Origin of the sequence: Ectopseudomonas oleovorans, assembly GCF_003052605.1 — a bacterium.
GTDB lineage: Bacteria > Pseudomonadota > Gammaproteobacteria > Pseudomonadales > Pseudomonadaceae > Aquipseudomonas > Aquipseudomonas oleovorans_A.
Genome location: NZ_QASO01000063.1, coordinates 1 through 44,414, shown reverse-complemented (window position 1 = coordinate 44,414; position 44,414 = coordinate 1). Strand labels below are relative to the sequence as shown.

The following is a 44,414-nucleotide window of genomic DNA, read 5'->3' as shown; positions in this document are numbered from 1 at the left end:
AGTTGCTTGCGGCATTTGACCTGCTCATGGCTGTCGACACCATGAACTTGAAAAACCTGCTTTACCAAATCCACGCCTATGCGTTTAAGTTTCATGCGGGCTCCCCCTCCGGGATTGTTTGTTTTACAACCTTCAGTCTGGCGCAATGACGCCGTAGGAGGGAGGAGTCCATCTCATTGGGCTACGAACGGTCGCGCAACGGATCGAGCAACGGTTTGAGGCCGTTGTGATCGATCTCCTGCATCAGCGCGAGCAACTGACCCAGCTCGCCCTTGGGAAAACCCGTGCGGGCGAACCAGTTGAGGTAGTGGCCCGGCAGATCGGCGATCAGTCGATCCTTGTACTTGCCGTAAGGCATGCGGCGGGTCACCAGGAGCTTCAGCGCTTCGGGGTTCATCGGTTACTCGAATAGCCGGAAAATGAGCCGTCCATTGTGCCAGGCATCAGGCCCTGGACGAAAAGCACCTAGCCGCGAAGCGCTTCGCGAACGAAATCCAGGCGATCCTGACCGAAGAACATCTCACCGCCAACAAAACAGGTCGGCGCGCCAAATACGCCGCGTTTGACCGCCTCCTCGGTAGTCGCCTTGAGCGTGTCCTTCACTGCCGGTTCAGCGGCTTGCGCCTGCAGGGCGGCTGCATCGAAACCAGCGGCAACCAGCACGCCTGCCACCCTGGCCGGATCACCCATGTTCACCCCGTCGACCCAGATCGCCCGGAATAGCGCCTGCAAAGCATCGTCGAAGCGCTCCGCCTGATACAACTGTAGCGCCACCAGCAAGCGCATCAGCGTCAGGGTATTGATCGGGAAATGCGGGTTGAAGCGCATCGGCACGCCATAGCGCTCGGCAAAACGCGCCAGGTCGCGAATCATGTAGCGCCCCTTGGCCGGAATCATCGCTGGCGAGGCGTTGCCGGTGGCCTGGAACACGCCGCCGAGCAGCATCGGCCGATAGACCAGCGTTGCTCCGGTTTCGCGGCACAGATCAGGCAACTGGGTATGGGCCAGGTAGGACGCCGGGCTGCCCAGATCGAAGAAGAACTCCACCGTCTTGCTCATCAGCTTCACTCGCTCGTTATTGTGATTATGGGTTCAGCGCAGATTACCAGCGCTCCATCCACGGACGCAGATCCAGCTCGAAGGTCCAGGCATCACGCGGCTGGCTGTGCAGAAACCAGTAACTGTCGGCGATATGTTCGGGATCGAGAATGCCATCCTGGTCTTTCAGCGCATATGTCTCCGGCCAGTTATCACGGATGAAGGCCGTATCGATGGCTCCGTCGACCACGATATGGGCGACATGGATATTCAACGGCCCGAGCTCTCGCGCCATGCTCTGCGCCAGCGCGCGGATACCATGCTTGGCTCCGGCAAAGGCGGCAAAACCGGCAGCCCCCCGCAAGCCTGCGGTGGCACCGGTAAACAAGATGCTGCCACGCCCGCGCGTGACCATGCGCTTGGCCACTGCCTGGCTGGTAAGAAAACCGGAGAAACAAGCCATTTCCCAGATTTTGAAGTACTTGCGTGGCGTTTCTTCCAGAATGCTGCAGGGCACGTTAGCACCGATATTGAAGACCATCACCTCGATCGAACCGATATCTCGCTCGATGCGCTCAACCAGTTCAGCCACCTGCTCCTCACGTCGCGCATCGGAGGCAAAACCATGTGCTTCGCCACCCTCACTGCGGATTTCTGCCAACAGCGGTTGCAGTTTTTCGAGGTTGCGCCGGGTCACGCAGGCGACATATCCCTCGCGGGCAAAACGCCGGGCAATGGCGCCGCCGGTGGCATCACCCGCGCCGATGATCAAAGCGACTTTCTTGTTCTCGTTCATGGCTTCCCCTGTTAACTAACGATCGTTAGCTTAACGAACGTTATGATACTATCTCGGGCAGGTCAACCCAGCATAGAACGGAGCCATCCATGCGTTATTCCGCCGAACACAAGGCCGAAACCCGCGAGCGCCTGCTCGCCAGCAGCGGCGCGATTGCCAAGCAGCAAGGTTTTGCCGTGACCGGGGTGGATGCACTGATGAAAACCATCGGCCTGACCGGCGCGGCGTTCTACAGCCACTTCCCGAGCAAGAACGACCTGTTCGCCGAACTGATCGAGCGCGAGCTGCGCAATAGCCTGAGCCGACTCGGCGGCGAAGCGGGTGTTGCCGGACGCGACAAACTGAAACGCTGCCTGACGGCCTATCTCAGCCTGGCGCATGTCGAGCAACCGGACAAAGGCTGCGTACTGCCGGCCCTGGGCGCGGAGATCGCCCGTGCCGATGAAGGCGTACGCTTGCGCACCGAGCAACAGATCCTGCAACTACAGAACACCTGGGCCGAGATCATCGGCGACCCGCAACTGGCCTGGACGATTCTCGCGCAATGCCTGGGCAGCCTACTGCTGGCGCGCATGATGGCCAGCCAGGAATCGCGCCAGCAGGTGCTCGGCGCCAGCCTGGACATGCTCGAACACACATTGAAGCCTGTCAGCTGAGCGCGGATGCCGTTAACCTAGGCGCGTTCTTCCTGCCAGGATCGATCCATGTCGCACACCCCATCCCCGCTGGTTGGTGAAACCCCGCTGCACGCCGTCGAGGTGCGCATCCTCGGCTGCCTGATCGAAAAGCAGCTGACCACACCGGAAACCTACCCGCTGACGCTCAATGCCGTGCAACTGGCCTGTAACCAGAAGACCAGCCGCGAACCGCTGATGAACCTGGAAACCGGTGAAGTCGGGCGCTATCTGCGCAGCCTCGAAGGTCGCAAGCTGGTGCACCTGGTGATGGGCAGCCGTGCCGACCGCTGGGAACAGCGTTGCGACAAGCAGTTGGAGTTGGTCAAGCCGCAGACGGTATTGCTCGGTCTGCTGCTGTTGCGTGGCCCGCAGACGCTCAATGAGCTGCTCACGCGCAGCAATCGCATGCACGATTTCGACGATGTCGCCGAGGTCCAGCATCAGTTGGAGCGTCTGATCGGTCGCGGTCTGGCGCTTTTGCTACCACGCCAGAGTGGTCAGCGCGAGGATCGCTACATGCATCTGCTGGGCGAATCTGCAGATATGGAAAGCTTGCTGACCAGCCGCCCTGCTGCTCGTGAGGAGGCTGCGGCACCTAACGAAGATCGACTGGTCGAACTGGAAACGCGCATCGCCGCCCTCGAAGAACGTCTGGCGCGCCTGGAAGGCGCGCAGTAACCCAAGGAGCTCATGCATTGAATTTCAAAACTCGTCTCTGCCTCATCCTGGGCGCCACCCTGCTCGCAGCCGGCTGCAGCAGCACCGCCGAGAAACCGACCTCCGCTGCCGCACCCAGTGGCCCGACTCCGGACAGCTGCACCTCGTCCGCCGTCGAGCACCTCAAAGGCAAGACCGCGACGCCCGAACTGCTCGAGCAGGCACGTCAGCAAGCCGGAGCCAGCACAGCTCGTATACTCACACCCGACAGCGTGGTGACCTTGGAATACAATGGTCAACGCCTTAACCTCAATGTCGATGATCAGCGCGTGATCACCCGCGTATCCTGCGGCTGAAATCACAATAGAGTGCGGGTTGCCCTGCGCTCAATTGCCGACAACGCCAACCACCTTTGCACAGGCCAATGCCATGACCTCCCAAGTGGAACCCTGCGCCGAGCTGATGCTGGACAACCAGCTGTGCTTCGCCCTCTATTCCACCTCGCTGATGATGACCAAGACCTACAAGCCGCTGCTGCAGGCGCTTGGTCTCACCTATCCGCAATATCTGGCCATGCTGGTGCTGTGGGAAAACGAGGGCATCACCGTCAGTGAGATCAGCGCACGCATGCTGACCGATCCGGGCTCGTTGACGCCTCTGCTCAAGCGCCTGGAGAGCGAAGGCCTGCTGCAGCGCCAGCGCAGCAGCCAGGACGAACGCGTGGTACAGCTGTACCTGACCGACAAGGGTCGCGCCCTGCACGAGCAGGCCAAGGCACTGCCGGCCTGCATCCTCAAGGCCTCCGGCCTGAGCCTGGAGCAGCTCGCCTCGCTCAAAGAAGAGCTGGTGGAGCTGCGCAGCCACCTGCAGCAAACGCTGTAAGCCAAGCGCTCAGACCGCCCGATCGCGCCTGGAAGCGGTTGGGCGGCCACTAGTCAGCACGCCACCCGTTCGCTTCCAGCGCCTCTATGCCCCGTTACGCCTGCTTATGCTCTGAACTTCCAGGGTTATAGCGAAAAACTCATAAAATTATATTGCGCACAAAATATATTCGAGGCACAGTTCGCTCCATGGAAATAACTTGCGCACTAACAATTGGCGCTAAACTTTCCACGGAGACTCCGCAGTCGTCTCCACCCGCTACCCACCAAAGCCCTGGAGAAACCGATGAAAACCCTGATCGCACTGACCGCCACGCTGATCCTGTCTGCCCCGGTTCTGGCCGACAATGGTCAAGCCAGCCAGAACGGCAAGGGCCTGTACCCCGAAGGCTGAGCGACGCATCCCTACGCACCCCATCGCATCTGAAGAGGAATACCGCCATGACCATCGAAAACGTTCTCTACCGTGCTACCGCTGAAGCCTTCGGCGGCCGTGAAGGCCGCGCCGTCTCCTCCGACGGTGTACTGGACATAGTCCTGACCACGCCGAAGGAACTCGGCGGCGCCGGCGGCAAGGGCACCAACCCGGAACAACTGTTCGCCGCCGGCTATTCGGCCTGCTTCCTCGGCGCCCTGAAGTTCGTCGCCGCCCGCGACAAGCTGAGCATCCCGGCCGACACCTTTATCGAAGGCACCGTGGGCATCGGTCCGATCCCCACCGGCTTCGGCATCGAAGTGGAGCTGCGCATCAGCCTGCCGGGCCTGGATCGCGAAGCGGCGCAGACCCTGGTGGATCGCGCGCACATCGTCTGCCCCTACTCCAACGCCACACGCGGCAACATCGACGTCACCTTGACCATCGTCTGACACCCAGGGGCGAACGCTGACGGCCAGGCCGTCAGCGGGCCCACGAGGAGAACACCGCAAACACCCCCGTATCGCTGCGGCTTGCCGCTGAATATCGCCTAGGTGATTGCCATCGACGTCCCCGCCAGCCCGCAGTGCGCGGTGGTCACCGCGAAGATGACCTCTTGCAACGGCACAGGCGCAGTGAAAGTCCTCGCCTACGTGCAGCTGTCCAGCGCCTGTAGCAAGCAGAACTGCCCCTTGTGAACCTGTCCGCCATCCTGGTGGACAGCAAGGTGATCCAGATGAACGCTCGACAACTTACCGAGTCAGCCCAAGCGGCATTGCCCAGACCAAAGCGCGTCCGGAAAAACGCCGCCGTCTTCACCGCATCAGACTAAAAGGCAAGCCAACTGACGTACGGGCAGATATTCATAGGCCCGGGCAAGGCGGCCGGCTGGCTGGGATCCATACTCTTCTCTACGAGTCAATCGCGCACAACAATAAACGCGAGAAGTAGTGATGAACCTATATCAGCCTGACCCCGTTACCCAGCACAGCGGCTATATCGGCGCTCGTCAGACCCGTGTCGAGGATGCTGCATTGCTGCGTGGCCTGGGCTGCTATGCCGACGATGCTGCCACCCCGCCCGGTACCCTGCACGCTGCCATTGTCCGTTCACCCCATCCCCATGCGCGCATCACTGCCGTGGACTTCTCCAAAGCGCTGCTGATGAAAGGCGTACACGGCGTACTCATCGGTGAGGACGTCAAGCGTTGGGCCCTGCCATTCCCGGTCGGCGTGCGCCAGCCGATGGAGCATTGGTGCATCGCCGTGGACAAGGTGCGCTACGTCGGCGAGCCGGTGGCGGTCGTGATCGCCGAGAGCCGTTACCTGGCCGAAGACGCCCTGGAAGGCGTACGTGTCGACTATGAGCCGCTGCCGCCGATCATCGACCCGGAGGCCGCCACCACCGAACAGGCGCCGGTGCTGCATGAGGCAGTCGGCAGCAACGTGGTCAACGAGCGGCATTTCCGCTACGGCGAACCGGAACAAGCCTTCGCGCAGGCGCCGCACCGGGTAGCGCTGAAGGTGAGTTTTCCGCGCAGCTCCTGCACCCCCATCGAATGCTACGTGGTGCTTGCCCAGTATGAACGCGCCACCGGCATCTACGACGTGCTGGCCAACTTCCAGGGCCCCTATGCGCTGCACACGGTGATGGCCCGCGCGCTCAACGTGCCGAGCAACCGCCTGCGTCTGCGCACGCCGAAAGACTCCGGCGGCAGCTTCGGGATCAAACAGGGCGTGTTCCCCTACGTGGTGATGATGGGACTGGCGGCACGCAAGGTCGGAGCCCCTGTGAAATGGGTCGAAGACCGCCTCGAGCATCTGCAAGGCGCGTCCTCCGCGACCAATCGGGTCACCGAAATCGAGGCGGCGGTGCAGGCCGACGGTCGCATCACCGCCCTGCGTTATGACCAGATCGACGACTGCGGCGCCTACCTGCGCGCACCGGAGCCGGCCACCTTCTACCGCATGCACGGCAACCTCACGGGGGCCTATGCGATTCGTAATCTGCTGGTGCGCAACCGCGTGGTGCTGACCAACAAGACCCCCACCGGCCTCAACCGAGGCTTCGGCGGCCCGCAGGTGTACTTCGCCCTGGAGCGTCTGTTGCAGCATATCGCCGTGCAGCTGGATCTCGATCCGCTGGAGGTGATCCGCCGCAACCTGGTACCGGCCGACGCCTTCCCCTACCGTGCCGCGGCCGGCGCTCTGCTGGATTCCGGCAATTACCAGGCCGGCATCGATTTGGCGGTCAAGGACGGCGGTCTCGACGAGTTGTTGCGCCGCCGCGACCAGGCGCGCGGCGAAGGCCGGCTGTACGGCATCGGCTATGCCGCGGTGATCGAACCGTCGATCTCCAACATGGGCTACATCACCACCGCGATGACGCCCGAGGAACGGCGCAAGGCCGGGCCGAAGAACGGTGCGGTGAGCACGGCGACCATCAACGTCGGCCCGCTCGGCGACGTCAGCGTGCACGTCTCCTCGACGCCCCAGGGCCAGGGGCACCAGACCGCGGTGGCGCAGATAGTCGCCGATGTGCTCGGCGTGGCGCTGGAATCGATCGTGGTCAACGTCGAACTGGACACCCAGAAGGATGCCTGGTCGATCGCCTCGGGCAACTATTCCAGCCGCTTCGCCGGCGCGGTGGCCGGGGTGGTCTACCAGGCCGCGCTGAAGGTGCGCGATCGCCTCGCCGCGATCGCCGCCGCGCAACTGCAAGCCAAACCGGAGGACATCCGCTTCGGAGGCGGCAAGATCTTCGTCGCCAACGGCGGTCCTTCCGCACCTTTTCACCGCATCGCCGGCGCCACCCACTGGACGCCTGGCCTGCTCCCGCAAGGCGAACCGGGCGGCCTGCGCGAGACCGCATTCTGGAGCCCGCCGCAGCTCATGGCGCCAGACGACGGCGATCTCATCAACAGCTCGCTGTGCTACGGCTTCGTCTTCGACATCTGTGGCCTGGAGATCGACCGCGTCACCGGCGCGATTCACATCGACCGCTACGTGACCTGCCACGATGCCGGCCGCCTGCTCAATCCCGCGCTGGTCGACGGGCAGATCCGCGGCGGCTTTACCCAGGGGCTTGGCGCGGCGCTGATGGAAGAGTTCGCCTATGGCGAGGACGGCAGCTTCCTCTCTGGAACCTTCGCCGACTACCTGGTGCCCACTGCACCGGAAGTGCTCGAGCCGGTGATCCTGCATCTGGAAACACCGTCGCCGTTCACCCCCCTGGGGGCCAAGGGCGTCGGCGAGGGCAACAACATGAGCACGCCGGTATGCATCGCCAACGCCGTCGCCGATGCCCTCGGCCGCGCCGACATCCGCCTGCCGCTGACCCCCTCGAAGGTGCGCAGCATGATCGGCATCGACGAGCCGCCGCGGCCGGCCGGCATGCAGCAGGACGACGCTTTCGCCGCAGAGCCGGCCGGTGGTTCGGCCCTGCGCGCCAACGATGCGGTGGTGATCCCGGCGCCACCACAGCAGGTGTTCGACACCCTGCTCGACCCGGCCACCCTGGCGGCGATCATCCCCGGCTGCCATTCCCTCGAACTGCAGGGCGAGAATCGCTACCGCGCGGACGTCACCGTTGGCGTCGGCATGATCCGCGCGCGCTTCGAGGCCAAGGTCGCCCTGAGCGAATTGGACCCACCGCATTCGTTACGCCTGTCCGGCTCCGGCACCAGTTCCATGGGCTCGGCCGAGGGCCACGCCAGGGTGCGTTTCGTCGCCTTGGAGAACGGTCACACGCGCCTGGAATACCAATACCAGGTCGTCGTCAGCGGCAAGGTCGCCGCGGTCGGCAGCCGCATGATGCAAGGGGCCTCGAAAGTGATCATCGGGCAGATTTTCACCCGCCTGTCGCAGCGGGTCAGTGGCCAGGCGAGCGCCGCTGGCTGGTGGAGCCGTCTGCGTGCGCTGTTCGCCAGGCTGTTCGGCAAGGGAGGTGCGCAATGAAACCGGCTGCCTTCGATTACGTCCGCGCCGAGAGCCGCCGCCAGGTGCTCGATCTGCTCGCCGAGTATGGCGCGGATGCGCGCATCATTGCCGGCGGGCAGTCGCTGATGGCGGTGCTGAACATGCGCCTGGCCCAGCCCAAGCTGCTGATCGACATCAACCAGGTCGCCGACCTGGACTATATCGAGCTGCGCCAGGATTGCCTGGCGGTTGGCGCGGCGGTGCGCCAGGCGCAACTGCTGGCGCGGCCGACGCTGGTCGACGAGGTGCCGCTGCTGGCCCTGGCGATGCCCTGGATCGGCCACTTCCAGACCCGCAACCGCGGCACCGTGTGCGGTTCGGTGGCCCACGCCGACCCCAGCGCCGAGCTGCCGCTGTGCCTGGTGACCTTGGGCGGCGAGATCGTCCTGGAATCGAAGAAGGGCAAGCGCGTGGTCAAGGCCGCCGAGTTCTTCCAGGGCATCCTCACCACCGACAAACGCGCCGACGAACTGCTCGTCGAGGTGCGCTTCCCGCTCAAACGCGAGGGCATCAGCTACCGCTTCCGGGAAATCGCCATGCGCCACGGCGACTTCGCCATCGTCTCGCTGGCCGCCTGTGTCGGCACCGACGAGGTGCGCCTGGGCGTCGGCGGGGTCGCCGACCGCCCGGTGATGCGCAGCCTGCCGCGCGGCGCGGCGCTGGCCGACGCGCTCAACGAAACCGCCTGGTCGCTCGACGCCCAGGACGATGTACACGCCAGCGCGGCCTACCGCCGGCAACTGATTCGCGAGCTGGGTCACCGGCTCATCGAAGGAGTCTGAACATGCGTGCAACCGCCGAACAACGTTTTCCCGTCCGTCTCGAGCTCAATGGCCGCTCGCGCGAAGGCCTGGCCGAGCCGCGTACCCAGTTGTGCGATTTCCTGCGCCACGACCTCGGCGCCACCGGCGTCCATGTCGGCTGCGAACACGGCGTCTGCGGCGCCTGCACGGTGCTGGTGGACGGCGTCGCCGTGCGTTCCTGCCTGATGCTCGCCGTGCAGGCCCACGAGCGGCGCATCGAGACAGTCGAATCGCTGGCCGACGACGACACGCTGAGCGACCTGCAACAGGCGTTCCGCCGTCATCACGCCCTGCAGTGCGGTTTCTGCACTGCGGGCATCCTCATGTCCTGCGTGGATTTCCTCGAGCGGCAGCCCGACCCGAGCGAGGCCGAAGTGCGCGACATGCTTTCTGGGCACCTGTGCCGCTGTACCGGTTACACCGGCATTGTCCAGGCAGTGCTGGAAGTGGCTGCCCAACGCCAAACGAACGAAGAGGTACAACAATAATGTTCGATCTCGGACGCAGCTTCCTCGCTGCCACGGAACGCCGCCCGCTGGCCACTGCGGTCAGCGACGGCACAGTGAAAAAAACCTACGAACAGTGGTTCGCCGATATCCAGTGTGCTGCCCACGGCCTCGAGTCACTCGGGCTGGGCAGGGGTGATCGCCTGCTGGTGGCCATGCAGAACCGCTGGCAGATGGCGACCCTGCATTGGGCCTGCCAGTTCGCCGGCATCGTCATGACCCCGCTGAACTGGCGCTCGACTGCCGAGGAGTTGGCCTACTGCATCGAGGATGCGCAGATCCGCGCAGTGGCCTACGACGACGCCACCGTGGCCGCGGTCGCTGCCTGCACGGCCGCGCTCAATCTGCCGCGGATCGCCGCGGGTCAGCGCGCCGCGGACGGCGACCTGAGCTTCGCCGAGCTGTGCGCAAAGGCGCCGACGGCGACCATCCTGCGCGCCACGCCCGAGGATTTCTCCCTGCTGCTCTATACCTCCGGCACCACCAGCAAGCCCAAGGGCGTGCCGCGCCGGCACCGCGCGGAACGCGCCGCGGCGGTCGCCCATGTGGCGCAGAACCTCTATCGCCACGGCGAGTGCACCCTCGGCGTGATGCCGCTGTACCACACCATGGGCGTGCGTTCGCTGCTGGCCATGGCGCTGATCGACGGGCATTTCGTCTGCGTGCCGAAGTTCGACGTCGAGGCCACCCTGGAGGCTATCGAGCGGGAACAGGCCAGCAACCTGTACTTGGTGCCGACCCTCTATCACATGCTTATCGAGCACCCGGCCTTCGCCCGCGAACGGGTCGCCAGCGTGGAGAAAATCGGCTTCGCCGGCGCGCCCATGAGCGACGGGCTGATGCGCCGCGTCGAACAGGCGTTCCAGCCGCAGTTGTTCGTCAACCACTACGGCAGCTCGGAGATCTATACCTTCACCATCGATCAGCAGGCCAGCCGCAAACCTGGCTCCTCGGGGCGTAGCGCGCTAAACCAACGGGTGCGGGTGGTGCCGATCGACGCCGAATCGGCACAGGTGCAAGTCAAGCCCATGGAAGAAGGTCAGATCGTCGCCGACCTGGCCAGCGACGAGGCGTTCGAAGGCTACCTGAACCGCCCCGAAGCCACGGCCAAGGCGTTGCGCGAAGGCTGGTATTTCACCGGTGACACCGGCTATTTCGATGAGGACGGCGACCTGTTTGTCACCGGGCGGGTGGACGACCTGATCATCACCGGCGGCGAGAACATCAGCCCAGTGGAGATCGAGAACGTGCTCTCACTGCACCCCGCCGTCGAGGAAGTGGTGGTGGTCGGTTTGCCGGACGAGCAGTGGGGCAAGATCATCGCCGCCTTCATCAAGCTGCGTGCCGAGGTCAGCGAAAGCGAACTGGATGCCTACTGCATCACCTCCGGCCTGGCCAAGTTCAAGCGGCCGCGGCGTTACCAGTTCATCGACGAAATTCCCAAATCCCCCGTTGGCAAGGTGCTGCGCCGCGTCTTGCTGGCCCAGCACCAGGAACAGGCCCAAAAAGGCTGACTGCTCACTATCCCGAGGACATCCATCATGCAACTGCAAGCGATCCAGCAATTTCTCGAAACCCTATTCGACGGCTTCCAGGTCGAGGTCGATGCGGCCCGTGAACGCGCCGACATCATCCTCAACCGCCCGCCGCTGAACGTCATCTCCATGGGCCAGCGCGACCAGCTGCGCCAAGTCTTCGAAGCGCTTGACGCTCATCCGCAGGTGCGCGTCATCGTGCTGCGCGCGGTGGGCGAGCACTTCTCCAGCGGCGGCGACATCAAGGGCTTCCTCGAGGCCTCGCCGGAGCACGTCTCCAAGCTGGCCTGGAACGTCGCCGCGCCGGTGCGCTGCGAGAAGCCGGTGATTGCCGCCAACCGTGGCTACACCTTCGGCGTCGGTTTCGAGCTGTCGCTGGCCTGCGATTTCCGCATCGCCTCGGAGACCACTCGCTACGCATTGCCCGAGCAGAATCTCGGGCAGATCCCCGGCTCCGGTGGTTCGGCGCGCCTGCAGAAGATCATCGGCGTGGCCCGCACCAAGCACATGGTCATGCGCGCCAAGCGCATCAGCGGCGAACAGGCCTACGAGTGGGGCATCGCCACCGAGTGCGTGGCGGACGCCGAGCTGGAAAGCACGGTAGACGCGCTGGTCGATGAACTGCGGCGCTTCTCGCCGCTGGCCCAGCGCACGGCCAAGCGCTTGATCAACGACAACGAAGACGCGCCGCTGAGCGTGGCCATCGAGATGGAAGGCCATTGCTACAGCCGCCTGCGCAGCTCGCATGACTTCAAGGAAGGCGTCGAGGCGTTCCACAGCAAGCGGCCGGCGGTATTTCGCGGCGAGTAACCTTCCCTCCGGGGCTTGCCTGCGGCAGGCCTCGGCAGACAACGGCTGTACCGCATTACAACAACAATCGCGGAGAACGGGTCATGCTTAGCAAAAAAGCGAACACTGATATTGCACCACCTTCCGACGCCTCATCGGGCTACTCAATCCGAGAGGCAATCAACCTCAAGTCGGTCAGCGCCGGGGTAGTAGCCGCGCTGTTCGGCTGTTCCGGGCCGGCGCTGATCGTCATCAGCGCCGCCGAAGCCGGCCAATTGAGCAATGCCCAGACGGTTGCCTGGCTATTCGCCATCTACGTGCTCGGCGGACTGATCAGCATCGGCATGGCGCTGCGCTACCGTCAGCCGATCTGCGGCGCTTATTCTATTCCTGGCGCGGCGATCATGATCGCGGCACTTGCCGGTCTGGATTTTCGCCAGGCGGTCGGCGCTTTCATCATGAGCGGCGCGCTGGTCTTGTTGCTCGGCTTGAGCGGGGTGATCGGCAAGTTGATGCGCTGGCTGCCGATGCCCATCGTCATGGCGATGATCGCCGGGGCGATGATTCGCTTCGGCGTCGGTGCGGTAGAAGCGGTCGGCAGCGCTCCGCTGATGGCCGGTCTGGCGGCGCTGACCTTCTTCCTGGTCATGCGCTTCTTCAAGGCGGTGCCGCCGGTGCTGGCTGCCGGGGTGGTGGGCTTCGCCGCGGCCTTGGCTCTGGGCCTGCTGAAACCGGCGGATGTGGATATCGCCTTCGTCATGCCGGCTTTCACCACGCCCATGTTCACCCTGGAGACCTTCTTTGCCATATCGGTGCCGCTGGCGGCGCTGGTAATCGGTGCCGAGAATGCCCAGGCCACCGGTGTGCTGATGGTCGAGGGCTACAAGCCTCCGGTCAATGCGATGACCGTGGTGAGCGGCGTGGGCGGCATGCTGGCCGGGCTGTTGGGCGGGCACAACGCCAATATCGCCGGGCCGATGACGGCGATCTGCAGTTCCGAGCAGGCCGGCGACGATCCGCGTCAACGTTACGGGGCGACCCTGGTCAATGGCGTGCTGTTCGCCCTGTTTGGCGTATTCGCCGGTATCGCCGTGCCGTTCATCCTCGCCTTGCCGCGTGAGTTGATCCTGGTGGTCGCCGGCCTGGCGATGATCGGCGTCTTGCTCAGCGCGTTGCAGCAGGCCTTCCACAAAGACACCGGTTGCCAGATCGGTGCATTTGTCGCCCTGGCGGTGGCCATGAGCAAGTTCAGCCTGTTCGGTATCAGCGCGCCGTTCTGGGCGCTGGTGATCGGCGTGGCGGTGTCCTGGTTGCTAGGCGAGTTGCACCGTGAGCAGGCCGCCTAAAGTCGCGCTGCCGTCGTCGAGTAACGACACACCGCGCACGTCTTAAACGCTGCCCCCCCCCTCAAGAGCTCCCACTGCCACACATGGACCTGCAAGGGCCTGTGGGAGTTCTTTTGCCTAGGGGCTGTTGCCGTTTTGCGCTAACCAGTTGATATGTAAGAGAAAACTCGTATCGCTGAAGCTCTAGCCCATCATCGATACGAGCTTACAATGCCCCGATTATTGCTCAGTGATAAGCATTGGTCGAAGCTGCGGGAAATTCTGCTGAGCAAGGCCATCTACAACAAGCGTGATCGACGAATGACGGTGGAGGGCATGCTGTACCGCATGCGCACGGGATGCCCCTGGAGAGATCTACCCGAAGCGTTCGGGAACTGGAATAAGGTCTATAAACGCTTCAATGCGTGGTCCGCAACTGGAAAATGGCTCAAGGTTTTCAAGGCGCTTGTGGCGCAGCCCGACATGGAATGAGTGTTCATTGATGGCAGCTATGCCAAGGCTCACCAACACAGTGCAGGCGCTGCCAGTGGCAACGATGAGGCCATAGGAAAAAGTCGAGCTGGCAATACCAGCAAGATTCACCTGGCAGTTGATGCTCATGGACTGCCCATCGAGTTTGAAATTACGGGGGGGCAAATCAATGATTGCACCCAGGCTCCCGCATTGATTGCCAAGCTCCCAGTCCTCGGAAGTATTTTTTTTGTTATACACGGAAGTAAAAGGTTGAAATCGCAGAAAGCGTCATAGCAGAGTTTTTAGTTCCAAAGCTTGCGAATGCTTGAATTTGAAACTATTCAGCCCTGATCTCCTACATTCATTGGGGGCTGGCAGCTAAGGAAGTGCTGATTTATTCGACTGCGACCGTCGATGAGGCAGAGGCATGCTGAAAATTTGAGCAGGTCTGCGAGATCCCAGCAAAGACATCACGCTAAAGACTCGCTTGCGAATGACTGAATTTGAAACAATCTGCCCTAGATCACCCCTATCCTGTCCGAGTTGGAAGCTAAAATTGAAACTCTCGCGTCGCTTAATCTGTAAATTTGAAACGGCGCGTCACCACGAGGCGTGATGCCCTAACGCTTACAGAGTGACTAACTCCAATCATCCAGCCCGCAGCGCCACGGCTCTCGTTGAACAGCTGGTTGATCCGGCTGCGCAGGGCCACACGGCGCGCATCGACGTGATGCCGCCGGGCACGGTGAGCGTAGTAGCCGGAGCGTGCGACATCAAACGCTAAACAGACCATATCTACCGGCTCCTGCTCACTGAATCGCCCCAAGTCAGCAACTCGCGCTTTACTCAAGTTACCAAGTCGACGGCAGAATGAACGTCACTCTATAAAAGCCCTACTACGTCCCCTGCTCCTATCGATCAGAGAGTGCAGCAACCGCCCCCTTCAGATAACCGTCACAGTTATCGGCGCACCTTGCTCACCGGCTCGCCACCGATGCCCCAGTGGCTTTTCGGCACCTCGGTGATCAGTACGCGCACGCGGTCGAGCGGCGAGTCGAGGGTGCGCGCCAGCGCTTCGCTGACCTCGCGGATCATCGCTTCCTTTTGCTCGTCGCTGCGGCCTTCCATGATGTGGACATGGGCAATCGGCATGGCAAACCTCCTCGCAAAGAAGGCCCCGGCCGATGGCCGGGGCAAAAAGGGTGACTCAGACGAAGCGGGCGGAAACGCTGCCCAGACCCTGATAGCGCACGGTGACGTTGTCGCCCGGCTCCACCGACACCGCGGCGGTGATACCGCCGGTCATGATGAAGGTGCCGGCGGGGATGTGCTCACCGCGCTCGGCCAGCAGGTTGGCCAGCATGGCCACGCTGGACAGCGGGTGGCCGAGCACCGCGGCGCCGGCGCCGACTTCCACCACCTCGCCGTTCTTCTCCATCACCACGCCGAGGGTGCGCAGGTCGACGTCCTCGAGGTTGGCCATCTGGCCGCCGGTGATGTAGCGGGTCGAGGAGGCGTTGTCGGCCACCACGCTGATCAGGTCGAACTTGAAGTTCTCGTAGCGCGAGTCGATCACTTCCACGGTCGGGATCACGTAGTCGACCGCGGCGATCACGTCGCCGATGTGGCAGCCCGGGCCACGCAGCGGCGCCTTGGTGACCACGGAGATTTCCGCCTCGATCTTCGGGTGGATCAGCTTGGAGCAGTCGATGGTGCCGCCATCCGGCACGCTGAAGTAGTCGGAGAGGAAGCCGTAGATCGGCGTCTCCACGCCCATCTGCGCCATCTTCGCCCAGGAGGTCAGACCCATCTTCAGGCCGACGGTCTTGTTGCCGCGGGCCTCCTTGCGGCGACGGATTTCCCACTGGATGTCGTAGGCGTCGGCGAAGGTCATCTGCGGGAAATCGTTGGTCACCTTGCTGATGTCGTGGACATGCAGTTCGGCGTTTTCGACGTGCTCGGCCAGGGCCAGCACCTGCTCGCGGGTCAGGGTGCGGTTCATCAGTTGTGCTCCTTACGGGCGGCCAGCAGGTCCAGCGCCACATCAATGATCATGTCTTCCTGGCCGCCGACCATGCGGCGCTTGCCCAGCTCGACGAGGATGTCGAGGGTCTTCAGACCGTACTTCGCCGCGGCCACTTCGGCGTGGCGCAGGAAGCTCGAGTAGACGCCGGCGTAGCCGAGGCCGAGGGTTTCACGGTCGACGCGCACCGGGCGATCCTGCAGCGGGCGCACCAGGTCGTCGGCGGCGTCCATCAGGCGGTAGAGGTCGGTGCCGTGGTTCCAGCCCATGCGCTCGGCGGCGGCGATGAACACTTCCAGCGGCGCGTTGCCGGCGCCGGCGCCCATGCCGGCCAGGGAGGCGTCGATGCGGTCGCAACCCTCTTCCACCGCGGCGATGGAGTTGGCCACGCCGAGGCTGAGGTTGTGGTGGGCGTGCATGCCGGTCTGGGTCTGCGAGTTCAGTACCGCCTTGAAGGCGCGCATGCGGTCACGGATGTCCTGCATGTTCATCGCGCCGCCGGAGTCGGCCATGTAGATGCACTGGGCGCCGTAGCTTTCCATCAGCTTGCCCTGCGCGGCCAGCTGCTCGGCGGGGATCATGTGGCTCATCATCAGGAAGCCGACGGTGTCCATGCCCAGCGAACGGGCGTACTCGATGTGCTGCTTGGAGACGTCCGCTTCGGTGCAGTGGGTGGCGATGCGCACCGAACGTGCACCGGCGTCGTAGGCGGCCTTCAGATCATGGACCGTGCCGATGCCGGGCAGCAGCAGCACGGTGATCCGCGCGTGCTGGATCACGTCGGCCGCGGCCTCGATCCACTCCAGGTCGGTGTGGGCGCCGAAGCCATAGTTGAACGAGGAACCCTGCAGGCCGTCGCCGTGGGTGACTTCGATGGAGTCCACTTTCGCCTCGTCCAGGGCACGGGCGATGTCCTGCACGTTCTGGATCGAGTACTGGTGGCGCACCGCGTGGCTGCCGTCGCGCAGGGTCACGTCGGAGATGTACAGCTTCTTGCTCGGGTCGAAGGTCATGGCAGTGCTCCTCAGCCGTTGATCATGGCGTTGTTCAGAATCGACAGCGCCATGCGCTCGGCGGTAGCCAGCGCGGCGGAGGTCATGATGTCGAGGTTGCCGGCGTAGGCCGGCAGGTAGTGGGCGGCGCCTTCGACTTCGAGGAACACCGAGGTCTTCAGCCCGGAGAAGGTACCGTGGCCGGGAATGGTCAGCGGCTGGTCTGCCGGGATCACGTCGAACTGCACCTTCTGCTTGAGGCGGTAGCCCGGCACGTAGGCCTGCACGGCCTGGGCCATTTCCTCGACGGAAGCTTCCACTTTCGCCTGTTCGACCGCCTCGGAGAGCACGAACACGGTGTCGCGCATGATCAGCGGCGGCTCGGCCGGGTTCATGACGATGATCGCCTTGCCCTTGGCGGCGCCGCCGATCACCTCGATGGCTTTCGAAGTGGTCTCGGTGAACTCGTCGATGTTGGCGCGGGTGCCCGGGCCGGCGGATTTCGACGCGATCGAGGCGACGATCTCGGCGTAGTGCACCTTGGCCACGCGGGAGACCGCGGTGACCATCGGGATGGTGGCCTGGCCGCCGCAGGTGACCATGTTGACGTTGGTCGCGGCGAGGTTGTCTTCCAGGTTGACCACCGGCACGCAGTACGGGCCGATGGCCGCCGGGGTCAGGTCGATCAGGCGGATGTTCGGCTTGAGACTGCGCAGGAAGGCGTCGTTCTTGACGTGCGCGCCGGCACTGGTGGCGTCGAAGACGAAGTCGATGTCCTTGAACACCTCCATGCGGGTCAGGCCTTCCACGCCCTCGTGAGTGGTGGCCACGCCCATCCGGGCGGCGCGAGCCAAGCCGTCGGAGGCCGGGTCGATGCCGACCATGGCGCCCATTTCCAGGTTCTTGCCGTTACGCAGGATCTTGATCATCAGGTCGGTGCCGATGTTGCCGGAGCCGATGATGGCGACTTTGAGTTTCTTGCTCATGTTCAGGCTCCCGGTCAAACGAAGCGCACGCTGGCGCTGCCGATACCGCCGATGTCGACGCGCATGCAGTCGCCGGCCTTGACCGGCTCCAGCGGCACCAGCGAGCCGGAGAGGATCACTTCGCCGGCCTTCAGGCCGATGCCGAAGTGGCCGAGGGTGTTGGCCAGCCAGGCCACGCAGTTGACCGGCGAGCCCAGCGCCGCGGCGCCGGCGCCGGTGCTGATCTGCTGGCCGTTCTTCTCCACCACCATGCCGCAGGTGACCAGGTCGACCTGGCGCGGGGAGACGGCCTGGTCGCCGAGGATGAACAGGCCGCAGGAGGCGTTGTCGGCCACGGTGTCCTGGATCTTGATCTTCCAGTCCTGGATGCGCGAATCGACCACCTCGAAGCAGGGGATCACGCACTCGGTGGCGGCCAGCACGTCGGCGTTGGTGATGCCGGGGCCCATCAAGTCCTTCTTGAGGATGAAGGCGATCTCGCCCTCGGCCTTGGGCTGGATCAGCCGCTCGCTGATCGGCATCACCGCGCCGCTGCTGAACACCATGGCGTCGGTCAGGTAGCCGAAGTCCGGCTGGTTGACGCCGAGCATGGTCTGCACGGCCTTGCTGGTCAGGCCGATCTTCTTGCCGATGATCCGCTCGCCGGCGGCCAGGCGTCGCTCTAGCATGCGCAGGGAAATCTGGTAGGCGTCGTCGATCGAGAGATCGTAGCGGCTGGTCAGCGGCGCCACGGTTTCGCGGCTCAGCATGGCCTGGTAGAGCTCGTCGCCGAGCTGGTTAATCAGTTCGATATTCATGCAAAGGGTTCCTGATGGATGGCGGGGTCCGCTGGCGACATGCCTGCAGTGGACTGCGGGCAGGCCAGCGGGCCGTGGTTCATGGCTGGGCTTACAGCTTCACGCAGATGTTCTTCAGCTCGGTGTAGAACTCCAGCGAGTGCACCCCGCCTTCGCGACCGATGCCCGACTGCTTGGCGCCGCCGAAGGCAGTGCGCAGGTCGCGCAGGAACCAGCTGTTGACCCAGACGATGCCGGCCTCGATCTGCCCGGCGACGCGGTGGGCGCGCGAGCTGTTCTCGGTCCAGATCGCCGAGGCCAGGCCGTAGGGCAGGCTGTTGGCCAGCTCGATGGCTTCCTCTTCAGTGTCGAACGGACGGATGTGGCAGCACGGGCCGAAGATTTCCTCAGTGACCACCGCAGAGTCGTCCGGCAGGCCGGTCCAGATGGTCGGCTGTACCCAGGCGCCGCCGGCCAGGTGCGCCGGCATCTCCGGCACGCCGCCGCCGGTGACGATGGTCGCGCCCTCGTCCTTGGCCTTCTGGTAGTAGCTGAGCACCTTCTCGCGGTGCTTGTGGCTGACCAGGGAGCCGAAGTTGGCGGTCGGGTCGTTCGGCTCGCCGATCTTCAGCGCCTCGGCGCCGGCCTTCAGGCGGGCGACGAACTCGTCGAAGATCGGTCGCTCGACGTAGACGCGCTCGGTGCCCAGGCAGACCTGGCCGCAGTTGGCGAAGGCCGAGCGCAGGGTGCCCTCGATGGCCTTGTCCATGTCGCAGTCGGCGAACACGATGCCGGCATTCTTGCCGCCCAGCTCCAGCGACACCTGGCGCACGCCCTTGGCGGCGGCGCGCATGATGGTCTCGCCGGTGCCGGTCTCGCCGGTGAAGGTGATGGCGTCGACGTCCGGGTGGGCGGTGAGGAAGGCACCGGCCGAGTTGCCGCCGAAGCCGTGCACCACGTTGTACACGCCGGCCGGCACGCCGGCGGCGTTCATCACTTCGCCGAGCAGGGCGGTGGTGGTCGGGGTCTCTTCCGAGGGCTTTACCACCACGGTGTTGCCGCAGGCCAGCGCCGGGCCGACCTTCCAGGTCATCAGCAGCAGCGGCAGGTTCCACGGGCTGATCACGCCGATCACGCCCTTGGGACGGCGCACGCCGTAGTTGAGCGCGCCGGTGCCGTCCGGGGTGGCCATCTCGAAGGCCTCGGTGGGCACGTTCTTGACCAGGTCGGCGAACACCGAGAAGTTGGCCGCGCCGCGCGGGATGTCGATGTGGCTGGCCAGCGACTTCGGCTTGCCGGTGTCCAGGCACTCGGCCTCGAGGAACTTGTCGAAGCGCGCGTTGATGCCGGCGGCGACGCGGTGCAGGATCTCAGTGCGCTCGGCGACGGTCATCTTGCCCCACGGGCCCTTCAGCGCGGCGCGCGCGGCCTTGACCGCGGCGTCGACCTCGGCCTCGCCGGCCTCGTGGATCTTGGCGATCACCTGGCCGTTGGCCGGGTTGACGTTGTCGAACAGCTTGCCGCTGGCGGAACCGACATATTCGCCGTTGATGAAATGCTTGATCTCTTTCATGTACGCAGTCTCGTTAGGCAGGGGCAATCAGGTCAAAACAGTCAGGAAGCGTTCGTTGAGCTCGCGGTCGTGATAGAAGATCGCCTTGCCCAGCTCGGCGGCGGTCCAGGTCACCGGCGGATGGTCCGGGTAGTGGTAGTCGCCACCGCAGAACACTTCGTTGCGGTTGCCGGAGGGGTCGAAGAAGTAGATGGTCTTGCCGTGGGTCAGGCCGTGGCGGGTCGGGCCGATGTCGATCGAGGTGTTGGTCATGCTGATCAGGTCGGCGGCGCGCAGCACGTCGTCCCAGGTCTCGAGGAAGAACGAGGCGTGGTGCAGCTTGCCCTGCTCGGCGTGCTGGATGAACGCCACGTCGTGGGCCTTCATGCCGACGCTGAGGAACTGGGCGACGCGGTTGCCGTGCGGGTCGACCACCTGCTCGGCCAGATCGAAGCCGAGCACCTCGGTGAACAGGCGCAGGGTTTCCGGCAGGTTGCCGCCGTACAGCAGGGCGTGGTCGAAGCGGGTCGCCCGCATACCCTTGAGGCCGCGCGGCCAGGCTTCCGGGTTGATCTCGGCGATGCCCCACTTGCCGGTCTGCTCCTTCTCGGCGAACAGCTCGAAGCGGTGGCCGGTTGGTGCGCTGAAGCGGATGCGCCGGCCGCAGCCCTTGAGTTCGCCGGCCGGGACGCTCTCCACGGCGCAGCCGAAGGCCACCAGCCCCTCGGTCAGTTGGCCGAGGGTGGCGTCATTGATAACCTTGAAGGCCATGAAGTCCATGCCGGCCTCGTCGGCCTCGCGCAGCACCACGGAGAACTTGTCGACCTCGCTCCAGCCCTTGAGGTAGACGCGGCCGCGCTCGTCGCGGTCGACCTCGATCAGGCCGAGCAGCTCCACGTAGTGCTCCAGGGCCTGGGCCATGTCCAGGACGCGCAGCTGGATGTGACCGGGACGCATCACGCCTTTTTTCATTTCGGCACCTCTTGTATTTATCGTTGTTATTTAAAAACTGGTTGGCTGTTTCGGAGCGCGGCTCTCAATCGTGAGGTCGCTCAGCGAACTGGTTACAAGAAATGGATCGAAGCACTTGCTCAGGCGGTGCTGAAGATACGGTGCGGGTCGATGACGAATTTCTTCGGTACGCCGGCGTCACACGTCCTGCCAGGGCTCCGGCGTACGGTCGGCGACCTGCAGATAGGCCTCGCCTAGACCCAGGCCGGCGATGGCGCGCACCGCGTTGGGGCCGAAGGACACGCAGGCACCCACCTCGCCGAATGCCGGCGCGGACTCGAACAGCTGTACCTGGAGATGGGAATGGCGGCACAGATTCAGTGCCAGGCCGACGCAGGAAATGCCGACGCCGGTGATGCCGATGGGCAAGGCAGGTTTGTTGTTCATGCTGGTACCCGTGATGGTTTTGTTGTTTGGGTATGAACGATCATGGCGAAGCCAGCACTATTGATAAATGCACCAAACACCATACAAACTATTGACATTGTGAATGTCCCTGCCAGCCCGGCGGAGCGTCGGCGATGACCCAAGCGAGGTTCCATGGAACTGCGTGACCTGGAGTTGAACCTGCTGGTGGTGTTCAACCAGTTGCTGGTGGATCGACGCATCGAATTCGCCGTAGCCCTTGGGCGCCTCGTCGAGGCCGACTCACCTGCACGCCGACGATGCCGGCGATGTTCAGGCGGTCCCAAATGCTCGCCTGCATCAGTTGGCGGTTGTACTTCATCACTGGGGTCTGGCCGGTGTGACGGAGTTGTACTTTTCGACCATCTGGCGAGCCTCTTTGAGTAACCCTATGCCATTGGCGTATCCCTGCTTCCCGGCCTCACTTACCCAGTCTCCGTCTAGACTGCGAGCGAGCTCCATCCACCGATTCTGCTCTTGGGTATCCAGGACCATGACATCGTTATTTTTCTCATATGCAAGTCGATGCCCCGCATCCGTTCCATAAGTATCCCATAGGCGTCCTGCATACCCCGAAAGCGTGCGTCCGCTGTTGGCGTCGATGATCTGCTGGAGGTCGGTAGGAAGGCTATCATAGCGAGCCTTACTCATAGCCAGCACTAACGCCGAATACATCAACTTTGGCATTTCTGGAGCTGTTCCCATGTGAAACCTAGGTGTGTGGTCCCGGAATGAGGTGGTGCGGTTCAAGCTTGAAGCGATCCGGCGTTCGAGTCCAGGCATCGCAGATCGTTTTGAACGGGGTACGCCACCTCAGGGCTTTCAGGTGCTTGGCAAAGTTGTATGCCGTAACGAAGGCCCGCACATGGGCTTTCAGCGCATCGAAGTCCGGGTAGTGGAATGACTTGATAGTGGCTTCTTTCACGGTACGGTTCATCCGCTCGACCTGTCCGTTGGCCCACGGGTGATAGGGCTTGGTGAGCTTGTGCTTGATGCCATGCTCCCGGCAGACACGGTCGAAAATATGCCCACCAAAGCGATTAGTTTGGCCGTTTCGATACCGTGGCTGTTCAGTAAATGCCACGCCGTTGTCCGTGAGGACGGTGTGAATCGTGTAGGGGTAGACCGCCACCACCTCCTCGAGAAACGCCGCTCCGTTCTTTTTTGTCGCAGCATCGAAGAACGCCACATGGGTGTACTTGGTGACGCGATCAATCGCCAGGAACATGTGCTGTTTTCCCTGTTCCAGGCGGAGTTCACAGCTGTCGATGTGCAGGTAGCCAATTTCGGTTGGCGCAAATTTTCCACGCTTTGCTCCGTCCAGGTCACTACTGGGCAGCCTGCTGATGCCGTGGCGCACAAAGCAGCGATGCAAGGCACTACGTGTCAACTGGGGGAGGATTTCGCGCACATGCCCCAGCAGGTCGTCCAGTGGAAGCAGGGTACGGCGCCTGAACTCGACCACCATCGTTTCTTCAGCATCCGAGAGCTTGGCGCTACGCGGCTTGGCAGGCCCCATAGGCTTGTCAGCTGTCGTCGAGCGCGAGCGCCACTTGGCCAGGGCGTCGTAGGCTTCGAGCAGCTCGGCGAGGTTGCCGGCATCGGCCCGCGCATCGCCCAGCAGGCGGGCGAGGAAGTAGGCGTCCTCAAGCCCTTGGCCGGCACCGGCGCCCTGGTGCGGCAGTATGGCGTGGGCGGCATCGCCGATCAGGGCGACCCGGCCGTGCACGTAGCCCGGCAGCTCCGCCAGGTCGTGCAGTGCCCAGAGGGTTGGCGCCGGGATGCACTCCAGCAGGACGCGCGCCGCGTCACCCCAGCCGGTGAAGGCGTCGAGCATCTCGCGCTGGCTCGTCTCGCGCACCCAAGGGGCATCCGCGGGCCAGGTGGGCTCCGGCTGACTGCGGTCGGAGATGAAGGCCACCACGTTGATGATGCGGCCATGCTTTACCGGGATGGTGAGGATATGGCCGTCGAGCCCCAAGTACATCTGCGGCACGTCCACCAGGTGCTCGTCGATGCCGTGGGCCCGATAGGCTTCGCGCAGGCGCGGGTACCGGTGAAGCGTGGCGCCTGCGGAGCCACGCCCAGCCCCTCCAGGACATGGCTGCGCAGCGCGGACTTGATGCCGTCGGCGCCGATCAGCAGGTCACAGCGGTAATCCGTGCCTTCAGTGAACAGCACGCGCACCTCGTCGCCCTGCTGCTCGACCTGGGTGGCGCGCTTGCTGAATTGGGCGATACCTTCAGGCAGTTGGGTAACCAGCGCGTCGAGGAAGTCCGCCCGGTGCACCGAGGACCGGCCCACGCCGGTAGCGATGCTGGCCCCCAGGTAGCCGCAGTACAGCCAGCAGCGCTGGGTCGAACATGCCATCGGAGTGCTCGACGCCCTCGGCATCGCCCAGGCCGACATCGTCGGCAACTCGTTCGGCGGCGGCCTGGCGCTGGCCATCCTTCACCCCGAGCGCGTGCGCCGGCTGGTGCTGATGGGCAGCGTCGGCGTGAGCTTCCCGATCACTGCCGGCCTGGAAGCGGCGTGGGGCTACACCCCGTCGCTGGCCAACATGCGCCAGCTGCTCGACGTGTTCGCCTACGACCGCAATCTGGTCAACGACGAACTGGCCGAGCTGCGCTACCAGGCCAGCATCCGTCCGGGCTTCCAGGAGTCGTTCTCCGCCATGTTCCCGGCGCCGCGCCAGCACGGCGTCGACGACCTGGCCAGCAAGGAGGCCGACATCCGTGCCCTGCCCCACGAGGCCCTGGTCATCCACGGCCGCGAGGACCAGATCATCCCGCTCGAGGCCTCGCTGACCCTCGCCCAGTGGCTGCCGCGCAGCCAGCTGCACGTCTTCGGCCAGTGCGGCCACTGGACCCAGATCGAACATGCCGGTCGTTTCGCCCGTCTGGTCGAGGACTTCCTCGCTGAGGCCGACATCTCTCGGGAAAAATTCGCATGAATCAAGAGCTGATCAACCAGCTCGGCGAGGATCTCTACCAGGCAATGCTCAGCCGCGAGCCCGTGGAGCAGCTGGAGCCGGTCAAGGCCGGCGACTTCATGCGCGTCGCCACCCACTGCACCGAGGCCGACGTCTCCGAGCAGCACATCGGCATGGCCGCCAAGATGGGCGTCGACACCGTCGGCTTCCTGATGATGGCGCACATGACCAGCCCCGAGAAGATCCTCGAGCAGGCCCGCCTGATGGAAAGCTACGGCGCCAACTGCATCTACTGCACCGACTCGGCCGGCTACATGCTGCCCGACGAGGTCAGCCAGAAGATCGGCATGCTGCGCGCCGAGCTGAACCCGGCCACCCAGGTCGGCTTCCACGGCCACCACAACATGGGCATGGCCATCGCCAACTCGCTGGCCGCCATCGAGGCCGGTGCCGTGCGCATCGACGGCTCGGTGACAGGCCTCGGCGCCGGTGCCGGCAACACCCCGCTGGAAGTGCTCTGCGCCGTGCTGGCGCGCATGGGCGCCGAAACCGGCATCGACCTGTACAAGATCATGGACGTCGCCGAGGACCTGGTGGTGCCGCTGATGGACCAGCCGATCCGCGTCGACCGCGATGCCCTGACCCTGGGCTACGCCGGCGTGTACAGCTCGTTCCTGCTGTTCGCCCAGCGCGCCGAGAAGAAGTACGGCGTGCCGGCCCGTGACATCCTCGTAGAGCTTGGCCGCCGCGGTACCGTCGGTGGCCAGGAAGACATGATCGAAGACCTGGCCCTCGATATGGCCAAGGCCCGTCAGAACCTGAAGGTGACTGCATGAACCGTACCCTGCCCCGCGAACAGGTGCTGGCCCTCGCCGAGCACAGCGAGCACCTCCCGACCGGTATACCTTCATCATGACCGGCAGCATCACTACCCGCTTCGTCTGAGCCCCCTTTCGCCCCAGCCTCTGGCTGGGGCTTTTTTACCGAGGAATCATTACATGCCGATTGTCCAGATCCATATCCTCGAAGGCCGCAGCGGGGAGCAAAAGGAAACGATGATCCGTGAAGTCAGCGAGGCAATCTCGCGCTCACTGGGTGCACCTATCACCAACGCGCGGGTGATCACCAATGAGATGCCGAAGGGGCACTTCGGCAGTGGTCATTGAGGGTGCCCAACGCAGCAGTGCCGGCAGCCGCCCACCCTTATAAGGACGGAGCCATCGACTAATAATGAACCAGTCTCCAACAGCAGCAACGGCCAGCGGCAGGGCGGCCTGAAAGCCTGTCCCAGCCACGCCATCCTGCCCCTCCTCCCCCCTGTACTGGTAATCCACCACCTCTCGTTCCCGATCAGGAATAATTCACCAGTGCATCAGCCTAAACACTCATAATTTTCCCGATCAGGAAGATTAGCTTGCATTGGCGCGGTACCAGCCGAATAATTTCCCGATCAGGAAAATAATCGAGCAGGCCATGATTCATATCGACTCCACACAAGCACTCGGCGCAGCCCTGAGAGCAGCACGCAAGCAGCTAGGCCTGACGCAATCCGATCTGGCCTTGGCCGCCGGGGTTGGCGTGCGCTTTGTGGTCGATCTGGAGGCAGGCAAGCCCACGGTGCGGCTGGAACAGGTGCTCCGTGTAATCGATGCCCTGGGTGGACGGGTGCAACTGGCCGGACTTCCCGAATCGCCAACTACAGCAGAGACCACTCGCCATGGCGCATGAACTCGAAGTCTGGCTGTTCGCCGACAAAGTCGGCACCTTGTCACTGCTAGATGGTCGCCTGAGCTTTTGTTATCACGCCAGCTGGCTGGCCACCCCAAACGCAGTCGCACTGTCGTGCTCCTTGCCGCTTCAGGCTGCCTCCTTCGATGACATTCGTACTCGACCTTTCTTTGCCGGGTTGTTACCGGAAGGCCATTTGCGGCGACTGATCGCTCAGCAGTTTCAAGTGTCGAGGCAGAACGATTTCGCCTTGCTGAATGCCATTGGCGGCGAGTGCGCCGGGGCCATCACATTCTTGCCAAAGGATGCAGTCCCTCAGATCGGCAGCGAGGGCGAAGTGCTGTGGCTGGACGATCAAAGACTGTCCGCCATCCTGGACGAGTTGCCCCGCCGCCCGATGTTGGCTGGCCAGGACGGCCTGCGCCTGTCGCTCGCTGGTGCTCAGGACAAACTGCCGGTGGTTTTCGACGGACAGCGCATAGGCTTGCCTCTGGGAGGATACCCCAGCACGCATATCCTGAAACCGCCGATACACGCAGTCGAGGACAGCGTGATCAATGAGGGCTTCTGTCTCGCTCTGGCCCGTGCGATGAAGTTGCCAACCGCCGAAGCACGGATTCATAAGGCTGGCGACTGCTGCTTCCTGCTGGTCACACGTTATGACCGCCAGCGCGATGCTCAAGGCAACCCGGTTCGCTTGCATCAGGAGGATTTCTGCCAGGCACTCGGCGTGGTGCCGGAAATGAAGTACCAGAACGAGGGTGGGCCCGATCTGAAAGCCTGCTTCGATCTGCTGCGGCGCATCACCCGCCCCAGCGCCCCCCAAGTGCTGCACCTGCTGGACTACGTGGTGTTCAACGCCCTGGTCGGCAACCACGACGCACACGCCAAGAACTTCTCGCTGCTGTACGCGCCCCCGTCATCCCAGGCCGCACCGACTCTGGCCCCGCTCTACGATGTACTGTCGACCGCCATCTACCCGAGCCTTACCCCGAAGATGGCGATGAAACTGGGCAGCATGTACAAGTTTAGCGAAGTTCAGTCCCGGCACTGGGAGCAATTTGCCGAGGCCGCCGGGCTGGCACGCGCGCAGACCCGCAAGCGAATCCTTGGCATGGCGCAGGCTCTGCCTAAGGTTTCGCGCACCTTGCAAGCGACGCCGCTGTTTGCGGGAGAGCCACTGATCGAGCAGATCGTCATCTTGATCGAGCAACGGGCTGCCCTGACAACTCGACGCCTGACAGACGGTGAGGACTCAGCCTGATGGATGCGGGCCCAACTCCGAACTCGGGACTGGCGCCGTTTTCATCGAATTGGCGCCGAGCCATGCAACCGGACTTGGCTGATAGTCCTGGCATCACGTCGCTTCCAGGCAAAAGAACCAGCCTCGCCCTACGACAAGCCTGCCAAAGCCACCCAACAGGGTAGAAAACCGGAGCAGCCCGAAACTCCATCCCCTGTCGGCGCTCACTGAAAATGATGATTTATCATCATTCAAGCGCTTATGAAGGATGATAAATCATCATTTTCACCGTTCAGCAGGGCTTCGATACCCACGGAAGCCCTTTGCGCTTGGCTGCACGGACAGCTCATCGTCCCGGGCAAATGAACCGCAGTCCCAAAAAGTCACTTTAAGTGCGTAAAAGCACTCTAAAGCACCTTTTCGGGGACATTACGCCACCGCTTGCGCAGCCTTCCCCCCAACAGCAGCAGGCTCTCATCTCGAGGGCCTGCTGGTTACAGGTATCAAGTGCAGCCAAGCCTGCCGTCTGCCAGCAACTGACAAGCATGTAATCCGACAAATCCGCTCGGAATTGAGCAGCAAACCGACCTACCTTGATATGCTTCGCGCGAAGCCGCTTTCCGGTCATAGTCATACCACCTGGCCGGAACCCCGCATGCAACGGTGATGGCCACAGGCACCCGCTAGTAAGGAATCCATGGACGTGGACAGCAGCCCCGCCCCCATCAGCCGACTGGAACAGACCCGCAAGAACCTGATCATCGCCGGTCTCTATGCCCTGGCCGGCTTCGCCGCCCTGCTGCTCACCCATACCTCGGGGTATGCCTCGCCGCTCTGGCCGGCGGCCGGGATCGCGGTCGCCGGCTTGCTCGCCTGGGGCTGGCGCTGCTGGCCCGGCGTCTGGTTCGGCAGCCTGCTGACCCACCTGTGGCTCGACCCTTCGTTGCAGGGAGCGGGCATCGCCGCCCTGCTGGCCACGGCCACCAGCCTGCAAGCGCTGCTCGCTGCCGCGCTGGCGCAGCGATACCTGCGCGGCAACTGGACAGTGGCAGGGGACCGGGGGCTGGCGGTCTGCCTGCTGGTCGCCGGCCCACTGAGCTGCACGGTGGCTGCCAGCCTCGGCTGCGCCGTGCTGTTCACCGCCGGCCGAGTCGCCGGCGAAAGCCTGCTCAACGAATGGCTGATCTGGTGGTCCGGCGACACCCTGGGCCTGCTGCTGTTCGCCCCGCTGGCCCGCCTGCTCTGGCCGGGCGCGCATCCACTGCGTATCGCTCGCGTCGGCAACTATCGCTTCGCCATGCCGCTGCTCATCACCGCCATTCTGTTGGTAGTCGGCCACCTCGGCCTGTCACAACTGGAAGAGCTGCGTGCACGCAGCGAGGCACGCAAGCTGATGGAGGTCATCGGCGACAGCGGCACCCGCGAGCTAGCCGAGACAATCTACCCGCTCGTGGGCCTGGCGCACTTCATCGCTGCCAGCCAGGAAGTCACCCGCGAGGAGTTCCGTCACTACACTCGCAGCTTCACCAACCACCCAGCCATCCTCTCGGTGGACTGGGCACCACGCATCACTGGCGAGCAACGCGCCGGTTTCGAGGCCTCCGTCGTCCGTGAGGGCTTCCCTGCTTTCCGCATCAGCGATCTGGACAGCGACGGCCACCTGCGCCCCGCCGCCGAGCGCGACGAGTATTTCCCGATCCTGTTCAGCGGGCCACTGACCCAGAGCCACACGGTGCTCGGACTCGACCACGCCTTCGAGCTGCCGCGTCGCGAGGCAATGAACGTCGCCCGAGGCAACGGCCAGGCCATTGCTTCCGACCTGATCCAACTGGTGCGCACCGACCGCCACGCCGCGCTGGTGTACATTCCGGTTTACCACCTCAGCCACGGCGTCCCCGCCCAGCAATTGACCGGATTCGTGGTCGGCGTGCTGGACATCGAAGAGCTGTTTGCCCCCCTGCTCAACATGGCCCGGGAGCGCCAGTTCGACCTGCGCATCTCGGACGTCACTCCTGGCAACCCGCGGCGAGACATCGTAGGCTCTCTGCCCACTGGGGCCCATACTGACTGGAGCTACGACTTCCACATCGGCGAACGCACCTGGCGCCTGGAGATGGAGCCCGAGGCGCCGCTGTGGCAGCCCGGCTCGACCACCGAGGAACGTCTGTTTCTCGGCTTCTCGATCTTCACCGCGTTCCTCGCCGCGTTCGCCACCCTGAGCAGCGCCGAACGGCACAGCCTAGTGTCCCACCAGGTGGCCGAACGCACCGCGCAGCTACGCCGTGAGCTGGAGATGCGCACCGCCGCCGAGCGCGCCCTGATCGAAAGCGAGGAGCAACGCAGTCGCTTCTTCGCCCTGTCCCTCGACCTGTTCTGCATCGCCGGGACCGACGGCTTCTTTCGCAGCGTCAACCCGGCCTTCACCCGCACGCTGGGCTGGAGCGAGGAAGAGCTGCTGGCCCGCCCTCTCGTCGATTTCGTCCACCCTGAGGATGTCGCGCGTACCCACGCCCAGATCGAGCTGATCGCCCAGGGGCGCAGCACACTGGACTTCGAGAACCGTTACCACTGCAAGGACGGCTCTTGGCGCTGGCTGGCCTGGAAGGCTCTGCCGCAGCCGGGCGGCCTGATGTTCTGTACCGCGCACGACACCACGGCCCAGCACCTCGCTGCCGAGCAGCTACGCAGCCTGAACAGCGAATTGGAACAGCGCATTGAGGAGCGCAGCCAGGCGCTCCTCGATCTGCACGCCAAGAAGGAGGAAATCCGAGCAGTCCTCGACCATCTGCTCGAATGCGTGGTCACCATCGACGAGCACGGCGTCGTGCGCAGCGTGAATCCCGCCATCGAGCCACTGCTGGGCTATCACCCGGAGGAGCTGATCGGGCGCAACATCTCCTGCCTGATGGCCCCGCCGCAGCGTGACGAGCACGACGGCTACCTCGAGCACTACCTGAGAACCGGCGTGAAGCACATCATCGGCTTCAGCCGAGAAGTCAGCGCTCGCCACAGGGACGGACATGCGGTCGACCTGGAGCTGAGCGTGTCTGAGTACAGCGCGCATGGGGAGCGCTTCTTCATCGGCACCCTGCGTGACATCCGAGAGCAGAAGGCACTCATCGCCAGTTTGACCCAGGCGCGCGAGGGCGCCGAACAGGCTAGCCGGGCCAAATCGGCCTTCCTCGCCACCATGAGCCACGAGATCCGCACGCCGATGAACGGCGTGGTCGGTCTGATCGACGTGCTGGCCCAGGACCACCTGCCCCCTTACCAGGCCGACCTGATCAAGGCCATCCGCGAGTCGTCGAGCAATCTGCTCGGGGTGATCGACAACATCCTCGACTTCTCCCGGATCGAGGCCGGCAAGCTGGAAATCGAGCGCGCGCCGCTGCAACTGGCCGAGCTGGTCGACAACCTGTGCAATACCCTCAAGCCGCTGGCCAGCTCGCAGGGGGTGACGCTCACCCACACGATCGCACCTGGCATCCCGCAGTGGGTGACCAGCGACGCGATGCGGCTGCGGCAGATTCTCTACAACCTGCTCGGCAACGCCATCAAGTTCTCCAGCGGGCGCAGCGACCGGCCGGGCCAGATCGTGGTGCAGGCCCCCCTGGTCAATCGGCAGCCGCTGCGGCTCGCCATCAGAGTGGCGGACAACGGCATCGGCATCGCGCCGGAGCATCTGGACAATCTGTTCAGCCCCTTCACCCAGGCGGAAACCTCGACCACCCGCCGTTTTGGCGGCAGCGGCCTGGGGTTGGCTATCTGCCAGCGCCTGGTGGAATTGCTGGATGGCGAGATCCGCGTCGCCAGCACCCTGGGCAGCGGAACCCTGTTCAATGTCGAGCTGCCCCTAGAGCCAGCCGTCGCGCCGACGCCGGTTGAAGGTCCCGCCACGACCGGCGACGAGTCCCTGGCCTCACGGCCGGAGCCCGACGCCCCATCGCGCCGGCACATTCTGGTGGTCGAGGACGACACGCTGAGCCGCAAGGTCATCCAGCTGCAGCTCGCCCTGTTCGGCTACCGCTTCGACATGGCCAGCAACGGCGCCGAAGCGCTGGCCATGTGGCGCGCGGGCGACTACGACCTGATCCTCAGCGACCTGCACATGCCGGAAATGGACGGCTACCAGTTGGCCGAGCGGATTCGTGGCGAAGAGACCGGCCGGCGGCGCACCCCGATCCTGGCGCTGACCGCCAATGCTCTGCGCGGCGAGGCCGCCCGCGCCCACGACGCCGGCATGGACGAGTACCTGACCAAGCCGATTCGCCTGACCACTCTGCGGGCGGCACTGGAGCGCTGGCTGCCCGGCGCCATCCCCGCCATGCGTAGCGAGGCGGCAGACGCCCAGACGGTGCCGGCCTCGCTGCTTGACCCGGCCGCGCTGTCCGCGCTGGTCGGCGAAGACCACCAGTTGATCCGCGAGATTCTCGGTGACTACCGCAATGCGTTAGGCTCCCTGACTGGACAACTGCTGGACGCCTTCGGGAATGGTGACCTGACCGGTGTCGGCGCCCTCGCCCATCGACTCAAGTCCTCGTCCCGCGCGGTCGGTGCGACGCGCCTGGGCCAGCTCTGCGCGATGCTCGAACAGGCCGTCAAGAGCGGCGACCATGACTCGCTGGAGCGCGGCATCGCCGAATTCACCCCGCTCTGCGCCGCCACCGGAGCAGGGATCGAACAGTTACTGGAAGCTGGCAATCCGGCCGAGCAGGAGGCACCCCGATGAGAGTCCTGATAGTCGACGACGACACCTTCATCTGCCGGCTACTGGAGCGACAGCTCAAGTCGCTGGGCCTCACAAACGTGATCGCCTGCGACCGCGCGCGCATTGCGGTCGAGCACCTCGAGCAGGGCCCGGCCGAGGTCGACCTCATTCTCTGCGACCTGCAGATGCCGGAAATGGACGGCATCGAATTCATCCGCCATCTGGTGCACCTTGGCTACCGCGGCGCGCTGGTGCTGGTCAGCGGTGAAGACGAACGCATTTTGCAGAGCGCCGAGCGGCTGGCCCAGGCTCATCGCCTGTGGGTGCTCGGCACCCTGTTCAAACCGGTGTCCAACGAACAGTTGCAGAAACTGCTGGACCAATCCGTGGCGAACGCCATCCCTCCGATGGATACCGATGCGCACAGCTATGACGCCGACGAACTGGCCAGCGGCATCGCGGCGGGTCAGTTGGTCAACCACTACCAGCCCAAGGTCGATTTACACACCGCCCGGATCATTGGCGTCGAATCGCTGGTGCGCTGGCAACACCCCCAAGATGGCCTGGTCTACCCCGACCGCTTCATCGACCTGGCCGAGGACAGCGGCCTGATCGAGCCGCTGATGCGCTCGGTGCTACGCAACGCCCTGCGCGACACCCGCCACTGGCACGACGCCGGGCTCTCCCTGCAAGTGGCTGTCAACGTGTCGATGGACAACCTGCAGGTGCTGAGCTTCCCCGACTTCGTCGAGCAGGAAGCCCGGATCGCCGGGGTGCCCCTATTCAGCCTGATACTCGAGGTGACCGAAAGCCACCTGATGAAGAACCGCCAAGCCGCCCTAGACATCCTCACCCGCCTGCGCCTGAAGCGCATCGGTCTGTCCATCGACGATTTCGGCACTGGCCATTCCTCGCTGACGCAACTGCGCGACATCCCCTTCAACGAACTGAAGATCGACCGCAGCTTCGTGCATGGCGCCTGGCAGGACTCCGCGCTCGGCAGCATCCTCGATGCCAGCCTGGGGATGGCGCGCAAGCTGGGCATGAAGACGGTGGCAGAAGGTATCGAGGACCGCGCCGACTGGGACTACCTGCGTGCCGCCGGCTGCGACGTGGCCCAAGGCTGGTTCATCGCCAAGGCCATGCCGGCACGAGCACTACCCGCCTGGCTGACGGGGTGGGAGCAGCGCCGGAGCGAGCTGGCCTGAGACCGGAACCCAGGCGCAGCAGCAAGACCTCGACAGGTCGGCCCCTTGCAGGAACTCCGTGAGCCACAGCTGCGCTTGCCGAAAACCCACCACGGTTATCCCCATACGCGCGAAAAAGACTATGCCTCAGGAAAAAGTCGTGGGGCCGATCCGCACGATGTTCTCAGTACGCTCGACGAACGCCAACCCTGCCGACTCATGCAGCAGTGTCTTGGGCACGCCGGGACTGAAGCCGAAGTCGTACTCCTCCAGCATCTTGATCGCCGGTAAACAGGCCATTCGCGTCAGCAGCTTGCGGCTGCATTGCTGGCGAAAGCTCTGCTCGGTCAGCAGCAGTTGCTCCAGGAAGTCGCCGAAGCTGAACTCATCCCTGCCTGCTTGGCCAACACCGGGTAGTGATAGGCGACGCGCTCCAGGACGATTGTCTTCATGTTGTCGAGCAGCGCTGAGCAACGCGGGACTGGGGCTCCTTGAGCTAGTGCCGGACGGTATTGCGGGACACGCCCAGCGTCGTGGCGATCTGCCGAATGCTGCGTCCCTAACGGGGCAATACCCTGAACTCCACTGCTTGCTCCTGGGTCAACATGAGCAGCCTCGACAAGGCCGCGACGTTAGCCCAGGTGGGTCAGTTTTACATCGGCCTTGGCACATACAGTTGCATACTTTCCCCTCAATATTCATACCGGTGATGATGGCTATACAGCTTCGCTTATTTACTTATATAACAGCCTTCTCTATTTTTCACCCAACGCATCATTAATGGGAGCGTGGTCAGAGCGGGCTCTCACGCCACGGCATGAGACGCTGCAATTCACCGCCCCCTGTTAAATGCCCCAGCATGATGCCATTCGTACCATCTCAATTTTCGCCCACCCCTAATAAGAAAGAGATAATAATTATGAATGAAAAAGAAACCAATAAAATACGCCGCATTGCTGTGGTCGGCGGCGGTATCGGCGGCTTGACCTTTGCGATTGCTATGCGTCACCACGGTATCGACGTTGATGTATACGAGCAAGCGGAGGAGTTGCGTGAGGTGGGTGCTGCGGTCGCCCTATCCGCCAATGCCACGCGTTTTTATTATAACCACTGGGGTTTGGGCGAGGCGTTTGAAGAGGCTGCGTTTGAGATTTCAGCCTTGATCTACCGAGACGGAAAGACCGGCCGTGAAATCGGCAGGCACGCCGGGGGGCAGGCGTATCGAGACCTTTTCGGCGGCCCATATCTCGGCATCCACCGGGCCGAGCTGCAAAGAATACTCTCCACCAAGGTGGGTATGGATCGCATCCACCTGGGTAAACGCCTAGTAAATATCGATGATACTGGCGAGCACGTAGTGCTGAACTTCAAAGACGGTAGCAAAGCGGAAGCCGATATCGTCATTGGTGCTGACGGGGTGCGTTCCTCTGTACGAAACTTGATGCTCGGTTATGAAGATTACATATACGCGGGGTACACGGCGTTTCGCGGCATCGTGCCAGTCGAAAAATTACCCAGCATGCCTGACCCGACCGCGATCCAGTTCTGGATGGGTGAGTCCGGCCACTGCCTTCACTACCCGATCGGTGGAGATAGGAAAGGAGACATCAATTTCTTCCTCGTTGAACGCACCCCGACGACCTGGCCGCTAAAACAGTCGACCGCACCTACAGGCGACGGTGAACAATTGCGCCTATTCAAGGACTGGCATCCCGCTCTCCTTGAGATGATCGCTTCGAACACCCTGAAGACAGTCAATGAGCGATGGGGCATGGTCTATCGCATGACCCTTGGTCGCTGGAGTAAAGGTCGGGTAACGCTGCTCGGTGATGCCGCACATTCCCTAGTACCGCACCATGGACAGGGTGCCAACCAGTCGATCGAGGATGCCGTGGTCCTTGCTGACTGCATTGCCGCTGCGGGTTCCGCGTCGATTGCAGAAACCTTTGAACGTTACGAGCGACTGCGTCGTGGCCGGGCGCGCAAGGTTGTGTATGCGTCCGTGACCACTGGCGATATGTTGCACTTGCCACCGGGTGAAGAGAGGGATCGGCGCGATGCACGTCTTGCCTCACATGAGGCCATGCTGCATCACCTCGATTGGATCCACGGCTTCGACGCTAGCGATCTCAACGAGCCAGATGAACGCCAGGGCGGAACCTGGTTGTGATGCGGGTTTTCTACGTCACATCTGAATGTAATTTACCGTAGAAGACCTGTGGTGCAATGCTGCTCACCTAAGCGGAGCAGCATTGCGATTAACCGGGAAGCGAGTCGTGGAAATCTTCACCATCTTGGGTCTTGATGGCCTAAGGTCTGTTGACGTTTCGCGCTGGAGGCCTTGAGGAAGAGAGGCAAACCCGCAGAATTGAGGTTCCTACACCAATAAGCCTGCGGGTATGCAATGCCCCGATTGATGCTCAGTGACGAACCTTGGTCGAAGCTGGAAAAAATCTGCTTCAACAAGCCAGATCGTCTCCGCCCTGCCCCGCATCACTCAGCGAGTGAAGCCGTCGAACGGGGTCATGTAGACCGCACCGAAGCCATCCAGGCGTTTACGTGCCTCGGCGTCGGGGTTGCCATAGACAACCAAGCCAGTGACCGTAACCAGGTCAAGAAAGCGCTTGGCAAAAGGGGCGAAGGTCTGGTCGATGTGCGAGACCAACCCTTCGGAGCGATAGCGTTCGATGATGTGAACCGATCGCTGGTCGCTGCTCACGCTGTACTCGTAGGTCAAGGTGCCAGGTTCCTGGCGCGTTGCTTCGACGATCTCCGCGACCAGCGCCTTGAAGGCCGGGAAGTTTTGAGGTTCGAGACTCAGATTGAAGATGTTGACGATTACATCGCTCATGGTTTGCCTTCGTTGTCTGTGGTGAATGATCGAGGTCCCGTGACGCTGCGCATCGATTGAATCGGGATTCAAGCAGTGCCGGTCAGAGATTTTCTTCGACCCATTGGATGACCGACGGGTGGCGGGGCTTCCAGCCCAGCTCCTCGCGAGCCCGCGTGGCGCGCACGCGGCTGTTCGAACCGAGCGAATAGCGCGCCTTGTTGAGCCCCCAGTAGCTGGTCGCTTCCGCTTCGGTCCATTGCTCGATACGAGAAATGCCGAGGCGCCAGGCGATAGACTGGGCTATCTCGGCAAAGGACGATTCGCCGTTCTCGACGAAATAGAATCCCCTCCCCTTCGCCTGCTCAAGCGTCAGCAGGTAAAGGTCGCTCATGTCCTCGACATGAATGGTCGACCAGCGATTGAGGCCCGGCCCGACCGTCCGGACCACACCGCTTTCCTGCGCCTGGCTGACCAGAGCCGGAACCTGCACGCTGTCCCGCTGCAAGCCTCTGCCCCGGCCATAGATCAGGCTGTTGCACAGTACGATGCCCCGCACGCCCTCGGTTTGGCAGACGAGAGTATCCAGAGCGTGGCGTGCGGACTTCTCCGGCATGACATCAAGGGGCGTACGCTCGTCGTAGACCTTGCCATTGAGCCGGGTGCCTGCTGCCGCATCCCCCACAACGCTGGAGCCGCTGGTGTGCAGAAGCGCCTTGCCGCTCCCGGCGAGCGCCGCGAGCAGCGACTCCACCGCGCCACGGTGATCGCTGCTGGCTGCATTGATGACGGCGTCAGCGGCTCGCGCCTCACGCATCAGCAGTTGAGTATCGTCGAGACTGCCATGTACGGGCTCGATACCGAGGGCGCGCAGGGCGTCGAACTGCCCCTCATTTCGTGCCAGGCCACGCACCGAATGTCCCGCCTCAAGCAGTCGCATTGCAACGGAACCGCCGATGTAGCCCGTGACGCCAGTGACAAAGACCTTCATGTATTCACCCTGCCGGACATTTAGAACGCGTTTCTTCATGCCGGGCCAAGTAGGCACGCGGGCATACTTGGCGGATCGTTGCCGGACAACGTCCTTGCCTGGATCGCCAGAGGCGGGCGGGAAATGCCCGCCACCATAGCCATCACCAGGCGATTTCGTTGCCCTGGAAGTCAATGAAGAACACGCCAGCGTTACCCTGGCGTGCGGCAATGGCCTTGGCCATGCCATCGGTGCTTTCCTCGACCGCAACGGGAGCCTCCGGGCCCCCCATGTCGGTGCGTACCCAGCCCGGCATCATGGCAATGTAGGTCCGCTCATCCTTCTTGCGCGCGCTGAAACTGCGCAGCAGCGAGTTCAGTGCGGCCTTGCTGGCCCGATAGGACTCGTAGCCACCTTCAGTGTTGGTGCTGACGCTACCCAGGGCGGAAGACATGACGGCCACGACCCCCTCGGCCGGAACATTGGCACTGAAGGCTTCGAGCGCTCGCATGGGGCTGAGGGCATTGGTCAGCATCAGGTGGGCAAACTCGTCGTTGCTGATCTGGCTGGACAGCTGCTGCGGATCGTCGCTCACACCGGCGACCACAAACAGCAGATCGAAAGTGGCACCTTTCAGCTTCTCGGCAAGCTGTTCGATCTGCTTCTGGTCATTGATGTCGAGCTGCTCCACACGCAGTGCCTGAGAGAATTTCTCGGCCAGATGCCCCAGACGAGTGTCCGGCCCCGGAGCGCGCTCGGTCGCCAAGACTTTCCAGCCTTGCTCCAGGTATTTCTGAACCAGCCCGAGGCCGAGGCCTCGCGATGCGCCAAGGATCAGGGCGTGCTTCTGCTTGTCTGCAGTGGTCATTGATGACTCCGGTGGTAGGTGGGGCTATCGAATGGTGGCCCTTGTTCCAAGGCGCCAATCCAGATGGGGGATCATGCTATAGTCGACAAAGATTCAGATAAACAGGCAAAAACTCTTAACTGAGTAGAAAATAAGTCAACATAAGAAAGCCGAATGATGCAGATCGAATCGCTGAACGGAGTCATCACCTTCGTCACCGCTGCCCGCTCCTCCAGTTTCACCGAGGCCGCCGAGCATCTTGGCGTCTCCAAGTCGGCGGTGGGCAAGGCAATCTCCAGGCTGGAGGAACGGCTGGGAACCCAGTTGTTCCACCGCACGACCCGGCGCATTCGCCTCTCCGCCGACGGCGAGGCCTATTTCGCCGCCTGCGCGGCGGCACTGGATGAAATCAAGGGCGCCGAAGACAGCCTCGGCCCTAGGGCCAACGAGCCAGCCGGCCGCTTGCGCGTGGACATGCCGGTGGCCTTCGGTCGGCAGGTGATCATGCCGATGCTGCTGTCACTGGCCAAACAGTTTCCGCGTCTGAAGTTGAGCCTCTCCTTCAGCGATCACCTGATCGATCCCATCGAGGAAGGTGTCGACCTGATGATCCGCTTCGGGGAAATCGGCGACCAGAGCAATCTGGTGGCGCGCAAGTTGGCAAGCCAGCGCTGGGTCATCTGCGGCTCTCCCGAATACCTTGCGAGACAGGGCTATCCCGACGGGCTACACAGCCTGGAGCGGCATGACTGCATCGTTGGCTTCAGGCGTGGATTGCCCTTGTCCTGGCGCCTTTGCAGCGAGGGCCAGAACATCCGCTTTGCCCCGCCCTCCACCCACCAGTTCAGCGATGGCGCCGCCATGATCGACGCCACCCTGGCCGGTCTGGGCTTGTGCCAGATGCCGCTCTACCTGTTCCGCCAGCACATAACTGACGGACGACTGGTGGAGGTGCTGGCCGAACTGGAACCGGATCCGGTGGACATCTACGCACTATGGCCGAAGACCTCGCACCTGAGACCCAAGGTCCGTTATGTGGTCGACCAGTTGATCGAGCTCAGCAAACACTGGTAAAGAGCGAGTCCGCTTGCCCAAGGGCCTATTGATTTTTCACATGGGGAGCTATAGAAGCGCACAGGCTATGGTTGCCATGCCTTTCTGTCGCTCAAAGGTCACTCCCTCCGAGGCGAGAGTCGCCCCCCTCACACGCGGATCCTACGGTTCGGCAGCAGACAGAGTGCATTGCGTTCACCCGGGTAAGGCTCAATACACTCCACCTCGTCAGCAAGTACCTGCTCCAGAACAGCCAACTCATCCGAGGCGGCCCGCATCCCCAGAAATCGGGTTGAGCCTGATAGCGTCAGCGGTTGATGCCTCAGGAAATCGATGTCGTCTGTGCGCGGACTACAGCCGCGGGCCTTGCCGAGTTTGAGCAGTCGAGGGTAGGGATGCTGACCACCTTGAATCCGGAGGAGAGTGCCGACTCCATCAAAGATGACCGCGATTGGCATAGACAAGCCTCTTGATGAGGCTGCCTGCGCACGTCAGACTGGAAAGATGCCATTCGCCCAGTGGGCCAGACAGCCCCCCCCGCCCTCTGGGACTGGCACCTTTTCTTGGATAACTCGCCGTCCCGGGCAAATGAACTCTCCTCCGCTTCAGTCAACAGCCGCCTTGGGAGTACGTCATGGCCCAGGTCAACAGCCACCCCGCCGAACAGGTGATACACGGCCTGTTCCCCTAGCGCGTGGAAGACATCGTGCTCGAGGCCATGACCGACCATAAAAAGCTGTCGCTGGAAGTGCTCGATAACATGGCCAAGAGCCGGGCGTTTGCTAGGGTGATCTACAAGCTGCTGACGACGGCCGGCGGGTTGGGCGGCGGTGACAACACCGGCAAGTACGGCATGTAGATTCGGTTGGCGCCCATGAGCGGCACGCTCTCTGATCGCATGGATGCACCATGTCCATAGCCTCCACCCTCTGGCAACAGGTGAAATACATGCCCAAGGGGCGACCGTTCAGCTCTCGACGTTTTGCAGGGCTGGGGTCACGCTCTGCTGTCGGCAAGGCGATAGCCCGGCTGGTGAGCGCTGGCGAGCTGGAGCGGATCACTCGAGGGATCTACATGCGGCCGAAGATCAGTCCGTATGTCGGCAGGGTTCGACCCAGCGCCTTGGCCGTGATCCGGGTGATCGCCAAGCAAAATCACGAAACGATCCAAGTGCATGGTGCGGAGGCTGCAAGGGCATTTCATCTGAGCACCCAGATGCAAACACAGCCTGTGCTGTATACGAGCGGCTCAAGTCGAGAGATTCGAATCGGAGCCCTGACGATACGGCTCCGGCATGTTTCCCCAGAAAAGTTGCAGCATGCCGGAACCAAGGTGGGGCTGGCCCTTGTAGCGCTCTTCTACTTGGGCAGGAAAGGCGTGAATTCGACTTCAGTAACGAAGATCAAGAGCGAGCTGACGCCGGCCGAACTCAAGCAGTTAGCGGCCTGCAAAATGCCCGCTTGGATGAGCAAGGCCCTGGCTGGCCCTCCGCCGGCCTGACGCCATACACCAATGACCAGGCAGAGCACTTCAGCTAGATGAGATTTATGCAAGGAAAACGGAATGACGATGCCCAGTGAGCGCACCCGCTCAATCATTCAAACCCGAAAGTTTCTGGTCGATTTGTCTCGCGACAAGACAATGCCTGAGGTCGTGCGCACTGAGGCGCGTCGCCTGTTGCGTCATTACCCTACCGCCGATGAGGTGCTGCTGGCCGGGAAGATAGAAGAACAGCGTGACGATGGCCTGCAGTGGGTTTTCCTGAGTTCCAGAATCGACTAGCCCCGTAACTCCGACACTGGAGGCAAGAGGGAAGCTGGATCACAGCTCAGCATGCTAGCGATGCTGTACAGCTTCTCGACGGTGATGTTCATCTCGCCACGTTCGATGCGCTCCATGTAGCTGCGGTCGATGCTGCAGGCCAGCGCGATTGCGGGAAGGCTCTTGGGGCAGGTTCGGGGAGTAACTCGCTGGATGACTTTGCCGTCGAGCCTAGCTATCAGCTCAGCTTTTCGCAGCACTAACGGCCGCTGTTGTTGGTCTGCTTCTAAAGGTCGAGCAGCTGTCAGCCCCTGCCGGGGTGAGGCTGCCCGAAACTTGGCCGCGTTGGCTCAGGCCAGTCGCCAGCCCTCCACCACTTCAGCACCAAACTCAGCCCTCCAGGCCTTGAGCTGGGCATGGTTCGCACCCTTGGTCTCGATACGCTTGCCGGTAGCTGGCTGCACATACACCTTCACCTGGCGGGGGCGGCGCTGCTTCACGACAGCCGGGACAAGCGGCTCCAGCTCGACCCGCTGCGGATTGAGGATGGCTGCCACCTTCGCCAGATCCATGCCGTAGTCCGCCATCAGCGCTTTAAGCTTGTCTTCGAACTCCATTTCGCGCTGGAGGCTGGCGTCGGCCTGCAACTGTTCCAGCAAGGCCATCTGCTTCTGCAGCTCACGCTCGGCACGACGAAATTCAGCTAATTTGGACATGTTCACTCCTTTGGTTACGTAACACAATCAGATTGGATGCGGCCTGCTACTCGCCGGTTCGCAGGTAATCAGAGAGGCTGGTCCGGCTGATGCCGAACTCAGGAGCCAGGGTGGCCTTCGGCTCGTGCGCCTCGGTGCGATGGCACAGCTCGGCGAACCTGGTGTCGCTCAGGGCATTCTTCCGGCCACGGCGGCAGGCGTCACATCGCTTGGCCAGGGCGATTCCCTCGCGCTGACGCTCGCGGATCAGCGCGCGTTCTAAAATACATTATCGTTAGTTTTCGCCGCCCGACCGCCTCGCCAGCCCAACAGCCTGAGCCGTAGAAACCGCAGGGAGCGCTCCGCTGTCGCCTCCCCCTGCGAAATTGCACTGATTTACCCATCCAAATGCACAGTCATTAACCAGTGATTTTCCCCATTGACCATTCAGCAGCGTTCAGCTCGACCACGCCCCACTTGGTGTGCAGCTCGAACCCTATAGGTGCATCTGGAGGGATGCCGTGTCAGGCAGACCGCTCGCGTTGAACAAGCTCCATGCGAATGCGGGAAAACAGATCGTCGATGGTGAGCGTTTCGTCCTGTAACAGGTAGCAGTCGGCCAAGATCGTCAGCGGATGAACCCCCATTGCAGATGCAATCTCATGCACCTTCTCGACAGTAGGACTCTTGAGCCCCCGCTCCAGCGTGCTTAGGTAGGTTCGGCTGCTGACGTTCGAGAAAGCCTCTTGTGGGAGACCTTTACTCAACCTCTGTCGCTTCAGGGCGATACCGAATGCCTGTTTCAGTTCCATTTGCTGCTCTCGCAAAAGGAACGATAAGGCCCCATTGAACACTATAGAGCTACAATCTATAGTGTTCATTTTGTGAGGCGAAGGCCATGTTTGTGACATACCGCCAGGCAGAAATGCCCCTGGGAAGGTTGTTTGGGGATGAAAACTCTCTCCATTGGCGCTATGTGGAGCTATCTCTCAGGTGCCCCTGGTTCTACACCACCATCGGGTATGTAGCCGGTGACGACAGCTTCACCAGGACGTTGCTGATCCCATCCCCGCCAGAGCTTGAGCGGCTGCTCAGCGAGCAGCACGATCATATGTGGGTTGAAGAGGTGATGCTAGTCAGCCCCGGCTACATGAATGGCAGTGATGGCTGGAAAATGGAGCGTCTACAAGAGCTGCGTGTGGATGTTGACGATAGAGATGGGTACTCAAATTACGTCCACGTGATCGAGGGTGGCCATTGCTATATAGACGGGACATGCTCTGATCTGTCTCGGCTGCGAACTGAGCGCGCTATTTTCTCAGCTGCCGAGGACATACGCAGCTGACAAGAAGCTGGGCTCTGTCACGAATGCGCCCGACTGACGGCCTGAGCGGTGGGAACCGAGAACAGCGCTCCGCCGTCGCCTCCCCTGCGGAAACCTCTATTACAGAAGGAATGCGGCCATGCCGATCAACCTGCCGATCGAAGACTGGGACGGGGAGCCAGCCCTGCGCCTCCCCGACGAAGTTCTGCAGCGGCTCGATCTCCAAGTTGGAGGCTCGCTGTACTTGGTCGAGGCCTGGGTCGGCGACGGGCCGCGCCTCGTCCTGTCGAAGACGCCCAAGATTCCGGATCGCGTCGACGCCCTGGTCGCCCAGTGGGAGCGAGAACTCGCCGAGGAACAGGCGGAGTCTGTGCCTCCAGAGTCGTACAAGGATGAATGAGCTGCTTCCAACTACTCAGTATTTCTGAGTCGTTGCCTCGACGAGCCTCCAAGGGAGTGCCGCTGAGCCAGTTGGAAGGCGTAAGCTCAGGTCAGCCCATGCTGAACGAAGTGATTCCACTGATTCTGCGCGCCGGAACGCTCATCGCCGCCGAGGCCGCTCGCCCGGGAGGCCCGCGCGGGGAAGAAGATAAGGCCGATATTGACCTCGAAGTCGAGATCCTGCTGCGCGAGAGGCTGCTACGACTGCAGGCGGGTGACTTCTGGGGAGAGGAGACCGGGAGCGCACTGACGGGGGCACGCTATTGCTGGGTGGTGGATCCCAACGATGGCACTTCCGATTTTTTGGCAGGCTGGTCGGGCTCTGCCATTTCCGTGGGATTGCTAAGGGACTCCGAGCCAGTAGTGGGCGTCGTCTATGCGCCGACTTCTCCGCGTGGGCCAGACTGTATCAGCTGGGAGTCTGGTATGACTGGACTTCTGCGTAATGACATACAAATTTTCCCCGACCTGTCTGCACGGCAACTCGACGCCGCCACGGTAGTCTTCGTAAGCACAGCCGCTAAGGAAACGCTGATCTATTCCGCCGAACCTGACCGTTCCGTCGCCGCGCTCCGCTTGCGATAATCGCACGCCTGCCCAACGAGCCCCAGCCATGCAATCGAGCTTTACCGACCTCGAGTACGCCGCCAAGAAGAAGCTGACCCGTCGCGACCGCTTCCTGGCCGAGATCGATGCCGTCACACCTTGGGCCGCGCTGGCCGCTGAGCTGGAGCCTTTCTATCCCAAGGGCAAGGGACGTGGGCGACCTCCGATCGGTCTCGAGCGCATGCTGCGGATGTATGTCGCGCAGCAGTGTTTCGGGCTGTCCGACGAAGGCATCGAGGATGCCATCTACGACAGCCAGTCGATCCGCAGCTTCGTCGGCATCGACTTGGGTCGGGAAGATGCACCGGATGCGACCACTCTGCTGAAGTTCCGCCGGCTGCTCGAAACGCACGAACTCACCCGCAAGATCTTCGAGACGATCAACCGGCAACTGGCCGAGAAAGGCCTGCTGATGCGCGAAGGTACCATTGTCGACGCCACGCTGATCGCTGCGCCGCCTTCGACGAAGAA

Annotated in this window: 45 protein-coding genes and 9 pseudogenes; 28 read left to right on the top strand and 26 right to left on the bottom strand. The window is 62.7% G+C overall.

The genetic code is table 11. The annotated features are described in order from the left end of the window. From DBO86_RS26660 to DBO86_RS10965, 4 genes are all read right to left on the bottom strand, one after another. Positions 1-95 (bottom strand): hypothetical protein (locus tag DBO86_RS26660; RefSeq protein ID WP_244185539.1); only part of this gene is annotated, 95 nt, incomplete at its 3' end. Between the two features lie 86 nt (positions 96-181). Further along, positions 182-397, bottom strand: a complete 216-nt coding sequence (locus DBO86_RS10975; RefSeq protein WP_003243834.1) for a DUF3820 family protein — start codon at positions 395-397, stop codon at positions 182-184. Positions 398-465: 68 nt separating this feature from the next. Then, entirely contained in the window at positions 466-1,059 is a 594-nt protein-coding gene (locus DBO86_RS10970) for a 2-hydroxychromene-2-carboxylate isomerase (RefSeq protein ID WP_108233677.1), read from the bottom strand. A gap of 43 nt (positions 1,060-1,102) precedes the next feature. Further along, positions 1,103-1,834 carry an SDR family oxidoreductase gene (locus DBO86_RS10965; RefSeq protein WP_108233676.1) on the bottom strand — a complete coding sequence of 244 codons (732 nt, stop codon included), beginning with the start codon at positions 1,832-1,834 and terminating at the stop codon, positions 1,103-1,105. A gap of 89 nt (positions 1,835-1,923) precedes the next feature. On the opposite strand from DBO86_RS10965, the gene DBO86_RS10960 reads away from it, so the two are divergent. The 12 genes and pseudogenes from DBO86_RS10960 to DBO86_RS10905 form a co-directional block, all read left to right on the top strand. Then, positions 1,924-2,490 carry a TetR/AcrR family transcriptional regulator gene (locus DBO86_RS10960; protein ID WP_108233675.1) on the top strand — a complete coding sequence of 189 codons (567 nt, stop codon included), beginning with the start codon at positions 1,924-1,926 and terminating at the stop codon, positions 2,488-2,490. A 48-nt stretch (positions 2,491-2,538) separates the two neighbouring features. Then, a complete protein-coding gene (locus DBO86_RS10955) occupies positions 2,539-3,189 on the top strand; it encodes a YceH family protein (RefSeq protein WP_074860630.1) in 651 nt (216 codons plus the stop codon). A 17-nt stretch (positions 3,190-3,206) separates the two neighbouring features. After that, the gene (locus DBO86_RS10950) at positions 3,207-3,524 is read left to right on the top strand and encodes an I78 family peptidase inhibitor (protein ID WP_003461298.1); all 318 of its coding nucleotides are present in this window, start codon (positions 3,207-3,209) and stop codon (positions 3,522-3,524) included. 73 nt (positions 3,525-3,597) lie between these two features. Further along, positions 3,598-4,050: a MarR family winged helix-turn-helix transcriptional regulator gene (locus DBO86_RS10945; protein WP_003461296.1), complete on the top strand. Its 453-nt coding sequence runs from the start codon at positions 3,598-3,600 to the stop codon at positions 4,048-4,050. 440 nt (positions 4,051-4,490) lie between these two features. Then, entirely contained in the window at positions 4,491-4,916 is a 426-nt protein-coding gene (locus tag DBO86_RS10940; RefSeq protein WP_108233674.1) for an organic hydroperoxide resistance protein, read from the top strand. 501 nt (positions 4,917-5,417) lie between these two features. Continuing rightward, positions 5,418-8,420 (top strand): xanthine dehydrogenase family protein molybdopterin-binding subunit, encoded by a 3,003-nt coding sequence (locus tag DBO86_RS10935; RefSeq protein ID WP_108233673.1) that lies wholly within the window; start codon positions 5,418-5,420, stop codon positions 8,418-8,420. Next, positions 8,417-9,223, top strand: coding sequence for an FAD binding domain-containing protein (locus DBO86_RS10930; RefSeq protein ID WP_108233672.1), 807 nt, complete (start codon positions 8,417-8,419; stop codon positions 9,221-9,223). The genes DBO86_RS10935 and DBO86_RS10930 overlap by 4 nt, the downstream gene beginning before the upstream one ends. 2 nt (positions 9,224-9,225) lie before the next feature. Beyond that, positions 9,226-9,732: a (2Fe-2S)-binding protein gene (locus DBO86_RS10925; RefSeq protein WP_003461286.1), complete on the top strand. Its 507-nt coding sequence runs from the start codon at positions 9,226-9,228 to the stop codon at positions 9,730-9,732. Continuing rightward, a complete protein-coding gene (locus tag DBO86_RS10920; protein ID WP_108233671.1) occupies positions 9,732-11,264 on the top strand; it encodes an AMP-binding protein in 1,533 nt (510 codons plus the stop codon). Before DBO86_RS10925 ends, DBO86_RS10920 begins: the two co-directional genes overlap by 1 nt. A gap of 27 nt (positions 11,265-11,291) precedes the next feature. Next, entirely contained in the window at positions 11,292-12,095 is an 804-nt protein-coding gene (locus tag DBO86_RS10915) for an enoyl-CoA hydratase/isomerase family protein (RefSeq protein WP_108233670.1), read from the top strand. An 83-nt stretch (positions 12,096-12,178) separates the two neighbouring features. Further along, on the top strand, positions 12,179-13,420 hold the full coding sequence (locus DBO86_RS10910) for a benzoate/H(+) symporter BenE family transporter (protein ID WP_108233669.1): 1,242 nt from the start codon (positions 12,179-12,181) through the stop codon (positions 13,418-13,420). A gap of 210 nt (positions 13,421-13,630) precedes the next feature. Beyond that, a pseudogene (locus DBO86_RS10905) lies at positions 13,631-14,101 on the top strand (IS5 family transposase); the annotation flags it as partial. 427 nt (positions 14,102-14,528) lie between these two features. On the opposite strand, the pseudogene DBO86_RS26655 reads toward DBO86_RS10905, so the two are convergent. The 13 genes and pseudogenes from DBO86_RS26655 to DBO86_RS27265 form a co-directional block, all read right to left on the bottom strand. After that, positions 14,529-14,699 (bottom strand): annotated as a pseudogene (locus DBO86_RS26655) (IS3 family transposase); the annotation flags it as partial. A gap of 134 nt (positions 14,700-14,833) precedes the next feature. Then, positions 14,834-15,070 (bottom strand): 4-oxalocrotonate tautomerase, encoded by a 237-nt coding sequence (locus tag DBO86_RS10900; RefSeq protein WP_279630266.1) that lies wholly within the window; start codon positions 15,068-15,070, stop codon positions 14,834-14,836. A gap of 10 nt (positions 15,071-15,080) precedes the next feature. After that, a complete protein-coding gene (gene dmpH, locus DBO86_RS10895; RefSeq protein ID WP_108233667.1) occupies positions 15,081-15,875 on the bottom strand; it encodes a 2-oxo-3-hexenedioate decarboxylase in 795 nt (264 codons plus the stop codon). Then, positions 15,875-16,909: a 4-hydroxy-2-oxovalerate aldolase gene (gene dmpG, locus DBO86_RS10890; protein WP_108233666.1), complete on the bottom strand. Its 1,035-nt coding sequence runs from the start codon at positions 16,907-16,909 to the stop codon at positions 15,875-15,877. The genes dmpH and dmpG (DBO86_RS10890) overlap by 1 nt, the downstream gene beginning before the upstream one ends. 11 nt (positions 16,910-16,920) lie before the next feature. After that, the gene (locus DBO86_RS10885; RefSeq protein WP_108233665.1) at positions 16,921-17,874 is read right to left on the bottom strand and encodes an acetaldehyde dehydrogenase (acetylating); all 954 of its coding nucleotides are present in this window, start codon (positions 17,872-17,874) and stop codon (positions 16,921-16,923) included. A gap of 14 nt (positions 17,875-17,888) precedes the next feature. Continuing rightward, entirely contained in the window at positions 17,889-18,671 is a 783-nt protein-coding gene (gene dmpE, locus DBO86_RS10880; protein WP_108233664.1) for a 2-oxopent-4-enoate hydratase, read from the bottom strand. Positions 18,672-18,762: 91 nt separating this feature from the next. Then, complete coding sequence (locus DBO86_RS10875; protein ID WP_108233663.1) at positions 18,763-20,223, bottom strand: 2-hydroxymuconic semialdehyde dehydrogenase; 1,461 nt, start codon at positions 20,221-20,223, stop codon at positions 18,763-18,765. A gap of 27 nt (positions 20,224-20,250) precedes the next feature. Then, on the bottom strand, positions 20,251-21,174 hold the full coding sequence (locus DBO86_RS10870; RefSeq protein WP_108233662.1) for a catechol 2,3-dioxygenase: 924 nt from the start codon (positions 21,172-21,174) through the stop codon (positions 20,251-20,253). 180 nt (positions 21,175-21,354) lie between these two features. Then, a pseudogene (locus DBO86_RS10865) lies at positions 21,355-21,600 on the bottom strand (salicylate 1-monooxygenase); the annotation flags it as partial. 195 nt (positions 21,601-21,795) lie between these two features. Next, positions 21,796-21,961 (bottom strand): annotated as a pseudogene (locus DBO86_RS27040) (formaldehyde dehydrogenase, glutathione-independent); the annotation flags it as partial. After that, the gene (locus tag DBO86_RS10855) at positions 21,940-22,305 is read right to left on the bottom strand and encodes a type 2 periplasmic-binding domain-containing protein (RefSeq protein WP_167399122.1); all 366 of its coding nucleotides are present in this window, start codon (positions 22,303-22,305) and stop codon (positions 21,940-21,942) included. The pseudogene DBO86_RS27040 and the gene DBO86_RS10855, both read right to left, overlap by 22 nt. Positions 22,306-22,330: 25 nt before the next feature. Continuing rightward, positions 22,331-23,455 carry an integrase core domain-containing protein gene (locus tag DBO86_RS10850; RefSeq protein ID WP_425266789.1) on the bottom strand — a complete coding sequence of 375 codons (1,125 nt, stop codon included), beginning with the start codon at positions 23,453-23,455 and terminating at the stop codon, positions 22,331-22,333. 107 nt (positions 23,456-23,562) lie between these two features. Continuing rightward, positions 23,563-23,988: an FAD-dependent oxidoreductase gene (locus DBO86_RS27265; protein ID WP_167399118.1), complete on the bottom strand. Its 426-nt coding sequence runs from the start codon at positions 23,986-23,988 to the stop codon at positions 23,563-23,565. On the opposite strand from DBO86_RS27265, the pseudogene DBO86_RS10845 reads away from it, so the two are divergent. The 7 genes and pseudogenes from DBO86_RS10845 to DBO86_RS10815 all read left to right on the top strand — a co-directional run. Next, a pseudogene (locus DBO86_RS10845) lies at positions 23,954-24,571 on the top strand (alpha/beta fold hydrolase); the annotation flags it as partial. The gene DBO86_RS27265 and the pseudogene DBO86_RS10845 overlap by 35 nt on opposite strands. 98 nt (positions 24,572-24,669) lie before the next feature. Beyond that, positions 24,670-25,386 (top strand): annotated as a pseudogene (gene dmpG / locus DBO86_RS10840) (4-hydroxy-2-oxovalerate aldolase); the annotation flags it as partial. Positions 25,387-25,548: 162 nt separating this feature from the next. Next, positions 25,549-25,716: a 2-hydroxymuconate tautomerase gene (locus DBO86_RS10835; RefSeq protein ID WP_108233661.1), complete on the top strand. Its 168-nt coding sequence runs from the start codon at positions 25,549-25,551 to the stop codon at positions 25,714-25,716. Positions 25,717-26,023: 307 nt separating this feature from the next. Further along, positions 26,024-26,278, top strand: a complete 255-nt coding sequence (locus DBO86_RS10830; RefSeq protein WP_108233681.1) for a type II toxin-antitoxin system Y4mF family antitoxin — start codon at positions 26,024-26,026, stop codon at positions 26,276-26,278. Beyond that, complete coding sequence (locus tag DBO86_RS10825) at positions 26,268-27,542, top strand: type II toxin-antitoxin system HipA family toxin (RefSeq protein WP_108233660.1); 1,275 nt, start codon at positions 26,268-26,270, stop codon at positions 27,540-27,542. Before DBO86_RS10830 ends, DBO86_RS10825 begins: the two co-directional genes overlap by 11 nt. A 682-nt stretch (positions 27,543-28,224) precedes the next feature. Beyond that, a complete protein-coding gene (locus DBO86_RS10820; RefSeq protein WP_167399121.1) occupies positions 28,225-32,250 on the top strand; it encodes a PAS domain S-box protein in 4,026 nt (1,341 codons plus the stop codon). Then, complete coding sequence (locus tag DBO86_RS10815; RefSeq protein WP_108233658.1) at positions 32,247-33,437, top strand: EAL domain-containing response regulator; 1,191 nt, start codon at positions 32,247-32,249, stop codon at positions 33,435-33,437. Before DBO86_RS10820 ends, DBO86_RS10815 begins: the two co-directional genes overlap by 4 nt. 138 nt (positions 33,438-33,575) lie before the next feature. On the opposite strand, the pseudogene DBO86_RS26640 reads toward DBO86_RS10815, so the two are convergent. After that, positions 33,576-33,868: pseudogene (locus tag DBO86_RS26640) on the bottom strand (ATP-binding protein); the annotation flags it as partial. Between the two features lie 467 nt (positions 33,869-34,335). Here DBO86_RS26640 and DBO86_RS10805 point away from each other — a divergent pair. Continuing rightward, positions 34,336-35,586 carry an FAD-dependent monooxygenase gene (locus DBO86_RS10805; protein ID WP_108233657.1) on the top strand — a complete coding sequence of 417 codons (1,251 nt, stop codon included), beginning with the start codon at positions 34,336-34,338 and terminating at the stop codon, positions 35,584-35,586. A 327-nt stretch (positions 35,587-35,913) separates the two neighbouring features. On the opposite strand, the gene DBO86_RS10800 is transcribed toward DBO86_RS10805, so the two are convergent. The 3 genes from DBO86_RS10800 to DBO86_RS10790 all read right to left on the bottom strand — a co-directional run bounded on the left by DBO86_RS10800 (position 35,914) and on the right by DBO86_RS10790 (position 38,084). Next, positions 35,914-36,267: a putative quinol monooxygenase gene (locus DBO86_RS10800; protein ID WP_108233656.1), complete on the bottom strand. Its 354-nt coding sequence runs from the start codon at positions 36,265-36,267 to the stop codon at positions 35,914-35,916. Positions 36,268-36,349: 82 nt separating this feature from the next. After that, positions 36,350-37,237 carry an NAD-dependent epimerase/dehydratase family protein gene (locus tag DBO86_RS10795; protein ID WP_108233655.1) on the bottom strand — a complete coding sequence of 296 codons (888 nt, stop codon included), beginning with the start codon at positions 37,235-37,237 and terminating at the stop codon, positions 36,350-36,352. 142 nt (positions 37,238-37,379) lie between these two features. Beyond that, the gene (locus tag DBO86_RS10790) at positions 37,380-38,084 is read right to left on the bottom strand and encodes an SDR family NAD(P)-dependent oxidoreductase (protein WP_108233654.1); all 705 of its coding nucleotides are present in this window, start codon (positions 38,082-38,084) and stop codon (positions 37,380-37,382) included. 153 nt (positions 38,085-38,237) lie between these two features. Between DBO86_RS10790 and DBO86_RS10785 the strand changes: the two genes are divergently transcribed. After that, positions 38,238-39,137, top strand: coding sequence for a LysR family transcriptional regulator (locus DBO86_RS10785; protein ID WP_108233653.1), 900 nt, complete (start codon positions 38,238-38,240; stop codon positions 39,135-39,137). Between the two features lie 128 nt (positions 39,138-39,265). On the opposite strand, the gene DBO86_RS10780 is transcribed toward DBO86_RS10785, so the two are convergent. Then, entirely contained in the window at positions 39,266-39,574 is a 309-nt protein-coding gene (locus DBO86_RS10780) for a hypothetical protein (RefSeq protein WP_108233652.1), read from the bottom strand. A 167-nt stretch (positions 39,575-39,741) separates the two neighbouring features. Between DBO86_RS10780 and DBO86_RS10775 the strand changes: the two are divergent. The 3 genes and pseudogenes from DBO86_RS10775 to DBO86_RS10765 all read left to right on the top strand — a co-directional run. After that, positions 39,742-39,975, top strand: a pseudogene (locus tag DBO86_RS10775) (hypothetical protein); the annotation flags it as partial. 50 nt (positions 39,976-40,025) lie between these two features. After that, a complete protein-coding gene (locus tag DBO86_RS10770) occupies positions 40,026-40,616 on the top strand; it encodes a DUF6088 family protein (RefSeq protein ID WP_167399120.1) in 591 nt (196 codons plus the stop codon). A 63-nt stretch (positions 40,617-40,679) separates the two neighbouring features. Beyond that, positions 40,680-40,898: a BPSL0761 family protein gene (locus DBO86_RS10765; RefSeq protein WP_108233651.1), complete on the top strand. Its 219-nt coding sequence runs from the start codon at positions 40,680-40,682 to the stop codon at positions 40,896-40,898. On the opposite strand, the gene DBO86_RS26635 is transcribed toward DBO86_RS10765, so the two are convergent. The 4 genes and pseudogenes from DBO86_RS26635 to DBO86_RS10750 all read right to left on the bottom strand — a co-directional run bounded on the left by DBO86_RS26635 (position 40,895) and on the right by DBO86_RS10750 (position 42,384). Continuing rightward, the gene (locus DBO86_RS26635; RefSeq protein ID WP_108233679.1) at positions 40,895-41,092 is read right to left on the bottom strand and encodes a helix-turn-helix domain-containing protein; all 198 of its coding nucleotides are present in this window, start codon (positions 41,090-41,092) and stop codon (positions 40,895-40,897) included. The two genes, DBO86_RS10765 and DBO86_RS26635, sit on opposite strands and share 4 nt — an antisense overlap. Before the next feature lie 135 nt (positions 41,093-41,227). After that, positions 41,228-41,593, bottom strand: a complete 366-nt coding sequence (locus DBO86_RS10755; RefSeq protein ID WP_108233650.1) for a histone-like nucleoid-structuring protein, MvaT/MvaU family — start codon at positions 41,591-41,593, stop codon at positions 41,228-41,230. 46 nt (positions 41,594-41,639) lie between these two features. Beyond that, a pseudogene (locus DBO86_RS26630) lies at positions 41,640-41,852 on the bottom strand (recombinase family protein); the annotation flags it as partial. A gap of 244 nt (positions 41,853-42,096) precedes the next feature. Further along, positions 42,097-42,384 carry a helix-turn-helix domain-containing protein gene (locus DBO86_RS10750; protein ID WP_108233678.1) on the bottom strand — a complete coding sequence of 96 codons (288 nt, stop codon included), beginning with the start codon at positions 42,382-42,384 and terminating at the stop codon, positions 42,097-42,099. Positions 42,385-42,470: 86 nt separating this feature from the next. On the opposite strand from DBO86_RS10750, the gene DBO86_RS10745 reads away from it, so the two are divergent. From DBO86_RS10745 to DBO86_RS10730, 4 genes are all read left to right on the top strand, one after another. Next, complete coding sequence (locus DBO86_RS10745; protein WP_108233649.1) at positions 42,471-42,917, top strand: hypothetical protein; 447 nt, start codon at positions 42,471-42,473, stop codon at positions 42,915-42,917. Between the two features lie 118 nt (positions 42,918-43,035). Then, a complete protein-coding gene (locus DBO86_RS10740; protein WP_108233648.1) occupies positions 43,036-43,296 on the top strand; it encodes a hypothetical protein in 261 nt (86 codons plus the stop codon). 98 nt (positions 43,297-43,394) lie between these two features. Continuing rightward, the gene (locus tag DBO86_RS10735) at positions 43,395-43,922 is read left to right on the top strand and encodes an inositol monophosphatase family protein (RefSeq protein WP_167399119.1); all 528 of its coding nucleotides are present in this window, start codon (positions 43,395-43,397) and stop codon (positions 43,920-43,922) included. Between the two features lie 28 nt (positions 43,923-43,950). Continuing rightward, positions 43,951-44,414, top strand: a 464-nt coding sequence (locus DBO86_RS10730; protein WP_108233646.1) for an IS5 family transposase, incomplete at its 3' end; no start/stop codon positions are given.

Coding starts and splice junctions, on each gene's coding strand:
- DBO86_RS10975 (WP_003243834.1), bottom strand. CDS start 397: ATGAACCCCGAAGCGCTGAAGCTCCTGGTGACCCGCCGCATGCCTTAC.
- DBO86_RS10970 (WP_108233677.1), bottom strand. CDS start 1,059: ATGAGCAAGACGGTGGAGTTCTTCTTCGATCTGGGCAGCCCGGCGTCC.
- DBO86_RS10965 (WP_108233676.1), bottom strand. CDS start 1,834: ATGAACGAGAACAAGAAAGTCGCTTTGATCATCGGCGCGGGTGATGCC.
- DBO86_RS10960 (WP_108233675.1), top strand. CDS start 1,924: ATGCGTTATTCCGCCGAACACAAGGCCGAAACCCGCGAGCGCCTGCTC.
- DBO86_RS10955 (WP_074860630.1), top strand. CDS start 2,539: ATGTCGCACACCCCATCCCCGCTGGTTGGTGAAACCCCGCTGCACGCC.
- DBO86_RS10945 (WP_003461296.1), top strand. CDS start 3,598: ATGACCTCCCAAGTGGAACCCTGCGCCGAGCTGATGCTGGACAACCAG.
- DBO86_RS10940 (WP_108233674.1), top strand. CDS start 4,491: ATGACCATCGAAAACGTTCTCTACCGTGCTACCGCTGAAGCCTTCGGC.
- DBO86_RS10935 (WP_108233673.1), top strand. CDS start 5,418: ATGAACCTATATCAGCCTGACCCCGTTACCCAGCACAGCGGCTATATC.
- DBO86_RS10930 (WP_108233672.1), top strand. CDS start 8,417: ATGAAACCGGCTGCCTTCGATTACGTCCGCGCCGAGAGCCGCCGCCAG.
- DBO86_RS10925 (WP_003461286.1), top strand. CDS start 9,226: ATGCGTGCAACCGCCGAACAACGTTTTCCCGTCCGTCTCGAGCTCAAT.
- DBO86_RS10920 (WP_108233671.1), top strand. CDS start 9,732: ATGTTCGATCTCGGACGCAGCTTCCTCGCTGCCACGGAACGCCGCCCG.
- DBO86_RS10915 (WP_108233670.1), top strand. CDS start 11,292: ATGCAACTGCAAGCGATCCAGCAATTTCTCGAAACCCTATTCGACGGC.
- DBO86_RS10910 (WP_108233669.1), top strand. CDS start 12,179: ATGCTTAGCAAAAAAGCGAACACTGATATTGCACCACCTTCCGACGCC.
- dmpH (WP_108233667.1), bottom strand. CDS start 15,875: ATGAACCGCACCCTGACCCGCGAGCAGGTGCTGGCCCTGGCCGAGCAC.
- dmpG (WP_108233666.1), bottom strand. CDS start 16,909: ATGACCTTCGACCCGAGCAAGAAGCTGTACATCTCCGACGTGACCCTG.
- DBO86_RS10885 (WP_108233665.1), bottom strand. CDS start 17,874: ATGAGCAAGAAACTCAAAGTCGCCATCATCGGCTCCGGCAACATCGGC.
- dmpE (WP_108233664.1), bottom strand. CDS start 18,671: ATGAATATCGAACTGATTAACCAGCTCGGCGACGAGCTCTACCAGGCC.
- DBO86_RS10875 (WP_108233663.1), bottom strand. CDS start 20,223: ATGAAAGAGATCAAGCATTTCATCAACGGCGAATATGTCGGTTCCGCC.
- DBO86_RS10870 (WP_108233662.1), bottom strand. CDS start 21,174: ATGAAAAAAGGCGTGATGCGTCCCGGTCACATCCAGCTGCGCGTCCTG.
- DBO86_RS10855 (WP_167399122.1), bottom strand. CDS start 22,305: ATGCCAAAGTTGATGTATTCGGCGTTAGTGCTGGCTATGAGTAAGGCT.
- DBO86_RS10850 (WP_425266789.1), bottom strand. CDS start 23,455: ATGCTCGACGCCTTCACCGGCTGGGGTGACGCGGCGCGCGTCCTGCTG.
- DBO86_RS27265 (WP_167399118.1), bottom strand. CDS start 23,988: ATGGCATGTTCGACCCAGCGCTGCTGGCTGTACTGCGGCTACCTGGGG.
- DBO86_RS10835 (WP_108233661.1), top strand. CDS start 25,549: ATGCCGATTGTCCAGATCCATATCCTCGAAGGCCGCAGCGGGGAGCAA.
- DBO86_RS10830 (WP_108233681.1), top strand. CDS start 26,024: ATGATTCATATCGACTCCACACAAGCACTCGGCGCAGCCCTGAGAGCA.
- DBO86_RS10825 (WP_108233660.1), top strand. CDS start 26,268: ATGGCGCATGAACTCGAAGTCTGGCTGTTCGCCGACAAAGTCGGCACC.
- DBO86_RS10815 (WP_108233658.1), top strand. CDS start 32,247: ATGAGAGTCCTGATAGTCGACGACGACACCTTCATCTGCCGGCTACTG.
- DBO86_RS10805 (WP_108233657.1), top strand. CDS start 34,336: ATGAATGAAAAAGAAACCAATAAAATACGCCGCATTGCTGTGGTCGGC.
- DBO86_RS10800 (WP_108233656.1), bottom strand. CDS start 36,267: ATGAGCGATGTAATCGTCAACATCTTCAATCTGAGTCTCGAACCTCAA.
- DBO86_RS10795 (WP_108233655.1), bottom strand. CDS start 37,237: ATGAAGGTCTTTGTCACTGGCGTCACGGGCTACATCGGCGGTTCCGTT.
- DBO86_RS10790 (WP_108233654.1), bottom strand. CDS start 38,084: ATGACCACTGCAGACAAGCAGAAGCACGCCCTGATCCTTGGCGCATCG.
- DBO86_RS10785 (WP_108233653.1), top strand. CDS start 38,238: ATGATGCAGATCGAATCGCTGAACGGAGTCATCACCTTCGTCACCGCT.
- DBO86_RS10780 (WP_108233652.1), bottom strand. CDS start 39,574: ATGCCAATCGCGGTCATCTTTGATGGAGTCGGCACTCTCCTCCGGATT.
- DBO86_RS10770 (WP_167399120.1), top strand. CDS start 40,026: ATGTCCATAGCCTCCACCCTCTGGCAACAGGTGAAATACATGCCCAAG.
- DBO86_RS10765 (WP_108233651.1), top strand. CDS start 40,680: ATGACGATGCCCAGTGAGCGCACCCGCTCAATCATTCAAACCCGAAAG.
- DBO86_RS10755 (WP_108233650.1), bottom strand. CDS start 41,593: ATGTCCAAATTAGCTGAATTTCGTCGTGCCGAGCGTGAGCTGCAGAAG.
- DBO86_RS10750 (WP_108233678.1), bottom strand. CDS start 42,384: ATGGAACTGAAACAGGCATTCGGTATCGCCCTGAAGCGACAGAGGTTG.
- DBO86_RS10745 (WP_108233649.1), top strand. CDS start 42,471: ATGTTTGTGACATACCGCCAGGCAGAAATGCCCCTGGGAAGGTTGTTT.
- DBO86_RS10740 (WP_108233648.1), top strand. CDS start 43,036: ATGCCGATCAACCTGCCGATCGAAGACTGGGACGGGGAGCCAGCCCTG.
- DBO86_RS10735 (WP_167399119.1), top strand. CDS start 43,395: ATGCTGAACGAAGTGATTCCACTGATTCTGCGCGCCGGAACGCTCATC.